This is a genomic window from Corallococcus sp. RDP092CA, from assembly GCF_041903675.1.
GTDB lineage: Bacteria > Myxococcota > Myxococcia > Myxococcales > Myxococcaceae > Corallococcus.
Window position 1 is genome coordinate 1 of record NZ_JAYESI010000040.1, and the last position, 57671, is coordinate 57671.

At 70.4% G+C, this 57671-nt stretch carries 47 protein-coding genes and 2 pseudogenes (1 of these 49 running past the window's edge); 17 read left to right on the forward strand and 32 right to left on the reverse strand.

Features of this window, described 5'->3' with window-relative positions; all coding sequences use genetic code 11:
• A pseudogene (locus U8525_RS30295) lies at positions 1 to 445 on the forward strand (hypothetical protein); the annotation flags it as partial.
• Positions 446 to 493: 48 nt separating this feature from the next.
• Here U8525_RS30295 and U8525_RS30300 read toward each other — a convergent pair.
• From U8525_RS30300 to U8525_RS30325, 6 genes are all read right to left on the reverse strand, one after another.
• Positions 494 to 1111, reverse strand: coding sequence for a carboxypeptidase-like regulatory domain-containing protein (locus U8525_RS30300; RefSeq protein WP_374270186.1), 618 nt, complete (start codon positions 1109 to 1111; stop codon positions 494 to 496).
• Positions 1112 to 1278: 167 nt separating this feature from the next.
• A complete protein-coding gene (locus U8525_RS30305) occupies positions 1279 to 2472 on the reverse strand; it encodes a pyridoxal phosphate-dependent aminotransferase (protein ID WP_374270187.1) in 1194 nt (397 codons plus the stop codon).
• Positions 2473 to 2541: 69 nt separating this feature from the next.
• Positions 2542 to 3024: a pantetheine-phosphate adenylyltransferase gene (gene coaD / locus U8525_RS30310; RefSeq protein WP_374270188.1), complete on the reverse strand. Its 483-nt coding sequence runs from the start codon at positions 3022 to 3024 to the stop codon at positions 2542 to 2544.
• 47 nt (positions 3025 to 3071) lie between these two features.
• Positions 3072 to 3629 carry a 16S rRNA (guanine(966)-N(2))-methyltransferase RsmD gene (gene rsmD / locus U8525_RS30315; RefSeq protein WP_374270189.1) on the reverse strand — a complete coding sequence of 186 codons (558 nt, stop codon included), beginning with the start codon at positions 3627 to 3629 and terminating at the stop codon, positions 3072 to 3074.
• A gap of 10 nt (positions 3630 to 3639) precedes the next feature.
• The gene (locus tag U8525_RS30320) at positions 3640 to 4683 is read right to left on the reverse strand and encodes a hypothetical protein (RefSeq protein ID WP_374270190.1); all 1044 of its coding nucleotides are present in this window, start codon (positions 4681 to 4683) and stop codon (positions 3640 to 3642) included.
• Between the two features lie 46 nt (positions 4684 to 4729).
• Positions 4730 to 5605 (reverse strand): cation diffusion facilitator family transporter, encoded by an 876-nt coding sequence (locus tag U8525_RS30325; protein WP_374270191.1) that lies wholly within the window; start codon positions 5603 to 5605, stop codon positions 4730 to 4732.
• Positions 5606 to 5849: 244 nt separating this feature from the next.
• Between U8525_RS30325 and U8525_RS30330 the strand changes: the two genes are divergently transcribed.
• The 4 genes and pseudogenes from U8525_RS30330 to U8525_RS30345 form a co-directional block, all read left to right on the forward strand.
• The gene (locus U8525_RS30330) at positions 5850 to 7439 is read left to right on the forward strand and encodes a sigma 54-interacting transcriptional regulator (protein ID WP_374270192.1); all 1590 of its coding nucleotides are present in this window, start codon (positions 5850 to 5852) and stop codon (positions 7437 to 7439) included.
• Entirely contained in the window at positions 7436 to 8359 is a 924-nt protein-coding gene (locus tag U8525_RS30335) for an alpha/beta fold hydrolase (RefSeq protein ID WP_374270193.1), read from the forward strand. Before U8525_RS30330 ends, U8525_RS30335 begins: the two co-directional genes overlap by 4 nt.
• A gap of 161 nt (positions 8360 to 8520) precedes the next feature.
• A complete protein-coding gene (gene typA, locus U8525_RS30340) occupies positions 8521 to 10371 on the forward strand; it encodes a translational GTPase TypA (protein WP_374270194.1) in 1851 nt (616 codons plus the stop codon).
• A gap of 41 nt (positions 10372 to 10412) precedes the next feature.
• A pseudogene (locus U8525_RS30345) lies at positions 10413 to 10676 on the forward strand (helix-turn-helix domain-containing protein); the annotation flags it as partial.
• A 45-nt stretch (positions 10677 to 10721) separates the two neighbouring features.
• On the opposite strand, the gene cglE reads toward U8525_RS30345, so the two are convergent.
• The 14 genes from cglE to U8525_RS30415 all read right to left on the reverse strand — a co-directional run bounded on the left by cglE (position 10722) and on the right by U8525_RS30415 (position 27407).
• Positions 10722 to 11321: an adventurous gliding motility protein CglE gene (gene cglE / locus U8525_RS30350; protein ID WP_374270195.1), complete on the reverse strand. Its 600-nt coding sequence runs from the start codon at positions 11319 to 11321 to the stop codon at positions 10722 to 10724.
• Positions 11322 to 11486: 165 nt separating this feature from the next.
• Positions 11487 to 13547 carry a TonB family protein gene (locus U8525_RS30355; protein ID WP_374270196.1) on the reverse strand — a complete coding sequence of 687 codons (2061 nt, stop codon included), beginning with the start codon at positions 13545 to 13547 and terminating at the stop codon, positions 11487 to 11489.
• A 56-nt stretch (positions 13548 to 13603) separates the two neighbouring features.
• Positions 13604 to 13888, reverse strand: coding sequence for a hypothetical protein (locus U8525_RS30360; RefSeq protein WP_374270197.1), 285 nt, complete (start codon positions 13886 to 13888; stop codon positions 13604 to 13606).
• Positions 13889 to 14048: 160 nt separating this feature from the next.
• On the reverse strand, positions 14049 to 15485 hold the full coding sequence (locus tag U8525_RS30365) for a tetratricopeptide repeat protein (RefSeq protein ID WP_374270198.1): 1437 nt from the start codon (positions 15483 to 15485) through the stop codon (positions 14049 to 14051).
• Positions 15482 to 19138 (reverse strand): tetratricopeptide repeat protein, encoded by a 3657-nt coding sequence (locus U8525_RS30370; protein ID WP_374270199.1) that lies wholly within the window; start codon positions 19136 to 19138, stop codon positions 15482 to 15484. Before U8525_RS30370 ends, U8525_RS30365 begins: the two co-directional genes overlap by 4 nt.
• 259 nt (positions 19139 to 19397) lie before the next feature.
• A complete protein-coding gene (locus U8525_RS30375) occupies positions 19398 to 20936 on the reverse strand; it encodes a tetratricopeptide repeat protein (RefSeq protein ID WP_374270200.1) in 1539 nt (512 codons plus the stop codon).
• A gap of 2 nt (positions 20937 to 20938) precedes the next feature.
• Complete coding sequence (locus U8525_RS30380) at positions 20939 to 22159, reverse strand: outer membrane beta-barrel domain-containing protein (RefSeq protein ID WP_374270201.1); 1221 nt, start codon at positions 22157 to 22159, stop codon at positions 20939 to 20941.
• A 9-nt stretch (positions 22160 to 22168) separates the two neighbouring features.
• On the reverse strand, positions 22169 to 22987 hold the full coding sequence (locus U8525_RS30385) for an outer membrane beta-barrel domain-containing protein (protein WP_374270202.1): 819 nt from the start codon (positions 22985 to 22987) through the stop codon (positions 22169 to 22171).
• Between the two features lie 362 nt (positions 22988 to 23349).
• Positions 23350 to 23988, reverse strand: a complete 639-nt coding sequence (gene rplC, locus U8525_RS30390; protein WP_374270234.1) for a 50S ribosomal protein L3 — start codon at positions 23986 to 23988, stop codon at positions 23350 to 23352.
• 173 nt (positions 23989 to 24161) lie between these two features.
• Positions 24162 to 24932: a hypothetical protein gene (locus tag U8525_RS30395; protein ID WP_374270203.1), complete on the reverse strand. Its 771-nt coding sequence runs from the start codon at positions 24930 to 24932 to the stop codon at positions 24162 to 24164.
• Positions 24933 to 25009: 77 nt separating this feature from the next.
• A complete protein-coding gene (locus tag U8525_RS30400; protein WP_374270204.1) occupies positions 25010 to 25423 on the reverse strand; it encodes a hypothetical protein in 414 nt (137 codons plus the stop codon).
• 115 nt (positions 25424 to 25538) lie between these two features.
• Positions 25539 to 26630: a HupE/UreJ family protein gene (locus U8525_RS30405; protein WP_374270205.1), complete on the reverse strand. Its 1092-nt coding sequence runs from the start codon at positions 26628 to 26630 to the stop codon at positions 25539 to 25541.
• A gap of 64 nt (positions 26631 to 26694) precedes the next feature.
• Positions 26695 to 27264 (reverse strand): hypothetical protein, encoded by a 570-nt coding sequence (locus U8525_RS30410; RefSeq protein WP_374270206.1) that lies wholly within the window; start codon positions 27262 to 27264, stop codon positions 26695 to 26697.
• Positions 27261 to 27407, reverse strand: a complete 147-nt coding sequence (locus U8525_RS30415; RefSeq protein WP_374270207.1) for a lmo0937 family membrane protein — start codon at positions 27405 to 27407, stop codon at positions 27261 to 27263. Before U8525_RS30415 ends, U8525_RS30410 begins: the two co-directional genes overlap by 4 nt.
• Positions 27408 to 27711: 304 nt before the next feature.
• Between U8525_RS30415 and U8525_RS30420 the strand changes: the two genes are divergently transcribed.
• The 7 genes from U8525_RS30420 to U8525_RS30450 all read left to right on the forward strand — a co-directional run bounded on the left by U8525_RS30420 (position 27712) and on the right by U8525_RS30450 (position 37014).
• Positions 27712 to 28449 (forward strand): lytic transglycosylase domain-containing protein, encoded by a 738-nt coding sequence (locus tag U8525_RS30420; RefSeq protein ID WP_374270208.1) that lies wholly within the window; start codon positions 27712 to 27714, stop codon positions 28447 to 28449.
• Positions 28450 to 28676: 227 nt separating this feature from the next.
• Positions 28677 to 29000 carry an STAS domain-containing protein gene (locus U8525_RS30425; RefSeq protein ID WP_374270209.1) on the forward strand — a complete coding sequence of 108 codons (324 nt, stop codon included), beginning with the start codon at positions 28677 to 28679 and terminating at the stop codon, positions 28998 to 29000.
• A 146-nt stretch (positions 29001 to 29146) separates the two neighbouring features.
• Positions 29147 to 30127: an AAA family ATPase gene (locus U8525_RS30430; protein ID WP_374270210.1), complete on the forward strand. Its 981-nt coding sequence runs from the start codon at positions 29147 to 29149 to the stop codon at positions 30125 to 30127.
• On the forward strand, positions 30124 to 31101 hold the full coding sequence (locus U8525_RS30435) for a DUF58 domain-containing protein (protein WP_374270211.1): 978 nt from the start codon (positions 30124 to 30126) through the stop codon (positions 31099 to 31101). Before U8525_RS30430 ends, U8525_RS30435 begins: the two co-directional genes overlap by 4 nt.
• On the forward strand, positions 31098 to 33167 hold the full coding sequence (locus U8525_RS30440; RefSeq protein WP_374270212.1) for a DUF3488 and DUF4129 domain-containing transglutaminase family protein: 2070 nt from the start codon (positions 31098 to 31100) through the stop codon (positions 33165 to 33167). The genes U8525_RS30435 and U8525_RS30440 overlap by 4 nt, the downstream gene beginning before the upstream one ends.
• 418 nt (positions 33168 to 33585) lie before the next feature.
• On the forward strand, positions 33586 to 34473 hold the full coding sequence (locus tag U8525_RS30445) for an RNA polymerase factor sigma-32 (RefSeq protein WP_120557449.1): 888 nt from the start codon (positions 33586 to 33588) through the stop codon (positions 34471 to 34473).
• 69 nt (positions 34474 to 34542) lie between these two features.
• Positions 34543 to 37014: an OPT family oligopeptide transporter gene (locus U8525_RS30450; RefSeq protein WP_374270213.1), complete on the forward strand. Its 2472-nt coding sequence runs from the start codon at positions 34543 to 34545 to the stop codon at positions 37012 to 37014.
• 48 nt (positions 37015 to 37062) lie between these two features.
• On the opposite strand, the gene U8525_RS30455 is transcribed toward U8525_RS30450, so the two are convergent.
• Complete coding sequence (locus tag U8525_RS30455) at positions 37063 to 37392, reverse strand: hypothetical protein (RefSeq protein WP_374270214.1); 330 nt, start codon at positions 37390 to 37392, stop codon at positions 37063 to 37065.
• Between the two features lie 200 nt (positions 37393 to 37592).
• On the opposite strand from U8525_RS30455, the gene U8525_RS30460 reads away from it, so the two are divergent.
• Together U8525_RS30460 and U8525_RS30465 are read left to right on the forward strand one after the other, a co-directional pair.
• Entirely contained in the window at positions 37593 to 39359 is a 1767-nt protein-coding gene (locus U8525_RS30460; protein ID WP_374270215.1) for a HEAT repeat domain-containing protein, read from the forward strand.
• 4 nt (positions 39360 to 39363) lie between these two features.
• Complete coding sequence (locus tag U8525_RS30465) at positions 39364 to 40674, forward strand: HD-GYP domain-containing protein (protein ID WP_374270216.1); 1311 nt, start codon at positions 39364 to 39366, stop codon at positions 40672 to 40674.
• Here the strand turns inward: U8525_RS30465 and U8525_RS30470 are convergent.
• The 11 genes from U8525_RS30470 to U8525_RS30520 all read right to left on the reverse strand — a co-directional run bounded on the left by U8525_RS30470 (position 40655) and on the right by U8525_RS30520 (position 53966).
• A complete protein-coding gene (locus U8525_RS30470; protein WP_374270217.1) occupies positions 40655 to 41665 on the reverse strand; it encodes an RluA family pseudouridine synthase in 1011 nt (336 codons plus the stop codon). The two genes, U8525_RS30465 and U8525_RS30470, sit on opposite strands and share 20 nt — an antisense overlap.
• A gap of 11 nt (positions 41666 to 41676) precedes the next feature.
• Positions 41677 to 41940 carry a hypothetical protein gene (locus U8525_RS30475; protein WP_120526362.1) on the reverse strand — a complete coding sequence of 88 codons (264 nt, stop codon included), beginning with the start codon at positions 41938 to 41940 and terminating at the stop codon, positions 41677 to 41679.
• Positions 41941 to 42017: 77 nt separating this feature from the next.
• Positions 42018 to 43907: a helix-turn-helix domain-containing protein gene (locus tag U8525_RS30480; protein WP_374270218.1), complete on the reverse strand. Its 1890-nt coding sequence runs from the start codon at positions 43905 to 43907 to the stop codon at positions 42018 to 42020.
• The gene (locus U8525_RS30485; protein ID WP_374270235.1) at positions 43904 to 44806 is read right to left on the reverse strand and encodes a P-loop NTPase; all 903 of its coding nucleotides are present in this window, start codon (positions 44804 to 44806) and stop codon (positions 43904 to 43906) included. The genes U8525_RS30480 and U8525_RS30485 overlap by 4 nt, the downstream gene beginning before the upstream one ends.
• Before the next feature lie 267 nt (positions 44807 to 45073).
• On the reverse strand, positions 45074 to 45667 hold the full coding sequence (locus tag U8525_RS30490) for an HNH endonuclease (protein WP_374270219.1): 594 nt from the start codon (positions 45665 to 45667) through the stop codon (positions 45074 to 45076).
• On the reverse strand, positions 45664 to 47058 hold the full coding sequence (gene selA, locus U8525_RS30495) for an L-seryl-tRNA(Sec) selenium transferase (RefSeq protein ID WP_374270220.1): 1395 nt from the start codon (positions 47056 to 47058) through the stop codon (positions 45664 to 45666). The genes U8525_RS30490 and selA overlap by 4 nt, the downstream gene beginning before the upstream one ends.
• Positions 47059 to 47249: 191 nt before the next feature.
• Positions 47250 to 47630 carry a VOC family protein gene (locus U8525_RS30500; RefSeq protein WP_374270221.1) on the reverse strand — a complete coding sequence of 127 codons (381 nt, stop codon included), beginning with the start codon at positions 47628 to 47630 and terminating at the stop codon, positions 47250 to 47252.
• Positions 47631 to 47657: 27 nt separating this feature from the next.
• Positions 47658 to 48683 carry a serine/threonine-protein kinase gene (locus U8525_RS30505; protein ID WP_374270222.1) on the reverse strand — a complete coding sequence of 342 codons (1026 nt, stop codon included), beginning with the start codon at positions 48681 to 48683 and terminating at the stop codon, positions 47658 to 47660.
• A 16-nt stretch (positions 48684 to 48699) separates the two neighbouring features.
• Positions 48700 to 49848: a hypothetical protein gene (locus U8525_RS30510; RefSeq protein WP_374270223.1), complete on the reverse strand. Its 1149-nt coding sequence runs from the start codon at positions 49846 to 49848 to the stop codon at positions 48700 to 48702.
• 150 nt (positions 49849 to 49998) lie between these two features.
• Positions 49999 to 51444: a hypothetical protein gene (locus U8525_RS30515; protein WP_374270224.1), complete on the reverse strand. Its 1446-nt coding sequence runs from the start codon at positions 51442 to 51444 to the stop codon at positions 49999 to 50001.
• A 77-nt stretch (positions 51445 to 51521) separates the two neighbouring features.
• Complete coding sequence (locus U8525_RS30520) at positions 51522 to 53966, reverse strand: transglycosylase SLT domain-containing protein (RefSeq protein ID WP_374270225.1); 2445 nt, start codon at positions 53964 to 53966, stop codon at positions 51522 to 51524.
• Between the two features lie 110 nt (positions 53967 to 54076).
• Here U8525_RS30520 and U8525_RS30525 point away from each other — a divergent pair, with 110 nt between their 5' ends.
• The 3 genes from U8525_RS30525 to U8525_RS30535 form a co-directional block, all read left to right on the forward strand.
• A complete protein-coding gene (locus tag U8525_RS30525) occupies positions 54077 to 56320 on the forward strand; it encodes an ATP-binding protein (RefSeq protein WP_374270226.1) in 2244 nt (747 codons plus the stop codon).
• A 68-nt stretch (positions 56321 to 56388) separates the two neighbouring features.
• Entirely contained in the window at positions 56389 to 57078 is a 690-nt protein-coding gene (locus tag U8525_RS30530) for a zf-TFIIB domain-containing protein (RefSeq protein ID WP_374270227.1), read from the forward strand.
• Between the two features lie 123 nt (positions 57079 to 57201).
• On the forward strand, positions 57202 to 57671 hold the 5' end (the start) of the coding sequence (locus U8525_RS30535) for a M35 family metallo-endopeptidase (protein WP_374270228.1). It continues 1048 nt past the right edge of the window; the window shows 470 of its 1518 coding nt (coding positions 1-470); it begins with the start codon at positions 57202 to 57204; its stop codon lies beyond the right edge, outside the window.

The following is a 57671-nucleotide window of genomic DNA, read 5'->3' on the forward strand; positions in this document are numbered from 1 at the left end:
GTCCTCTTCGCTGGGACGCGAGGCCTCGCGTCCCAGCGAAGAGGACCTGTCCCCCGAGGGCATCGCGCGGACGATGATCCACCACGAGGCGCGCTTCCTCTTCCAGAGCCTGCTGACCGGCGACGTGCGCAACGCGTCCGCGGAGCTGTCCTACCCGTTCCAGTTGGAGGACAAGCGCTTCAACACGCCGGACGAGCTGGTGCAGGCGTGGGTGAAGCAGCTGCGCGCGCGGCGCACGGACCTGATCACCCTCTACGACATCGAGGTGCTGCCCATGGCGGAGATGGAGAAGAAGTACGGCAAGCCGCCCGCCCGCCTGGGGCTGGATCCGCGCGCGCTCAAGGACACCTGGGCCGCGGTGGGCAACCTCTCCGGACACGCGGCCATCTTCCTCTTCCGCGGCAACCCGGACCTCACCTGGCACGCCTTCGCGTACACGGACTGACGACGACGCGGGCGCCCGGTGTTCCCACCGGGCGCATCGCCGCCTCGCTTACGGCACCGGCTGCAGGGTGATGGTCACGGGCTCCGGATCCTGGACCACGCTCAGGAAGTCCGACCAGGTCGCGTAGCCATCGCGCTCGGCTTCAATCGTGTAGAGGCCGGGCGCCAGGTCCACGGAGAACGCCCCGGCTGTATCCGTGGTGGCGCGCTCCAGGACCTCCTCCGTGTCCTTGTCCAGGATGGAGATGTAGACGCCGACCAGCGCGGCCCCATCCGCCTGTTGGACCTTGCCGGACACGCGCACGAGGATGGCCTTCAGGTTGAAGGACATGGCGATGGTCATGCCCGCCTCCACCTCGACCTCCTGCTGCTCCACCTCGTAGCCCGGCCCCGAGGCCATGAGGGTGTAGGTGCCCGGCGGGAGGGACTCGAAGGTGAACTTGCCCTGCGCGTCAGAGGTGACCGTCTTGTCGGTCTCCAGGAGCGTGACCTCGAAGCCCTTGAGCGGGTCACCCTCCTCCGACAGCACGACGCCCGTCACCCGCCCGGGGCGGGGCTCGTTGTTGCCCGGGTCCTCGGAGGGCTCGGAGTCGGAACCGCAAGCGGACAACACAACCGCCATCAGGAGCGCGCAGAGCACGCCGCCTCGCGTCTTCAGGGTCATCATGGGTGGGTTCTTCCAGGTGAGCGCGCTCCGGCCGGCGCGAGGCCTTCCGCACCTGGCCCTCGGCGGGCTCGGCGGTGCGTCCAACAGCGCTCCAGACGAAGAAGCGGCCTGGGTATTCATCGTCCCAGACCGCCTCTCCTCTTCAGCGCGAGCGGGCGTCCCGCCCGTCAGCCCAGCGCCGCGACAAAGTCCCGCAGGCGCGTCAGGCCCTTCTGGAGCACCTCGCGCGAGGTGACGAAGCTCATGCGGATGTAGCCCGGCGCACCGAACGGATCCCCCGGCACCGCCGCCACCAGGAAGTCGTTGAGCAGCGCCTCGGAGAGCTGTAGCGAGTCCGCCAGCGGCCTGCCCTTGTACGTCTTGCCCAGCAGGGCGCGCACGTCCGCCATCGCGTAGAAGGCGCCTTCCGGCAGCCGGCAGCGGATGCCCGGGATGGCGTTGAGCCCCGCCACGAACAGGTCACGGCGCTCGCGGTACTCGTTCACCATCGAGGTGATGGTGTCCGTGGGGCCGGTGAGCGCCGCCAGCGCCGCCTTCTGGGTGATGGAGGACGCGTTGGACGTGGACTGGTCCTGCACCAGCTGCATGCCGGAGATGAGCGCCCTGGGCCCCGCCGCGTAGCCCAGCCGCCAGCCCGTCATCGCGTGGGACTTGGACAGGCCGTTGGACACCAGCAGCCGGGGCAGCAGGTCCGGCGCCACGTTGCCGATGTTGAGGAACGGCTGCCCCGTATAGAGGAGCTTCTCGTACATGTCGTCCGTGACGAGCAGGCAGTCGTGGCCGCGCACCGCGTCCGCGATGGCCTCCAGCGTGGCGCGCGAGTACACCGCGCCCGTGGGGTTGGCCGGGCTGTTGAGCACGAGGGCGCGCGTGCGCGGGGTGAGCGCCTTCTGGATGGCCGCGGGGTCCGGCGCGTAGCCGTCCTCCTCGCGCGTGGGGACGATGACCGGCGTGCCGCCCGCCAGGTGCACCATGTCCGGGTAGCTCACCCAGTACGGCGCGAAGACGATGACCTCGTCGCCCTCGTCCAGCAGCGCCTGGAAGCAGTTGTAGAGCGACTGCTTGCCGCCCGCCGTCACCACCACCTGCTCCGGCGCGTACTTCAGGCCGTTGTCCTTCTCCAGCTTGCGGCAGATGGCCTCGCGCAGCTCCGGCGTGCCCGCGGTGGCGGTGTACTTGGTGAAGCCCGTGCGGAGCGCCTCGATGGCCGCCTGCTTCACGAACTCCGGCGTGTCGAAGTCCGGCTCACCGGCGGCGAGCACCACCACGTCCTTCCCACTCGCGGCGAGCGCCTTGGCGCGCGCGTTGAGGGCCAGGGTGGCGGAGGGCTTGATGGCTTGCAGCCGGCGTGCGAGTTTCATGCGCCCTGCCTAGCGCGGAACGTCCGAGGCGGACAAGCACTACGGGCGCGCGGGGTCGCCCGGTTGCCGCTAGGGTTTCGGGCCGAACTTCTTCTTCAGGCCCGCGTAGACGTTCGGGGGGACGAGCCCTTCCACGTTCCCTCCGAAGGTGGCGACCTCCCGGACCAGCTGCGACGAGATGTAGAAGTAGTCCTCGCCCGTCATCATGAAGACGGTGTCGATGTCCGGCGCCAGCTTGCGGTTCATGTTCGCCAGTTGGAACTCGTATTCGAAGTCCGACACCGCGCGCAGCCCGCGGATGACCACGCTCACGTTGCGCTGGTGCACATAGTCCACGAGCAGGCCGTGGAAGGCGTCCACCTCCACGCGGGGGTCGTTCACCGCCTCGCGGATGAGCTCCACGCGCTCCTCCTGGCTGAAGAGGGGCGTCTTCTTCGGGTTCACCGCGATGGCGACGATGAGCCGGTCGAACATCTTCAGGCTGCGCTGGATGAGGCTCAGGTGCCCGTTGGTGAGCGGATCAAACGAACCAGGGTAGATGGCAACCGGCATGGGTGCGCGGAAGTCTCGACGGGCCCACGGGGCGGGTCAAGCGGACGTCACGGCGCCCGGTAGAAGCTCACCAGGGTGTCGCCGAAGCGGCGCTGGTCCTCCCGGGCGAGCCCCGCGTGGGCGCCCGGGGCCGCCTCCCGCTTGTCGTGCTCCACGACCACCGAGCCCCCCGGCGCCACCACGCCCGCGGCCACCACCGCCTCCAGCACCGTCTCCACGACGCGCGCCGCGTAGGGCGGATCCGCGAAGACGAGCTCGAACCTCGCCCCCTGCTTGCCCAGCGCCTCCACCGCGCGGGCCACGGGCTGCGCCAGGATGGACACCTGCGAGGTGAACCCCAGCGCGTCCGTGTTCTTGCGGCACAGGGCCAGGGCCTCGCGGTCCTGATCCACCAGCACCAGCCGGCCCGCGCCCCGCGACAGGGCCTCCAGCCCCAGGGCCCCGGTCCCCGCGTACAGGTCCAGCACGGACTGGCCGTCCAGGAACTGGCCCAGCATGTTGAAGATGGTCTCGCGGACCCGGTCCGCCGTGGGGCGGATGTGTCCGGACGACGACTTGGGCCCCGTCAGGGCCCGGCCCTTCGCGCTGCCTGCCACGATGCGCATGCGCGCCCTTCTAGCCCAGGTCCCCGCCCGGCTTCGCGAGGAACGCCATGGCCGTCGACGCCGACCGCCGCGCCCCCAGCGCCCCCAGCGCCTCCGTGGCCTCCGCGAAGGACAGCGCCTCCAGCGTCTCGCGGGCGGCCGGCGTCAGCGGCGGCAGCCCCTCCTCCAGCACGGAGAGCAGCTCCCCGGCCGCCATGCCCGCCGCCTGGGCCCGCGCCACCAGCGGCTCGCGCACCTCCGGAGGCCACGCGCGCAGCGCCAGCGGTCCGAAGGGGCCCGCCCGGTCCACCTTGCGCACGCCCGCGGCCACGTAGCTGGACAGCGCGCGCGCGGGCCCGAGGGACGCGTCCGCCACCGCCACCGCCGCGCCCTTCCCCGCGGCCGTCTCCACCACGCGCCTCAGCAGCGCCACGTCCAGCTCCCCCTCACCCAGCTGTCCGTCCGACACGCGCAGCAGGCGCACCGGGACCTGCCACTGCGACAGGCCCTCCAGCAGCGTCGCGCACGCGTCCACCAGCCCGCCCGAGGACGCCTGGGGCGGGGACACCTCCAGCGACAGCTCGCGCTCCTTGAGCGGGCCCACCAGCGCGTTCACCGCCTCCACCGCCTCGTAGGAGGTGAGGCGCGACAGGTCCAACGACACCAGCGCGAAGCCCGCGTCCACCACGCGGAAGAGCCCATCGTTCAGCGCGTCCAGCACGTCCGCGTCCGTGGACGTCACGCGCAGCGGGCCGGCCTGGAGGAACAGGGGCCGGGTGTGCCCGGCCTCCTGCGCCGCCGCGTGCACCGCCTGCACGAAGCGCTCCGGCGCGCCCCGGTCCGCCAGGGGGTGCGGGCAGGAGAGGCCCAGCACCGCGTCCTCCGCGCGGGCCGCTCGCAAGAGGGCCGGCAGCGCCCCCTTGGACAGCACCGGCAGGCACGGCAGCGCCATGGGCGTGGACTCCAGCGCCCCGAGCAGCTCCCGTGGATCCAACAGGGGCACCCGGGAGCCCGGGCCCACCCGCGCCACCACGTTGCCCGGCCGCAGCGACAACACCTTGTCCAGCACGCTCATAGGAGCCGGCGAGAATCCCCCGCCCCGCGCGCCTTTCGCAAGGAGGTCAGTGCACCTCACCCAGGTGGGCGTAGGACTGGCTCTCGATCTGGATGGTCGTGTGGTCGATGCCGAAGCGGTCGAAGAGGTCGTGCTTCACCGCCGACAGGATGTCGTCGTTGTTGCAGACCATGGGGTCCGCCACCACCAGGTGCGCGGACAGCGCGTACATCCCGCTGGAGATGGTCCACACGTGCAGGTCGTGCACCGCCTGCACGCCCGGCACCTTCGCCATGAGCGTGCGCACCTGCTCCAGGTCCACGTGCGCGGGCACCGCCTCCAGGAGCACGTCCACCGCGTCCTTCACCAGCCGCAGCGCGCCCACGACGATGATCATCGAGATGGCCACGGAGATGATGGGGTCCACGACGTACCAGCCCGTCCACGCCATCACGCCCGCGCCCACCAGCACGCCCACCGACGACAGCGTGTCCCCCAGCACGTGCAGGAACGCGCCGCGCACGTTCATGGAGTGCGTCTGGTGCAGGAAGCCCAGCGCCGCCAGGTTCGCGACGAGGCCGATGCCCGCCACCAGCGCCATGGGCCCCAGCTCCACCGGCGCTGGCGTCCGCACGCGCTGCCAGGCCTCCATCAGGATGAAGATGGTGATGACCAGCAGCAGCACCCCGTTGAGGAGCGCGCTCAAGATCTCCATCCGGTAGTAGCCGTAGGTCTTCTTCAGGTCCGCGGGCCGCCCGGCGAACCACAGCGCCAGCAGGCTCAGCACCATGGCCGACACGTCCGTCAGCATGTGCCCGGCGTCGGAGAGCAGCGCCAGCGAGTTGGTGAGGAAGCCGCCCACCGCCTCCGCCACCATGATGGTCGCCGTCAGCCCCAGCGCGAACAGCAGCCGGCGGCGGTCCTTGCGCCGCTCCTCCGCCATCCCCCCTCGCCGGGGAGCGTGCGAGTGACCATGCCCATGGCCGTGCGAATGCCCATGGTGCGAGGAATCATGCTCGGGGTCGTGGGAATGACCCTGCCCTGCCCTGCCGTGTGTATGTGGGGGTGCGCTCACAGGGAACCAGGGTACGCGAACAGCGCCGTCGTCGGACAGGTGCCGCTGGATTGAGTTCGGACAACCCCGTAGATCCGTCGTCCTGATCCGCAACAGGCCGAGGGACGCGGGGATGGACTTCGAGAAGCATCAGAATCTGCACACCATTGTCATGTTGAGGGATGTCATCCGCAAGTGGTGGCAGGTGGAGCTTTCGTTCGCGGATCGCAACGGGGTGGTGCACGACTGGCAGCGCGGGGACTTCATCCCGCCGCCCAACGACCTCTGCCGCCACTCGCTGGGGGCGCGGGAGGGGATGCGGCGGTGTGCCCAGTCGGTGCGGGTGCTGCATGAGAAGTTCAAGGCCGCCAAGAACCTGCGCCGCTCGCTCTTCCACGACTGCCACCTGCGCCTGTCCATCGTGGGCGCGCCGCTCTACATCCGCAACGAGTACGAGGGCTTCCTCTTCGTGGAGGGCTTCGCCCGGCAGCCGCTCACGCCCGGGGACGGGCACGTGCTCCTGGGCAAGATGCGCGACATCGCGCCCGGGGCGCTGCCGGAGCTGGAGGGCGCGGCGGAGCGCGTGCCGGTGCTGGACGGCTCTGAGCTGAGCAAGCTGTCGGACCTGCTGGAGTTCGCGGTGACGGAGATCGCCAACCAGGAGGTGGAGCTCACGCGCAAGGAGGAGACCATCCAGTCCATGGCCTCCGAGCTGTCCAGCCGCTACCGCTTCGAGAAGATCATCGGCCGCTCCGGGGCCATGAACGAGGTCTTCCGCCTGATGGAGAAGGTGGCCCACTCCGACTCCACCGTCCTCATCAACGGCGAGTCCGGCACGGGCAAGGAGCTGGTGGCGCGCGCCATCCACCACAACGGCCCGCGCAAGGACAAGCCGTTCGTCGTGCAGAACTGCTCCGCCTTCAACGACAACCTCCTGGAGAGCGCCCTCTTCGGCCACACCCGCGGCGCGTTCACCGGCGCGCTCAAGGACAAGAAGGGCCTCTTCGAGGTCGCGGACCAGGGCACCTTCTTCCTGGACGAGGTGGGCGACATGTCCCCCGCCCTCCAGGTGAAGCTCCTGCGCGTGCTCCAGGAGGGCACCTTCCTGCCCGTGGGCGGCACCCAGTCCCGCGAGGTCGACGTGCGCGTCATCGCCGCCACCCACAAGGACCTGGGCGAGCTGGTGAAGCGCGGCGAGTTCCGCGAGGACCTCTTCTACCGCATCAACGTCATCCGCCTGCAGCTGCCGCCCCTGCGCGAGCGCAAGGACGACCTGCCCGTCCTCATCGACCACTTCCTGCGCAAGCACCACCGCGAGGGCCAGCGCGCCCGGGGGCTGGCGCCGGAGGCCCTGGCCATCCTGGGCGCGTACGCGTGGCCCGGGAACATCCGCGAGCTGGAGAACGAGATCGAGCGGCTCCTGGTGCTGGGCGGCGAGCTGGAGGTCATCCCCGCGGAGCTGCTGTCCAGCCGCATCCGCGACGCCGTCGTCCCCGGCGGCGGGCCGTTCATCGCCCCCCGCGCGCACGGCAAGCTGCACGAGGCGGTGGAGTCCCTGGAGAAGGAGATGATCCACCAGGGCCTGGTGCGCACCCGCTACAACAAGAGCCGGCTGTCGCGCGAGCTGGGCATCAGCCGCTCCAACCTGCTCCTCAAGATCTCCCGCTACGGGCTGGACAAGGGCATCCCGGAGGGGATGGACACGGACGAGGCGGAGGCGTGAGCGCGCCCCACGGACAGGCGGTCTCCTTCCGGCAGGACTCGCTGCGGGTGCCGGACGGCGCGGACCTCTACTACCAGGTGCGGGGGGAGGGCGCCCCGGGCATGGTGCTGTGCGACGGCCTGGGCTGCGACGGCTTCGCGTGGAAGTACCTGCTGCCCTACCTGGGCCGGCGCCACCGGGTGCTGCGCTGGCACTACCGGGGCCACGGCAAGAGCACCGTCCCCACGGACCGCACGCGCATCGGCATGGCGTACACCTGCGACGACCTGGCGCGGGTGATGGACGCGGCGGGGCTGGAGAAGGCCGTCCTCTTCGGCCACTCCATGGGCGTGCAGGTGGCGCTGGAGTTCCACCGCCGCTACTCCCGCCGCGTGGAGGGGCTGGTGCTGGTGTGCGGCAGCTACGGCATGCCGCTGGACACCTTCCACGACTCCACGCTGCTCAAGCGCCTCTTCCCCACCCTGCGGGCCGCGGTGGAGCGCTTCCCCCGCCACACCGCGCGCATCGTGCACGGGGCGCTCACCACGGAGCTGGTGGTGCAGCTGGCCATCCGCCTGGAGATGAACCCGGACCTCATCGCGCGCAACGACCTGGCTCCCTACTTCACCCACCTGGCCCGCATGGACCCCGTCGTCTTCGTCCGGACCCTGGACTCGCTGGCCAACCACACCGCCGAGGACCACCTGGAGCACGTGGACGTGCCCACCCTGGTCATCGCCGGGGAGAAGGACCGCTTCACCCCCGGCTGGCTGTCCCGGAAGATGGCCGGGCGCATCCCGGCCTCCGAGCTCCTGATGATTCCCGAGGGCACCCATACCGCCCCACTGGAAGTCCCGGGCCTGGTGGAGCTGCGGGTGGAGCGCTTCCTGAGAGAGCGGCTGGGCGTGGAGACGGCGGCGCCCGCCCCCCAGGTGGGATAAGGACCGGTACCGGGGGCTTGATTGTTTACCTGCTGGACACCCGCCTTCGTTGCAGGTGGGAAGCCCCCGGCATATAAGCCCCGGCCTTCCCGGTTCCGGTGGGATTGAGATTCCCCGCTCCGGGCGTGTCTCCTCGCACCTTTTTCAGTCAGTTGGTCCGCATGATCTCTCGCGAAAACATCCGCAACGTCGCCATTGTCGCCCACGTCGACCACGGCAAGACCACCCTCGTCGACCACCTGCTCCGCCAGGCGGGAACCTTCCGCTCCAACGAGCACGTCGCTGAACGGGTGATGGACTCGAACGACCTCGAGCGCGAGAAGGGCATCACCATCCTCGCGAAGAACACCGCCGTCTCCTACAAGGGGAAGCAGATCAACATCATCGACACCCCGGGCCACGCCGACTTCGGCGGCGAGGTGGAGCGCGGCCTGCGCCTGGTCGATGGCGTCATCCTGCTGGTGGACGCCGCGGAGGGCCCCCTGCCCCAGACGCGCTTCGTGCTCAGCAAGGCGCTGTCCATGGGCCTGAAGACGGTGCTGGTCATCAACAAGATCGACCGCCAGGACGCCCGGGCCAAGGACGTGCTGGACCTCGTGTACTCGCTCTACATCGACCTGGGCGCGAACGAGGAGCAGTTGGAGATGCCGGTCCTCTACACCATCGCGCGCCAGGGGCAGGCCTCCACGTCGCTGGAGGTGCCGGGCAAGACGCTGGAGCCGCTGTACGACGCCATCATCAACCACATCCCGCCCCCGCCCGCGCCGCCGGAGGACCAGACGACGCTCCAGCTGCTCGTCGCCAACCTGGACTACGACGACTACGTCGGCCGTCTGGCGGTGGGCCGCGTGCAGGCGGGCCGCATCACCCCGAACATGCCCGTGTCCGTCGTCCGCGAGGGCGGCAAGGTGCAGCAGGGCAAGGTCGTGAAGCTGTTCGGCTTCTCCGGCCTCAAGCGCACGGAGATCGCGGACGCGGGCCCGGGAGAGATCGTCTCCATCGCGGGCATCGAGGAGATCTCCATCGGCGACACCATCGCGGACTTCGAGAAGCCGGTGGCGCTGCCGCGCATCACCGTGGACGAGCCCACGATGATGATGATCTTCAAGGTCAACGACGGGCCGCTGGCGGGCAAGGAGGGCAAGTACGTCACCTCCCGCAACCTGCGCGAGCGCCTGTACCGCGAGGCGTACCGCAACGTGGCCGTGCGCGTGGAGGACACCGCGACGCCGGACGCGTTCCGCGTGGTGGGCCGCGGCGAGCTGGCGCTGGCGGTCATCATCGAGAACATGCGCCGCGAGGGCTACGAGCTGACCGCCTCCAACCCGGAGCCCATCACCAAGGTGGTGGACGGGCAGACGCACGAGCCCATGGAGCTGCTCTTCTGCGACGTGCCGGAGAACAGCGTGGGCGTCGTGACGGAGCGCCTGGGGCCCCGCAAGGGCCGCATGACGGACATGCAGCAGCTGGGCTCGGGCCGCACCCGCCTCCAGTTCCGCATCCCCGCGCGCGGCCTCATCGGGTTCCGCTCGGAGTTCCTCACCATCACCCGCGGTGAGGGCATCATGAGCAGCCAGTTCGACGGCTTCGAGCCGTGGTTCGGCCACATCCCGAAGCGCGCCAACGGCGCCATGGTCTCCGACCGCCTGGGCGACACGGTGCCCTACGCCCTCTTCAGCATCCAGGAGCGCGGCCAGCTCTTCGTGGGCGCGGGCGTCACCGTGTACGAGGGCATGATCATCGGCGAGCACGCGCACCCGTCCGAGCTCAACGTCAACTGCTGCCGCGAGAAGAAGCTCACCAACATCCGCGCCGCGGGCCGCGACGAGAACGTCATCCTCACGCCGCCCAAGGAGATGAGCCTGGAGAAGGCCCTGGAGTGGATCGCCGACGACGAGCTCGTCGAGGTGACGCCCAAGTCCGTGCGCATGCGCAAGAAGGCGCTGGCCGTGGGCGAGCGCTACCGCGCCGAGCGCGACCGCAAGCGCGAGGAGCGCGCCGAGGCGGAGTAGTCCTTCCGCTGAGCGCCTGAGACCTCCAGGGGCCGTCACCCATGTCACCGGGTGGCGGCCCCTCGCTCGTTCCGGACCTAGAAGCCGAAGCGGACGAGGCGCGCGCCCGTGGGTCGAGCACTTCCGGGCCGTGCGGTGGCGTGAGCCCCAAGTGGGCCATCCAGCGCTACCGCCGGCACGAGGCCGCGGAGCGGCTGCGCGAGACGCCGCCCCCGGAGCTGGCCCGGCTGGCGCTGGAGCTGGGCTACTTCGACCAGGCCCGCTTCATCCGCGACCTCCGGCGCGTCGTGGGCCGCACGCCCGCCGGATACGCCCGGCACGTGGCGGGCCTGGGAGCGGCGCAGCCCGTCTCAGAACGTGTACTTCACGCGCGGGAACACCGCGAACGACATGATGTCGGGCCCGATGATGTAGCGGCCGAGCAGGTCCGCGCCCACGGAGAAGTGGTCGAAGGACGTCGCGTACTCCACGCCCACGCCCAGGCCCGCGTTGAAGGCGCTGATGGCCTGGCCCGGGTCGCCCTTGTCCGGATCCACCGGGCGGGGATCCAACCGCGTGTAGCCCGCCGCCACCTTGGGCGTCAGGTAGAAGCGGTTGGCCAGCTCCACGTGGTACGCGGCCGTCAGGTCGCCGAAGGCCACGGTGAAGTTGTCCGACAGCGCGCAGACGTTGGAGTCCGGCAGGTAGCCCGCGAAGCAGTTCTGCGCGCTGGAGCCCAGGGCGAAGTGGGCCCCCAGCGAGATGCGCTCCGTCAGGTCATACCCGATGCCCAGCTGCAGGTATGACTGCGCGTTGGAGTAGGAGTTCCCGCCGCCCACCGTGAAGAACACCCCGACGTCGGTCTCGGTGAAGAACCCCCGGCGCGGCTCGAACGGCACGCCCTCCGGCGGCGTGGCCCCCAGGGCCGGCGTCGCCAGCGCGAGCGCGGCCAACAGCAGCGACTTCCTCACGACTCCTCCCGTCACGTTGTCCTCCCGCTCCCTCGCACTCCGGGCGGCAGTGGCTCGGACAGTAGTGATGCCGCGCACGAAACGGCAGCGGGGAAAAATGAAAATGGCGTGGACCGTTTCGTCCACGCCACTTGGGTCTTCCAGGCGACGAATCGCGGCCGGGCGCTACTCCGCCGCGTCCGAACCCGAGGGCGAGAACAGCCACGGGTACGTCACGTTCACCACGCCGCCGCCCTTGGGCTCCGGGAACTTCCAGCGGCGGATGCGGGAGAGCATGCACTGCTCCGCGGGAGAGCTGCCCAGCGTGGACTCGGAGACGCTGGCGTCGGCCACCGCGCCCGCCGGGTCGATGGTGAAGGCCACCGCCACCTTGCCGGCCAGCGACGGGTTCTTGTTCAGCTCCGACTCGTAGCAGTACTTGATTTCATTCTGGTGCCGCCGGATGACCTTGGCGATGACGTCCTTGTCCAGGCCGCCAATCACCGTCGTCTTGCCGGGGATGACCTTGGTGACGGACTTGCCGCGGCCGCCCAGGTCGATGCCGCCGGAGCCGCCCGTGCCCCGGCCGTTGCCCTGGGTGCCCAGGCCGCCGATGCCCAGCGCCGTGCCGCCGCCGCCGTTGCCCGTGCCGCGCGAACCCAGGCCGCCCACGCCGTGCGCGTCACCCATGGCCGCGCCGCCCTTGAGGCCGCCCAGCGAGTTGTTGATGCCGGTGCCGATGCCGCCCGGACCGAACACGTCCGACGCGCCGCCCTTCATGCCCTTGAGCGCGCCCAGGAGGCCCACCTTGCCCACCACCTGGCGGTCCTTCTCCTTCTTGGACCGGTCCACCACCGGGGTGCCCGGCTTGGAGGGCGCGGCCTCCTCCTGCTTCGCCTCCTGCTTGCCGAACTTGCCCTCCTCGTCCTTGGCCTTGGCCCCCTCCTCCACGCCGGAGAGCTGGAGCTTCTTCGCCTCCACCTTCTTCTCCGGGGCGATGAGGAACTTGGCCACGCGCTGCTGGGACTCGAAGACGTCGTCCGCGGAGCGCAGCTCCGTGTGCGGCGTCAGCAGCATGGCGGTGACGAACGCCGCCGCCGCGAGGATGCAGATGGCGGCGATCTTGAAGAAGCCGAAGTCGCGGTCCGCCAGCGACGTCGCCAGGATGGCCGGCGACGGCTTCACGTAGCGCATCACGAACGCCAGCGTGCCCAGCGACACCTCCGCCCGGTCATGCAGGCCCAGGGTGAAGAGCTGCTCCTGGTCCGGCGCGGCGTTGTTGAGCTGGCCCGCGGCGCGCAGCGCGTCCTTCGTGCGCACGTCGCCGTTGTTGGTGACGAACACGCCGGACCCCGCCGGGGCGCGCACCTCCAGCTTGTCGCCCCTGCTCACCGCGAGCACGTGGCGCTTGCCCACCTGCGGCGAGTACACGGTGAAGGTGTTCTTCGCGCCCTCGCCGATGGTGACCGGCGCGCCGTCCTTGAAGTGCTGGACCTCCAGCAGCTGGTCGCCCCAGAGCATGGACACCTGGAGCACCTTCGCGTCCGGCGTGGGCCGCGCGTCCGGGGGCAGCGGCTCCTGCAGGTGCGGCGGAGGCCGCGGCTTGCGGGCCGCGGCCACCGGGGGTGGCGTGGCCTTGCGCGCCGCCACCGGAGGCGGCGGGCCGAACACCGGCGTGGGCGTCACGTTCGTGGACACCTGGGTGCCCATCGCGCCCGCCGGAGCGGAGCGCGGCGTGCTCACCGTGCCCATCACGTTGGCAGAGGGCGCCGCGTTCATCGCGGGCCGCGAAGGCGGCGCCTGCCGCAGGTTGGGAGGCACCGCCGCCGCGCGCGTCGCGGGCGCCGTGGGAGGCGGGGGCGGCATCACCGGGCGCTGCTGGAACGCGCCGGGCTGGGCCACCGCCGCCGCCGGAGCCACCGGCCGGGGCGCGTCACCGAAGAGCACCTCCACCCGCGAGGTGCCCACCGTGAGCACGTCTCCGGGCTTGAGCGCCGTGGGGATGATGAGCTTCTGCCCGGACACCTGGGTGCCACCTTCACTGCCCAGGTCGATGGCCGTCACGGAGCCATCGTTGTCCACCTTCAGCATCACGTGGAGGTTGGACACGCGCGGGTCCTGAATCTTCACCGCCGCCTGGGCGCCCGACCCCACGATGACACTCTCCGCCTCCGAAACCGTCTCCTGGATGGAGCCGTCCGGGGTGGTGATCCGAAGCGTCAATCCGTTTTTTCTCGCCGCCGCCATGAAGTTCTTCCTTCTTCCCTTCCCGTCCCGAAAACGTTCAACGCCACCTGTGCTGTCTAGAGATTGTCCGCGGACTTCTGGAGCTCCGGGTCGAAGTTCTCCCGGACCTTGATGAGGCTCTGGAAGTCCGTCTTCTTGCGGTTGAGGACGTAGGAGCCCTCCGGCTTGGTGAGCTCGCCCTCCACCGCCACGTCCGTGAAATCAATCACCGTCTTCTTGCGGTACACGGTGCGATCCTCCTCCTGGATGATCTTCACCGAGTCCTTGCCGTCCTGCGCCAGGGCGGGAGCCGCCACCCCCAGCCCCCCCACCATCACCACCGCTGCCAGCAGTCGCTTCATGTGATGTCTCCGCCAGAGGCCCGCTTCGCGAATTCCAATGCAGGGCTCGCACCAACTCCAAGCCCCTGGATTCTAAGGGAGCCGCCCGGTCGCCTGCACCCGGGCGGCTAAAGGCGGGAAGAAAGTTCTCGTCCTTCCCGCTGGGACGACTGTTGTTTCTTCAGGGCGTTGGAGCAGGCGTCGGAGCCGTCTGTCCATTGCCAGACGCTCCGTCGGCGGGCGCCGCCTCGGGCGCGGCCGCCCCCTCTTCCGCCGGGGCCTGCTCGGGCGCGCTGGGGTCCTGGGGCAGCTGGTTCATCACGGACGAGCCCGCGCCGCCGGTGGCCTCCGCGTCCTTCCTGGGCCCGCCCTCCGCCTCCGCCGTGGCGGCGGGCGGCGGGTTCTTGAGCATGTTCTGGAGGCCGTTCACCTTGGCGGTGATGAGCTGCTTGTCCTGCTCCGTCGTGGAGGACAGCTCCTTGCAGCGGTCCAGGAACGCGATGGCCTTCTCGAAGCCCGCGCGGTCGGCCGCGTACGCCCAGCCCGCGCCGCACACCGCCTCCGGCTTGTCCGCGGCGCGCGCGAGCACCTTCTCGAACGCCTCGCCCGCGGCGACGCCCTTCTTCGGATCCACGCCCTTCTGGCCGTCCAGCGCGTACGCCAGGTACAGCTGGCCCTCCAGGCCGTCAGGCTCCAGGGCCAGGGCCTTGGTGAAGGCCCTCTCCGCGCCCGCGTAGTCGCGGTAGCTCAGCGCCAGGGCGCCCAGGTTGAGGTGGCCGGGCGCGAAGGTGTCATCCAGCGACACGGCCTTCTGGAACTGGGCGAGCGCGCGCGGACGGTCCTCCATCTTCAGGTAGATCATCCCCAGCGTGTTGGAGATGGCCGGGTCGTCCTGCGCCACCTTGCGCGCGTTGATGATCAGCAGCTCCGCCAGCCGGTACTGGCCCCGGTCGTACGCCACCAGCGCGAGCGTCTTGTACGCCTCCGCGTTGTCCTTGCTGCGCGCGAGCACGCGCCGGCCGGTGGCCTCCGCCTCGTCCAGCCTGCCGGCCAGGCGGTACGTCGCGGCCAGCGCGTTGAGCACCGGCTCGTCGTGCGCATGGCCCGGCGTCTGGAGCGCCTTCGTGTAGAGCGAGATGGCCTCGTCCAGCTGTCCCTCGTGCCGGTGCATCAGCCCCAGGTTCATCACCGACGGCGTGTGCGCCGGATCCAGCGCGAGCACCTGCTCGTACGCCACCCGGGCATCCGCGGGGCGGCCCTGCTTCTCCGCGATGACGCCCAGGTTGAAGCGGGCGTTGAGCGCCTTCGGCTCCTGGGAGACGACGTCCTCGAAGCCCTTGCGCGCGGCGTCCAGGTCCCCGGCCTCATAGGCCTTCAGGGCCTCCGCGAACCGACCGTTGGCGTCGGCCTTCTCCGCCGGGGCGGGAGGCGGCGGCGCGGGCACGGTGACGGCGGGCTGCTCCACCGCGTTCATCGCGACGGGCTTCGGGCCCGTGGCGCACGCCGTGGTGAAGGCGAAGGCGAAGGCCCCCGCCAGGAACCAGCGCTTGGTGCGAAAGCCTTCCATCCCCGTCCCCTTCCACTGGCTGCGCATGTCGATGCTGTGGTTCGTCTTCACGGCCGCACCCCCTCGAGCGACGCGGTGGGCTCGGGCTTCGCTGCGCCCGTGCCCTCCGGCGAGGCGGCGGGCCGGGTGTTCTCCGCGGGCGCGACCTCCGGCGCGGCGGGCTGGGGCTCCGCGGAGGCGCTGACGGGGCCATTGAGGTCCTTCAGCACGCCCGAGGCGATGCGCGAATCACTGCTGCCCCGGTACGTCACCGGCCGCACCTGGGCGTAGGCCCCCGGATGGAGGCGGTTGACCTGCTCCTGCGCGGCCAGCGTCCACTCGCTGTAGATGCCCAGCTCGTAGGCCTTCTGGAGGCCCTTCTCCAGGGCCTCGCCGGCCTTGTCCTCCAGCGGCAGCGCCAGGTTCTCCAGCTCGCCGCGGTACATGCTGAGCTGCTCTTCATCCAGACCGGACGGATCCGGCGATTCCATGATGTTGCGCGCGAAGTCCGCGTACGCGAGGCCGATGCGCGTCAGCGCCGCGATGCCCCACTCGCCGGAGCCCGTGGCGAGCACCGCCGCGTACTCCTTCTCCACGCGCTGCATCTCGCGCTGCTTGTTCGTCAGGTCGCGGCGGATGGTGGAGACGCGCGTGAACTTGATCTCCGAGAAGCGCTTCCACGTGGGCTCCAGCGCCAGGAAGCGCGCGTGGCCGTAGGCGTTGAGCACCGCGGTGTCCTTGCGCACGCTCTCCGGGAGCTTGTTCCAGCCGCGCACCAGCTCGTCCTGCGCCTTCTCCTGGCCACGGACGTCCTTCATCTTCTGGTACGCGAGCAGTTCGTGGTAGCGCGCCAGGTACCCCTGCCCCGCGGCGGTGCGCGGGTCGCGGCCGTAGTCCTCCACGAAGCGGCTGAAGGCGCGGGCCGCGTCGCTCCACTTCTTCTCCTTCTCCCACACCAGGCCGATGGAGAAGGCCACCTGCGGCACGTCCTTGCGGTCCTTGAAGCGCGTCAGGTAGTTGTTCCACGCGGTGACGGCCTTCTGGGACTCGCCCAGGCCGTCGTACCAGACGCCCGCGTTGAAGAGGGCGTCCGCCACCCACTCGCCCGCGGCGTCCACCTGCGCCTTGCGCTCGGCGGCCTTCTGCGCGCGCTTGGACTCCGCGTCCTCCGCGGCGCCCGGCGTGTCGTCCTTCTTCGCCACGGCGGCGGGCCTGGCCTTCTTCTCCTTGTCCTTCTTCGCCTGCGTCTCGCGGGCCTTGAGCGCGGCGTCGTACCCGGCCACGAAGGACTCGGACATGGCGGCGGCCTTCTTGAACTCGGCGACCTTCTCGTAGAGGCCGGACAGCGTGTAGCGGGTCTTCAGCTCGAAGTTGCTGTTCGGGTACTCCTTGAGGACGCGCTCGCCGGCGGTGATGCCCTTGTCCACCTCCCCCGCCTCCTGCGCGATGACCATCGCGTAGGTGAGCGCGCGGTCCGCGTTCTCCGACTTGGGGAACTCCGTCACGAAGGAGAGGAACTCCTCGGCGGCCTTGGCCGGGTTCTTCTCCTTCTTGTAGATGACCTCGTCCACGTACTTGTACTGGCTGCCCTCCACCACGCGGGCCACGCGCTGGGCGAAGTCCGAGCCGGGCTTGGACAGCTTCTTGTTGGAGAGGAACTTGCGCGAGAGCGTGTTGAGCTCCTGCCACTCCTCGCGGCTCTCCAGCACGTACATGGTCAGGTCCGCGGCGTCGCGCGAGCGGCGCTCCTCCGGGAACTTGTCGATGATCTCCCCGAAGCGCCGGGCCGCGTCCACGAAGTGCGCGCGGTCGTAGAGGATGACCGCGGCCTGGTAGCGCAGGTCGATCTCATCCTGGTTGCCCGGGTACAGCGTGTTGTACGTGTCGCACGCGGCGACCAGCCGGTCCTCGAACTTCGTGAGCGGCTGCTCGGCCTGCTCCTTGGCGTCGCGCTTCACCAGCTTCTGCTTGGCGACGTCGCCCTTGTCCTTCTTCTCGTCGACCTTCTGGCCGTCCTTCAGGTCGCTCTTGGAGAGCTGGCCGCGCTCGATCTTGACCAGCTTGTCGTAGGCGAGCACCGCGTTGTACGCGGCGGACTTGCGGTAGGCCTCGTTGGAGACCTCCCTGGCGGAGTCGCGGTCCGGAATCTGGAACGCCACCACGGCGTCGTACTCGGCGGCGGCGGCCTCCCACTCCTCCAGGGCCCAGAGGATCTCCGCGTAGAAGAAGCGGATGTTGAAGGCCGAGTCCGCGACGAACTCCGGGTTGTCGCTGGAGGCGAACGCGTCCACGTACTGCTTGTAGATGTCGCGCGCGAGCCGGTAGGTCTCCACCTGGCGCGTCTTCTGCGCCTCCTGGTGGTACTCGGTCACCATCACGCGCATGGCCTCCTCGGTGACGCTGAAGGCGTTGCGCAGCACGCCCGCGTTGCCCGCGTTGGCGGTCCACCACTCGCCGCCCGGGCGGTAGAGGTCCACCATCCGCTTCATCTCCTTGCGGACCTGCTGGCGCTGGCGCAGGCCTTCATACGCGCGCACCACCGCCTGCTGGTACTCCGGCGCGTTCGCGCCCATGGGCGCGTCGTCGATGAGCGTGCGGTACACCAGGATGGCGCTGTCGAAGTGGCCCGCGTCCACCAGGCCCGCGGCCGTCTTCGCGAGCAGCCGGCCCTGGCGCTTCGGCGGCGCCTTCTCCTTGAAGTAGGCGAGCGCCTCCTTGGGCTGATCCAGCTGGACGTAGAAGACGGTGAGGTCGTTGAGGGCCTCCGTGCGCAGGTCGCCCAGCTCCGCGCCGCGCTGGCCCGCGTAGTCCACCACCTCGTGCAGCTTCTTCAGGCCCGCGTCCAGGTCGCCCGCGTTGAAGTCACACCAGGACAGCTTGTAGGTGGCGTAGGCGTAGATCTTCGGCACGCCGGAGTCGCGCGCCTTCTCGTAGTTCTCCTTCGCGGGCAGCAGCTTGTTGTTGTCGAAGTAGTGGTTGCCCAGCTGGATGTACGCGTCCGGGACGAACTGCGACTTCGGGAAGTCGCGGATCAGCTCCTCGTAGCGCGCCACCGCGTCCTCGCGGCGGTTGAGCTCGTAGAGGTTGTAGCCCAGGGAGAAGAGGACCTCGTCGCGGGCCGGGTAGTCCGGGTACTCGGCGAGGATGGCCTCGTAGATGCGCATCGTCTCCGCGCGGTAGCGCTCGGACTCGCGGTGGTCCTGCTCCGGCGGCGTGGCCTTCTCCCCGCGCGCCACGGCGGCGTCGTAGGCCTTCTCCGCCGTGAGGAACTTCTCCATCTCCAGCTGGTAGAGGTACTTGGACTTCTCCCAGTAGAGCTCCGACAGGCGGTACTGCATCTCCGCCTTCTGCGTGGAGGTCTCCTGCAGCTTGGGGATGAGGCGCTTGAAGCCCTCGATGGCCTCGTCGCGCTTCTTGTCCGCGAGCGCGTCCCTCTTGGAGTCCGCGATGCGCGGCATGTCCGCGAACTTGGCCGTGGCGGGCTTCACCCGCGCCGGGCCCTTGCGCATGTCCTGGGGCGCGACGCCGGGCGGCAGCTCCGCCTTCCTGGCCTCCTCCTTGCCCTTCTTGCTCGCGGCCTCGGCCTTCTTCGCCGCGGCCTTCGAGGAGGACTTCTTCGTCGCCACCTTGCGCGGCGGTGCCGTCTCCTCCGCCGCCTCCCCCACCCCACCGGCCGCGAGCGCCACGCCCACCGCCAGTGCACCGAACCGAAGAACCACCTTCATGCGAGCTCCTGGAGAACCGCGCCTCGCCTGCCTGGGAAAACATCTGCCCAGCTGGGAGGGACGACGGAAAGTAGACGCGGGTTCCCAGATTGAGAAGTGGCCCGGAACGTGCCTTGTGCCCCGCCGTACGCGATCAGTCCGAGCCAGCTTCCAGGACTCAACATCCAGCGAAGAGGCCCCGTCCTCCGTGACAAACGCACGGTGGCGGGGCCTCTTGGGTGCTTCTCACGGCGGGCAGGTGCGCCCGGCTCCTACTTGCCTACTTCTCCTGGCGAGCAGGGCAGCCCCGCTTGAGCGTGTACTGATAGTAGCCGATCTCGTCGATCCAGAACTCGCCCTGGAAGCGCCAGTAGTTCCACGCCGCGCCGGGCATCTTCGGGCGGTAGAGCGTCTGGCGGGACAGCAGGGCCTTCTGGTCCACGCCCTCGGAGAAGAGGTCCTTCTCATCCAGCGCGGTCTGCACGCGGATGATCTCCGCCTGGTCGGAGAAGGTGCGGAGGTTGTCCGCGGCCTCCTGGATGCGGTTCTTGGCGAGCGTGCCGCCCACCTGGAGCAGCGTGGTGCGGATGTCCTCCAGCGACGCCACCGTCTGCGCGGCGAACGGCGTCCCGCGCCACGGGCCCTCGCTGATGGCGCGCTTCTCCTGGTCCACGCGCGTGAGCGTCCGCATCACTTCACGGATGCGCTCGTTGTTGCGGATCCACAGGTACACCGCGCGCGGCAGGCGGCGGTTCTCGGAGGACACCAGGTTGAAGGCGTTGATGGGCGCGACGTCCTCGCCGGTGAAGGGCTCCAGTTGCTTGGCCATGGGGCCGTAGCGCTCGTCGAACGCGGCGAGCGTCGTCTTCACCTCGTCGTAGAGGCACGAGTAGTAATAGACCGTGGCCTTGAGGATCCACGACTCGGGCTGGAAGGCGCCCTCGAACTGCGGCGCGTGCAGCGCCTGGAGGCTGCCCAGCGCGCCGCCGAAGTCCTCGTTCTGGAAGCGGGCGAAGCCGTTCTCGAAGAGGGCCTGGTCCCAGAAGCGCGCGTAGCGGGGCACGCCTTCATAGGCCTTCACCGCGTCCGCGTACTCGCCGCGGCGGTAGTGCACGCGGCCCAGGCCCAGGAGGGCCAGCTCGCGCGTCTCCGGCAGCTCCACCTGCGGCTCCTGCGTGTTCAGCACGGCCTGGAACGCGGCGAGGGCCTCCCGGTCCAGCGTCTCGCCTTCACCGGGGCGGCCCGGGAAGCGCGGGTCGGCGAGCACCGTGCCCAGCAGGTAGCGGGCCTTCGCGTAGACGCGGCTGTCCGCGGGCACGGCCTCCAGCAGCGCGCGGGCCTCCTCGAAGCGCATGCGGCGCTGGCTGGCGGTGCCGACCAGGTAGTTGATGCGCGCGAGCACCTCCTTGGGCAGCGTGGCCCACTGGTCGCGCACCTCGTCGGTGTAGGCCTGGTTGAGGATGCTGGGGATGAGGTTCTGCTCATCCAGCCGCTGCTGCATGTCCACCAGCCCCTCGATGGCCTTGAGGTACGAGGGGTGCTTGGGGCCGGCGTTGACGATGGCCGCGTAGGAGATGAAGGCCGCGACGGGCAGGTCCTTCTTGGCGAAGGTCTGCGCCAGGTAGAACTCGGCCTTGCCCTTCAGGTCCGCGTCCTCCCCTTCCGCCAGCTGCGCGAAGAGCGGGGCCGCGGTGTCGAGCTGGCCCGCGTTGAAGGCGGCCAGCGCGCGGTTGTAGGTGCCCACGTCCTGCTGGGCGAGCGCTGCGGCGGGCACGGCGAGGGGCCCGAGGACGACGAGGAGTCGGAGCAGTCGGGACATGGCTAGAAGAGCACCGAGAAGCCAGCGTAGAAGCTGACGTTGTTGAGGACGTCCGACGAGGGCTCGGCGACGAGGTCCCGCCCGAGGATGATGTCCTCGCGGTAGTTCTTCTTCGTCTTCGGGTCCACGCCGTCGAACTTGGCCACCTGGCAGCTGCCGCTCAGGTTGAGGCCATCGAAGGGCTGGTTGGTGGCGCGCGCGGCCTCCAGCGCCTCGAAGTCCGCCAGGTTGCAGCCGTCCACCCTGTCCACGCGCGCGGTGTAGATGAGGTCGCGCACCTCCAGGCGGATGGCGTAGCTCTCGCCGAACTGCACGCGGAAGCCGCCGCCCACCTCCCCCAGGAACTTGTTGCCCGTGTCGCCGAAGCGCGCGGGCACCTGGTACGTCTGCCCCTCCACCTCGTTCGCCACCTCCGGGCGGATGAGGTGGCGCGTCTTGCCGATGCCCGCGCCGCCGCTGAGCACCACGCTGAACTGCGCCAGCGAGTTGTTGAAGAAGGCGAACTTGCCGTAGAGCGGCGTCACCTCCACGCCCGCGTGCGCGCCCCACTGGAGCAGGAGCGACGACGCGGCCTGGGCCTGCTCGCGCACCTTGTCGATGAGCTCCAGGTTGAAGTCGCTCTCGTCGGAGTACCAGTTGTACTGGCCGCCCACCTGGAGCGCGAAGTTCTCCTGCAGGTGGTAGACGTAGTGCAGCGCGGTGCCCACGTGGTTGGTGAACTTGCCGTTCACCTGGACGACGCCGGGGTACAGCACCAGCTCGTGCTTCCCCTCGTCCGCGAAGCGCTTCTTCTGGACGATGTGGACGTTGACGTTCGGGTTGTAGAGCGGCGCGCCGTTCACCAGCCGCTGCTGCTGCGCGTCCGTGGTGCGCGGCCCCTCCCCCGCGTCCAGCACCGGCGCGTCCGAGGGCGCGGTGGCGGCCGGAGCCGCAGCGGGCGCGGAGGGCTCGGCGGGCGCGGAGGAGGGCGCGCGGTCCGCGTCATCCTCGTCCACGGTGGGCGCGGCCGGCCTGGCCGGCGCGGCCTCCGGCTGGGACTGGGGCACCGCGGGCGCTTCGCGCTCGGTGCGCGGGCGCTCCGGCGGTTCCGCGGGAGAAGGAGAGGCCGGCGCGGTCGCATCCGGACCCGGGGCGGCCGGCGGCTGCGCCGGAGAGGCGCCTTGCGCGAACGCGAGGGCAGGCACCGCGGCAACGAGGAGCGCGATGGATCGGAAGGGTCGCATAGGAAAAGGTCAGAAAGAGAAGGTGTAGCCGAGGTCGAACTGCACCAGGTGCGTGAGGCCCGGGCTGCTGGCGGGCTCGCCGGTGGTCCGGCCGGCCTCCCAGTCGTCGCGCAGCAGGTTCACGCGGTAGCTGTCCTTGAAGATCCAGTCGCGCAGCTCCAGCCGGATGCCGTGCTGCTCCTTGATGAAGAAGCGGAAGCCCAGCGCGGCGGACACCACCGGCGCCACGCGCGACTCCTTCACCCAGGAGTTCTCCGTGGCGCTGCCCCGGTCATCCACGGACGTGCGGTTGTCACAGACGCCCGCGGCCCGGTCCACCACCTGGGTGCACTGGATGACGGACTGGCGCTTCAGGTTGGACAGGCCGCCGCCCGCCCAGAGGTACGTCTGGAAGTGCACCGGGATGTCCGCGACGAGGCTGATCTTCCCGTAGATGGGAGCCCACCGCGCGCCGACGACGCCGTGCAGGTTCATCCGCCACATGTCCTCCAGCTCGTCCGTGACGCGCTTGTCCTCGCGGTCCAGGAAGGACTCGGAGATGGAGCGCGCCAGGCCCGTGTGGCGGCTGGCGGCGTAGCCCGCGCGCGCCTCCAGCGCGAACGTGTCGAACAGGTTGTAGGCCAGCCCGACGTCGAAGAAGTAGTGCGCCGTCAGGTGCGTCTGCACGGGCAGACCCACGGACAGGGACAGCTCCGGATGGCCCGCGGGCTTGTAGAGCCGGTTGCGGACCACCGCCGAGTCCAGGACGCCGTCTTCCTGTGCGGCGGCGCCGAGCGCCGTCAGCGAGAGGCTCAGCGCGGCGAAGACTCGAAACGTGCGTGCGTTCATATCTCCTGCCCGGCCCGGGGGTGGGCCGTTGGGTGCTCCGGTCGCGCCCCGTCTCCTGCGACGGCGTGGCACCGGCGTGGGACAGCGATGTGAGCACGGCGCCCATCCACCGCAAGCGGATCCCAGTAGCAGTCGGTAAAGTTTTCGCCCTTTGACGCCAGGGAGACCAGCACTCAACGTTTCCACGGGGATGCGGGCCCTGGAGGCCCCTCGAACCCCACGCGAAGGCGCGCGCCCGCACGCACATGCGGCCACGCGGTCTTCCGGAAACGACGAACGCCCCGCCCGGCCACCCGAAGGTGCCCGAAGCGAGGCGTCGAGAGGGGCGTCAGAGAAGCGCCCCGGCGCTCAGCGACCGCGGACTAGCGCGCGGCCTTGTGCTGCGCGCGCATGGCCACCTTGATGGAGGGGCGCACGATGACGATGCCGTCGTTGTGGCCGGGGACCGCGCCCTTCACGAGCACCAGGCCCTTCTCCACGTCCACGTCCACCACCGTCAGGTTCTGCGTGGTGACGCGCTCGACGCCGTAGTGACCCGGCATCTTCTTGTTGGGGTACGTGCGGCCCGGCGTCTTGCGCTGGCCGATGGCGCCCGGGTGACGCTGATACTCGTGCGTGCCGTGCGTCTTGGTCTGCGAGCCCTTGAAGCTCCAGCGGCGCATGACGCCGGAGAAGCCGCGGCCCTTGGTCACGCCGGTGACGTCCACCAGCTCGCCCTTGGTGAACATGTCCGCCTTGATGGCGTCGCCCACGTTGAAGCCCGCGGCCTCCTCGGCCGTGACGCGGAACTCGCGCAGGTGGCGACGGGGGGTCGCGCTGGCCTTCTTGAAGAAGCCGAGCTGCGGCTTGTTCAGGACCTTCTCGCGAACCTCGCCAAAGCCCACGGTCACCGCGGAGTACTGATCCTTCTCCGGGGTGCGCTTGCCGACCACCAGACAGGTGTTGACGTCGATGACCGTCACCGGAACGAGGTTGCCCTCGTCGCTGAACACCTGGGTCATGCCGATCTTCTTGCCAATCAGACCCTTCACGTCGTCCTCACAGCGAGCGCCCGTGGCGCCGAAAGCCCAATGAAATCAATGAACTGGCCTACACGCGGTCCCGCGGCCGCCAGGAAGCGGCGCAAGATAGCAAACACGTCCCCTACGTCAAGCACCAAGGGTGGGCGTACCCCTCACTGCGCGACATCCAACCGCGGGTAGAAGGGGTTGAGCTGCCCGTCCGCGATGCGCTGGGCATACACCTCTTCGCCGAGCAGGAACAGGGCCTGATCCAGATAATCTTCCGCGCCCTTGATCTCCTCCTCCTTGGCGGCGATGGCCTGGTCGAGCTCCGCCATGCGGGCGTCGTGCTGCTGCTTCTGCTCCTCCGCGGCGTCCTCCAGCTCGATCAGGCGCTTGTGCGCCAGGATGCCGGCCGCGCCGGGCTGGCCGGGGGTGGGCGTGAGGGCGGTGGCCAGCTGGGACTCCCAGTCCTCCACCTCGCGCGCCAGGCGCATCTGGGCGATGCGGTTCTTCTTCAGGTTCTGCTTGGCGGCGTCCAGCTTCACCGGATCCTGGGTGGTCATCTCCAGGTCCGCGAGCTTCGCCTCCAGCTTCTTCAGGCCCACGATGGCGTAGCGCAGGTCGGCGCGGCGGGTGGCCAGCGTCTTGCGCATGCCCTTCACCTTGCCCTCCACCGCCGTCACGGCCTTCTGGAAGCGGCCGGTGATCTCCTTCTGGGCGGCGCACTCCTCTTCGTGCTGGGCCAGGAAGTCCTGGTAGGCCAGGTCCTCGTCGTTCATCTCCGCTTCCAGCATCGCCAGCTCCTCCCGGCGTGCCTCCAGCACCTCTTCGGCGCGGTAGACGCGTTCCATGGAGCGGGGACAGTTCGGCTTGCCCGGGAGCACATCCCGGGCCTTGTCGCCGAGCTGGAAGATGAGGTCGTTGTAGCTCTCCTTCGCCATGGGCGGATTCATACGCCCAAGTCGCCAGGACTGTCACCGGCCGAGCGCATCCCCGCGCCCGGTCCCGCCCACCTCCTTCAGGAATCCGCGGGGGCCGCGACGGCCTGGGACTCGCCCCGCCGCACCGCCGCCAGGGCGCCTTCCGCCAGGGCGAGCAGCTCCCGGGCGCGGTCCTGCTCCTCGGTCCGGTTCAGCTCGCACACCCAGGCGGAGGACAGGTCCGCGTGCTGGCGGGCCATCTCCGCGGTCGTCTCATAGCGCGCGGCCGATGCGCGGGCGAAGGCCCCCTCGCGGCGCAGCTCCAGCACCGTGTCTGGATCCAGATCGATTTCTTCCGGAGGGACCGGCAGCGGCCCGCGCCCCAGCGCCGCCAGGCGGGCCAGGAGCCGCGAGGCGTGGGCGCGACAGAAGGCGGCCAGCACCATCAAGCGCGCCCGGACCCGCGCGTCGCTCATGCGCTCCGCCAGCCCCGTCATGCGACGGGCCGACACCACTTCTGCTTCCCACGCGGCGGCCAGTGCGGCTGCCAGCCGGGTATGCCTCGCTCCCATCTGCGTCCCTCCCCCACCCTCGTGAGACGCAAGCTAGGAACGCTGTTGGGGCAATTCAACCGACCGCGCGAGCAACCATCCAATAAAGCCCGACTCCCGCCAGGCCGATGGAGGACAGGCGCACAACCTTCGAGTGCAGCCGGGGCCTGCGATGGACGATGCGCAGCACGGGGACGAGGAAGGCCACCACCGCCGCCTGCCCCGCCTCCACGCCCAGGTTGAAGCCCACGAGCGCCGGGACCACGGACGTCCCCAACCCGTAGCCGCCGAGCACGCTCGCGAAGCCCAGCCCGTGCACCAGGCCGAACCCGAAGGTGAGCCCCGCGCGGTGGCCGTGCCGGCGCAGGAGCAGGTTCTCCAGCGCCATGTAGAGGATGGACGCGGCGATCGCGGCCTCGGCCCACCGCGTTCCCCGCGCGCCCAGCGTCACCCAGCCCAGGGCGGTGCACGCCAGCGTCAGCGAGTGCGCCAGCGTGAAGGACGTCACCAGGAGGAGGATCCGCCGGAGCGTGCCGCCCACCAGCAGCACCGCCAGAAGGAACAGCAGATGATCCGCCCCCGACAGGATGTGGCGGATGCCCTCGCCCACCCAGCCGGCGAAGCCGTCCACCGCCGCGCCACCGCCCTCCAGGCCGAGCGTGGGGTGCTCCCGGTCCGCGAAGTCCATGCCCGCGAAGCCCCCCTCCTCCGAACCGCCCGCGCGGATCAGCCGGTAGCCCGGAGGCAGCGCGTCCAGCACGCCAAACGTCTGTTGGAGGGAGCCCGGCGGACAGCGGAACTCCGCCTGGAGCTCCACCGCGCCGCCCTCTTCGTTCCAGGTCGCGCTCGAGGACCGGAGCGCGCAGGGCGCCCCACCCGCGGTGAGCGGCAGCCGGCTCCAGAGCCGCGCCTCCACCTCCGGCCGCAGGGCCTGGAGCGCGGAGGCAGGAGGCGCGGCGCCCCCATCCCACGGGCCGGGTGGAAGACCGGGCACGAGCCGCCCCAGCGCGTCCGGCGCCAGCGTGAGCGTCTCCCGCACGCGCTCCGGGGACGCGTCCTCGCGGGCGGCCCGCACGACGAGCAGATCCGCGGCGTGGGCATGGGCGGCGGCGGGCCCCAGGAGGATCAGGGTCAGGAGCACCCACCGGGCCGCGGAGAATGGCTTCATCGCGCGAGGGAGCCTGCCCTCCGCGCGCCCTGGCCGTCCACCTCCGAGGTGCCCGCCGGGGTCCCTACTCGCTCACGAACTCCAGCCGCACCTGCTGCCGGCCGGACAGCCCGCCATGGTGCGCGCCGCAGCGCGGACAGATGAGGGGCTGATCCCAGTCCCACGAGGCCTGCACGTCCTCTCCGCAGCAGACCATGGGGATGGTGCGCAGCAGCTCCTCGTCCGGCGGCAGCGGCCGGGGCAGCGGCTCCGGCGCCACCGACACGAAGGTGGGCCGCGGGTTCTGCGCCAGCGTGCGGTGCACGTACGCCAGCTGCTCGTACCTCACGTGGTTCGCCCACGCGCGCGCCATCTGCTCCACGTGCGCGGACTGCTCCGGCGTGAGCCACGCGTCCGGCAGCGCGCGGTGGCCGCAGTACAGGCAGTGCCACGCGGGCAGCTCCTCCGGCGTGTACGCCTCGTGGAGGTTCTCGAAGGGGAAGTAGCCCGCGAGCAGCCGCTGGAGCATCCCCGCGTCGTGGCGGCTGGGCCGCGTCTTGAAGGCGCGCTGGCAGCGGGGACACTCGCGCCGCACGAAGCCCGCCTTGTCCCGCGGCAGCTCCAGCCACGCCATGTCCAGCTCCGGCAGGTTCACGCCAGCCCCCGCCTGCGCCCCAGCGACGCGACGGCCAGCACGAACGCGATGAGGGAGAACACCAGGAGGAGGTGCACCCACTGCCCCTCCGTCGAACCGGTGATCAGCCCCATCACCCACAACACCAACAAGATGATTCCCATGGTCCAGTACACGCCACACCTCCCGCCACGCCGGGCCCCGAAAGTCAGACCGGGCGCAAGCTAGGGACGCGGGCGCACCGCGGCAACAGGTGGAGCTTTCTGCAGGGTCAGGTTGGGAAACCCACTTCCCAGACCGGGCATTTTTTCCGGATGCCGGGGGCCTCGCGGGTGCTGCCCGAGCCCTTCTCTTAAGGATCCGTGAGCCACCCGGCGCACGCAACGTACGCTGGCACGTTGCCTGCTTAGCCGCTGAGTGTGGGCGAGTCAGCGGGCGCGGGCGGTCGGGGCGCCAGGGGAGGGCGAGATGCGGGGCTGGACGGTGGCGATGGCAGCGGCGGCGATGCTGGTGGGGACCAACGCGGTGGCTTTCCCGGTGCAGGTGCCCGTGGGGGCACAGGGTGAGGCGCCGGACGTCGCGGCCCTGCGGGCGCAGCTGGCGGAGAAGGAAGCGCAGCTCAAGGAGGCCCTGGCCCGGCTGCAGATGTACGAGGACGAGGCGGACTACCTGCGCGCGGAGCAGCTGGGCGTGGCCGAGGCCGTGCGCGCCTCCGGGCTCCCGGAGCGGCAGCAGCGCCGGCTGGCGGTGGCCATCGTCCGCGAGGCGGAGCGCAACAACCTGGATCCGCTGCTGGTGGTGGCGCTGATCCGCTGCGAATCCTCCTTCAACAACTACGCGGTGTCCGGCGTGGGCGCCATGGGCCTCATGCAGGTGATGCCCGACACGGGCAAGTACCTGGCGGAGAAGTCCGGCTACAAGCTGGGCCGCCACACCAACCTGTTCGACTTCGAGACGAACGTGAACCTGGGCACGGCCTACCTGGCGGAGCTCATCAGCCGCTTCGGCTCCGTGGAGGGCGCGCTCGTCGCCTACAACGCGGGGCCCACGCTGGCCAGGCGCATCCTGTCCAAGAAGGAGCACCGGACGAAGTTCATGGCCGGCTACCCCGCCAAGGTCGTGAAGGAGTTCCGCAAGCTGAAGGCCCAGCAGGAGCGCGCCATCAGCCTGCGTGCCGAGCAGGCAACATCCGACCGCAAGGGTTGACCGCTGCGTGACACGCCGTCCGCCCGGTCGCCAACACTCCGGCCGAAGTTGCAGGCTCGCCACTGACCCCAGCGCCCGCGACGATGCACTGTTCGGCTCCGGCTGGGCACCCCCACAAGACCGTGGGAACCCCCGGGCCACCTCCAGTGGTCCGGACACCGTGACCCAGCCGCCATCTCACCATCGCAGGCTGCACACACGTGCATACTTTTGTTGGAGCGCGCGACATGACGGGGCTTCGGATTCATCGGGAGGAGGAGGCGGGTCGGATCACCCTGCGCCTGGAGGGAACGCTGGACGGCCGCACGGCGCAGGAGCTGAGCAGCTCACTCCAGGCGCTGGCCCAGAGCGAGGTCGTCCTGGACTTCGCGCACCTGCGTGAGTTCAAGGACAGCGCGGTGGGCATCCTGACCCACGGCCTGAAGGACAGCGCCGTGCAGCTGCGCGGGCTGGCCACGCACCACGAGCGGATGTTCCGCTACTTCGGCGTGCTGTCCGCGCCGACGACGCACCGGGCGTACTACACGCCCGAGGACGTCCTGCCCGCCTGAGCCACCCAACCTGGAGTCCCTCCGGGTCGCGCGCATCCCCGGCAGCAGGCGCCCGCGCCTCCACGGCAGGCGGGCATCCGGCGCGGAACACGCGCGGTCTGGAGGGGTGCCGGCGGGCGTTCGCCTGGGCTAGAGTGCGCGCCCAGATGACCCAGCCCGCTCGCGTCCTCGGCCCCGTTCCCGCCCCTGCTTCCGCGCGCGCGGTGATGGAGCGGCTCGCCGCCCAGCTTGGCCGTGCCGTCCAGGGCAAGCCGGAGGAGATCCGCCGCGTCGTCACCTGCGTGGTGGCCGGCGGGCACCTCCTCCTGGAGGACATGCCCGGCGTGGGCAAGACGACGCTGGCGGAGGCGCTCGCCCGCGCGTGCGCCCTGTCCTTCTCCCGCATCCAGTTCACCGCGGACCTGCTGCCGGCGGACATCCTGGGCGCGCAGGTGTTCCACGCGCAGACGGCCACCTTCTCCTTCCGGCCGGGGCCGCTGTTCCGGCAGCTGGTGCTGGCGGACGAGCTCAACCGCGCGCCCCCGCGCACCCAGTCCGCGCTCCTGGAGGGCATGGCCCAGGGCCAGGTGTCGCTGGACGGGCAGACCCACCCGCTGCCCTCGCCCTTCATGGTGGTGGCCACCCAGAACCCGGTGGACTTCTCCGGCACCTATCCGCTGCCGGACTCGCAGCTGGACCGCTTCCTCGTGCGCCTGTCGCTGGGCCACCCGGCGCCGGACGTGGAGGCGCACCTGCTCACCACGCGCGGCGCGGCGTCCCCCCTGCCCTCCGTGGAGGCGGTGACGGGGCCGGAGGAGCTGGCGTCGCTGCGCGACTTCGCCCAGGACGTGAAGCTGGACGCGGCGGTGGCGGACTACGTGGTGCGGCTGGCGAGGGCCACGCGCGAGCACGGCGACCTGGAGCGCGGCGCGTCCACCCGGGCGGTGCTGGCGCTGGGGTCCGCGGCCCGGGCCCAGGCCCTGTGGGAGGGGCGCGACTTCGTCACCCCCGGCGACGTGCGCGCCATGCTGGTGCCCTGCTGGGCGCACCGCGTGCTGCTGCGCAGCGCGGTGCAGGGCGTGTCCGCCCGGGATGAAGCGGCGCACCTGGTGGAGGAGATCTCCCGCAGGGTGGCGGCCCCGCGGTGAAGGCCCCCGCCCGCCCCTCCGCCAAGGCGCGGCTGCGCGCCCTCCTCCGTCCGCCGCGCACGCTGTCGGTGACGAAGACGGGCCGCACGTACCTGGTGGTCACGTTCGGCGTGGGGCTGGGCGCGCTCAACACGGGCAACAACCTGCTCTACCTGCTGCTGGGCCTGCTCTTGAGCATGGTGGTGGTCTCCGGCGTGCTGTCGGAGCGCTGCCTGCGCGACCTGACGGTGCGCCGCGTGGGCTCGGACGCGGCCTTCGCGCGCGAGCCCTTCGCGTACCGCTGGGCGGTGTCGCGCAAGGCGGGCCACGGCTTCGCGCTGACGTTCTCCGAGGACCGCTCCCCGCTCACCGGCACCGGGAAGCTGGGCCACCTGCCCGCGGGCAAGGAGCACGTCGTCCGCGGCGACCTGGCCGCGCCACGCCGGGGCCCCGTGCGCCTGTCCGGCGTGCGCGTCACCACCACGTGGCCCCTGGGCCTGTTCGCCAAGACGCGCGTGTTCCCCCTGGAGGGGACGCTGCTCGTGTATCCGCGCCGGGGCTACGCCTGCAAGGAGCCGGGGCCGGCGGAGCGGGGCCCGCGCGGCGAGGCGGGCAGCCCGCGCCACCTGGACGGCACCGGCGACGTGGCGGGCCTGCGCGAGCTGGGCGTGAACGAGGACGCGCGCCGCGTCCACTGGCTGAAGAGCGCCGCGGCGGGGCGCCTCCTGAAGGTGGAGCGCGAGCGCGAGGAGCGCCGCGTGTGGAAGCTCGCGCTGGAGGCGGGCCTCACGGGCGACGCGCTGGAGCGCCGCTGCGAGGAGGTCGCCGCCCAGGCGCACCAGCTGCTGGACGCGGGGCACGAGGTCGGCCTCCAGCTGCCGGAGCGCCTGCTGCGGCCCGCGGCGGGCGCGTCCCAGGAGCGGCGCGTCCTCCAGGCGCTCGCGTGGGTGGGCTTCGAGGACGCGGACGCCGGGGCGGACCGGGAGGCGGCGTGAGGCGTCCCCTGCGGCTGCGGCTCCTCCTGCGCGACCTGGCGGCGGGCTCCGCCTTCGGCGCGATGGCCGTGTCCGGGCAGCTCCCGCTGTGGACGCTGGGCGTCTTCAGCACGGCGCTGGTGCTGGCGCTGTTCGACGTGCGGCTCGTCGCGCGCCACTCGCGCCTGTCCGCGCTGGGGCTCCTGGCGGCGGCGGTGCTCCTGGGGCTCCAGCTGACGTCCGGGGCGATGAACGCCGTGGTGGCCGCGTGTGCCTTCGCGGGCCTCATCGCCGCGCAGCGCATGCTGTCCACGCCGGACGCCGCGGCGGAGGGGCAGACGCACCTGACGGGCCTGCTGATGGTGGCGGGTGGCGCGGCCCTGTCCGGCGACATGACGTACGCGCTGTGCCTCATCGCCTTCGGGGTGCTGGCCAGCCTGGCCCTGGCCCTGGGCGTGGTGGAGGCGGCGGTGCCGGACGGCGAGCCCGTGCCGGTGCGCGCCGTCATGCGTCCGCTGTCCTCCGGCCTGGCGTTCGCGGTGGCCGGCGCGGTGGCCTTCTTCGTCCTCTTCCCGCGCCTCAACTGGGCCATGGTGGGGCCGCGCTCGGCGCCGGGCCTGGGCGCGGTGAGCAGCGCGGGGTACTCCAACACCGTGCGGCTGGGCGGCGCGGGCACCATCAAGGGCAACCCGCGCGTGGTGCTGCGCGCCGCGCTCACGCCCGACCCGGGCACGGACGCGCTGGACGCCTACTGGGTGGGCCGCACCTACGACACCTTCGACGGCATGGAGTGGTCGAACGTCGTCGGCGCGCAGCAGACCGAGCGGCAGATCACCCTGCGCCCCGCCAGCGACACGCTGCTGCACCAGCGCATCGAGCTGCTGCCCGCCTACGGCGCCCGCACGCTGATCGCCCTGGAGACGCCGTCCCGGCTGGGCAACGCCATGGCGCACACGCCCACCGGCACCCGGTACAGCCTCGTGCAGCTCCAGGGCGGCAGCGAGGTGCGCTTCACCGTCACCGCGCCCTCGTACACCTACGAGGCCTACAGCCTGCCCCCGGGCGCCAAGGCGGGCCTGTCCTCCGCCCTGCTCCAGGCGGAGAGGGATCAGCTCCTGGCGCTGCCGGATCACCTGGACCCGCGCGTGGCCCAGCTCGCCGCGCGGGTGCTCCAGGGAGAGAAGGAGCCCCTGGCGGCGGCGCAGAAGCTCGCCGCCTTCCTGCAGCGGGACTACGCATACACGCTGGAGCAGGAAGGCACGCCGGAGGATCCGCTGTCCGACTTCCTCTTCGTGCGCAAGGCGGGCCACTGCGAGCACTTCGCCACCGCGCTCACGCTGCTGCTGCGCACCCAGGGCATTGGCGCGCGGCTGGCCACGGGCTTCTACGGCGGCACGCGCGTGGACGGGGGCTACCTCGTGCGCGCGGGCGACGCGCACGCCTGGACGCACGTGCTCGTGCCGGGGCGCGGCTTCGTCACGGTGGACGCGACGCCGCCGTCCAACCGCTCGAGCCAGGGCTCCGTCCTCCTGGAGAAGCTGCTCGCCTTCTATGAAGCGATGGAGGCGCGCTGGCGCAACTCCGTCGTCGACTACTCCTTCCGCGACCAGTTCGAGCTCGCGAGCGCCCTGGTCCGCCCGCCCCGCCCACCTCCCGGCGCCAGCAAGGACGCCACCCCGAGCCGCCTCCCCCCGCCGCGCGCGTGGGCGACGGCCGCCGTCGTGGCCTTCATCGCCTGGCGCGCGGGCCGCTTCGCCTCCCGTTGGACGGGCCGCGCCCCGGTGCTGGAGGCCACGCGCTTCGTCGACCGGGTGGACGCCGTGCTCCAGAAGGCCCACGTGCCGCGCTTCGAACACGAGACGCTGGAGGACCTCACGACGCGCCTGGCGCGCGAAGGCCACCCGCTGGCGCTGGCGCTGACGCCCCTCACCCGCCGCTACCTGGAGGCCCGCTTCGGCGGCCGGGCCCTGCGCGAGGGAGAGGCCGAGCACCTGCTCGCCACCCTGCGCCGCGCGCTGGACGCGGAAGCCGCGCGCCGCGCCGCGAAGGCGGCCGGCCAGGCAGGCCCTACCGCCCGCGCCTCCTGAGCGGAAGAGAAGTGCCCTCCAGACGGAAGCGGGCTTCCGTCACCGGTCGCCCGCCCTCCCCAGGGACGCCCGGCCGAGGTGGAGAAATGTCTCCACCGCCGCCCCGTGTCGTCATTAAGCGTTTCAGCGAACCTCCATTCGCGAGCGCCATGGCGACGTGCGCTCGGGGGCCGCGCGCCGTGCAATTCCTCTCTTCGTAGACCCCCGGATTTCCTCTCGGCCACGGGTAATGGTTACAGGCTTTTTCGGGGGGCGCGGGTCTGCGTCCTCCAACCCCTCGGAGACACACGCGAATACATCCAACCCCGGTTGGCATCCCCGTTGCTCAGGGCAGACACGTCAAGTTGTAGGACTTGAACCCAGGGCACCTTTCAAGCGCCTCCGCCCCGGCGGGAGGCCCGATTCGGAGAATCCATCCATGCAGGCTTCGACCGAGCAGTCGTCCAATTCCGGCTCCCTCGCGATGTACCTCTCGGAGATCAACCAGTACTCGCTCCTGAAGGTGGAGGAGGAGCAGGAGCTGGCGCGCCGGTTCATCAAGGGAGACCTGGCGGCCGGCCACCGGCTGGTGACGAGCAACCTGCGCTTCGTGGTGAAGGTCTCCTACGAGTACCGCTCCTACGGCATCAAGATGTCGGACCTCATCCAGGAGGGGAATATCGGCCTGATGAAGGCGGTGCAGAAGTTCGACCCGGACAAGGGCATCCGCCTCATCTCCTACGCGGTGTGGTGGATCCGCGCGTACATCCAGAACTACATCCTGAAGAGCTGGTCGCTGGTGAAGCTCGGGACCACGCAGGCGCAGCGCAAGCTGTTCTTCAGCCTGGCGCGCACCCGCCGTGAGCTGGAGAAGCTGGGCAGCGGCGAGACCGTGGTGAACGTGGATGAGATCGCCCGGAAGCTCCACGTGAAGCCCGGCGAGGTGCGGGAGATGGAGCAGCGCATGGGCGGCCGGGACCTGTCCCTGGACGCGCCCATGGGCGAGGACGGCGGCAACAGCCACGTGGACTTCGTGGTGAGCGCCGCGGCGCCCCAGGACGACGAGTTCGCGGACAAGGAGGAGGCGGGCCTCATCAACAACCGCGTCCGCACCGCCCTCATGCGCCTGGATCCGCGCGAGCGCTTCATCATCGAGCAGCGCGTGATGAACGAGCGCCCCATGACGCTCAAGGAGCTGGGCGAGCATTTCGGCTTCTCCCGTGAGCGCGCGCGTCAACTGGAGATCCGCGCCAAGGACAAGCTCAAGTCGGAGCTGGCCGCCCTGATGGCGGAGGTGGATCCGGAGACCCTGGCCGCCCAGGGCTGAAGGCTGTTTTCGCACGTCGGCGGAGACCCTGCTACAACGGGCCCCTGATTCCCTGTCAGGAGTGCCTGCTTGTCCCACGGTTCCCCGCCGGTCGTCGACGATCGCGTCCCTCTCGCGGAGGCGCATGGCGCCGCCCCGCACAAACCCTATGTGTCCCCCGAGCAGTCGCCCACGGAGCTGACCCTCCGGGGCCTGGTGCTCGGGTCGGTGCTGGGCATCGTGTTCGCGGCGTCGTCCGTGTACCTGGCCATCAAGGTCGGCCTCACGGTGTCCGCGTCCATCCCGGTGGCGGTGCTCTCCATCGCCATCTTCCGGGCCCTGGGGCGCTCCAGCATCCTGGAGAACACCATCGTCCAGACGACGGGCTCCGCGGGTGAGTCGCTCGCGTTCGGCGTGGCGGCCGCGCTGCCCGCGCTGCTCATCCTGGGCTACGACATCAGCCTCACGCACGCGTTCCTCACCGCCGCGCTGGGCGGCGTCCTGGGCGTGCTGATGATGATCCCCCTGCGCCAGGGCCTCATCGTCCAGGAGCACGGCAAGCTCACCTACCCGGAGGGCACGGCCAGCGCGGACGTCCTCATCGTCGGCGAGCAGGGCGGCACCAACGCCCGCACGGTCATCCTCGGCTTCATCATCGGCGGCCTCTACAAGTTCGCCTACTCCGGGATGAAGCTCTTCAAGGAGGCCATCGGCACGCCCATCAAGGGGCTCAAGGCCGCGACGCTCTCCACGGAGGTGTCCCCGGAGCTGCTCGGCGTGGGCTACATCATCGGCCCGCGCGTGGCGGGCATCACCTTCGCGGGCGGCGTGCTCAGCTACCTCATCCTCATCCCGATGATCTCCTTCTTCGGCAGCGGCATGGAGACGCCGCTGCTGGTGCACAACGGGATGCTCATCAAGGACATGTCGCCGGATCAGATCCGCAACGCGTACGTGCTCTACATCGGCGCGGGCGCGGTGGCGACGGGCGGCCTCATCAGCCTCATCCGCTCCCTGCCCACCATCGTGGGCGCCTTCAAGCGCAGCGTGGAGACGCTGCGCCAGTCGCGCGCGCAGGGGCCGCTGCCCACGGTGCTGCGCACGGATCAGGACCTGCCCATCACGGTGGTGCTGGTGGGCAGCGCGCTGCTGGTGCTGGCCATCTGGCTGGCGCCGCCGCTGCACGTGAACCTCATCTCCGCCATCCTCATCGTCATCTTCGGCTTCTTCTTCGTGACGGTGAGCGCGCGCATCACCGGTGAGATTGGCTCCTCGTCCAACCCCATCTCCGGCATGGTGGTGGCCACGCTGCTGGTCACCTGCCTCGTGTACCTGCTGTTCGGCTGGACCTCGTCGCCGGACCGCTTCATGGCGCTCACCACGGCGGCCATCGTGGGCATCGCCGCGTCCAACGGCGGCACCACCGCGCAGGACCTGAAGACGGCGTTCCTCGTGGGCGGCACGCCCAAGCGCCAGCAGATCGCCCTCTTCGTGGGCGTGCTGACCAGCGCGATGTTCATCGGCCTGGTGCTGGTGCTGCTCAACCAGGGCGCCACCGCCGTGATTCCGGAGGCGCACCCGAACGTGCAGGTGACGGAGCTGACCCAGGAGACGCGCACCCAGCACACCTACCGCTGGGCGGTGTCCCAGGACGCGCTCGCCCGGCGCGGCATGACGCCCGCGCAGCTCAAGCGCTCGCTGTGGGCGGAGCGCCTGGACATGGCGCCGGCGCCGGACGGCACGCTGGAGCTGCGCAGCTGGCGCCCGGTGCCGGCCGAGGAGCTGGCCGGCCTCACGCTGTCGCCGGCCAACGGCCCGTCGCTGAAGCTGTCCGACGCGGGGGCCATCACCGCCGGTCCGGACCGCGTCTACAAGGAAGGCTACGTGCGCGGCGCGGACACGCCCGTGCCCGCCGGCCGCTACCTGGTGGATGACCAGGGCACCATCCAGTACGTGGTGGACCCGGGCATCGGCGGCCGCATCAGCGAGTACGAGGGCCAGACGCTCACCCGCTACTCCGCGCCCAAGGCGCAGCTGTTCGCGCTCATCATCGACGGCATCCTCACGCAGCGGCTGCCGTGGGACCTGGTGCTGCTGGGCGTCTTCATCGCGCTGATGCTGGAGCTGTGCGGCGTGTCCTCGCTGCCCTTCGCGGTGGGCGTGTACCTGCCCATCAGCAGCTCCGCGCCCATCTTCGTGGGCGGCATGGTGCGCCACTTCGTGGACAAGCTGCGCGGCGGCACCGCGGCGGAGTCCGAGTTCTCCCCGGGCACGCTGATGTCCTCCGGCTACATCGCGGGCGGCTCCATCGCGGGCGTGCTCATCGCGTTCCTGGAGATCGCCAGCGACGGCGCCTGGACGCGCGCCATCAACCTGCCCGCCCTCTTCGGGCACGAGGGCGGCCTTGGCGCGTTCCTCAACGCCGTGGGCGAGAGCGAGCTGGCGCACCCGACGTGGTCCAACGTCTGGGGCCTGGCGTTCTTCGCCGCCCTCACCGCGGTCCTCTTCCGCTCGGCCCTCAAGGGCAAGAGCGGCGCGGAGGCCCCGCCGCCGTCGCACTGACGGCCCGGAAGGCGCCCTCCCCGCCTCGTCCAGGGCGGGGAGGCGTGCCTACAGCCCGGGCACCGACGGCGGCACCGCCATGTCGCCGCCGGAGTCCTCCGGAGCCCTGGCGCAGACGTACTCCGCGCGCAACGGCGTCACGATGCCGAAGGTGAAGGCATAGACGAACGGGCTCCACCACGGCCAGTACACGTCCACCCGCGACAGGCCATGCCGGCACTCCGCCGCGGCCACGTTGGACGTCGTCAACCCCTCCACCAGGCTCATGCCCGTCCGGGACTCCGGCGCGCCCTCGCGCGGCGCCGGGCTGCGCACGCTCATGCGGAAGCACCCGGTGAGGGACGCCAGGACGAAGGCGGACGCGGCCAGTCGCTTCATGGACAGGGGACTCCGGACAAAAGGGGCCCCTTGCCTAACACACCGGGGATTCACCGCCAGTCCGCCCGATGTTGCCCAGGTGTCACGCCAACCCCCTGGATTCTGGGCACTTCTCGAAATGGGAACCGGCACGGGACGGGAGTACACTCGGGCTCCCCCCATCGGGGGGCTTCCACCCCCTCCGGATTCTTCCAGGATTCATGGCACAGCCCCAGAAAGTCACGGACGCGAACCCGGAGGTGGAGCAGTCCCCGGAGGTCCGCGAGAAGGTGGAACTGGCGAAGACGTTCGCGTTCCACCTGCTCAAGGGCATCAAGCAGATTGGGATGTACCGCCACAACGAGGCGCGCTTCCCGGAGTTCCTCTCCAAGGCGCTGGAGGCCATCTCCGCGTACACGGAGAAGTTCGGGCCGCTCTCGCTGAAGGTGGAGCAGCAGAACTTCATGCTGCACGGCGAGCCGCTCTTCTCCGAGGAGTCCCCGCTCCCCTACAAGTTCTTCCGCGACGGCATCCGCCAGCTCATCTTCCGGCCGGGGCTGCCCCTGGAGGAGCTGGTCACCCTCACGCTCATCGCGCTGTCGGAGCCGGAGCGCGGCGCGGACGACGTGCTCGCGCAGCTGTGGCGCGCGGGCATGCAGCAGGTGGAGTACGTGGTGGTGGAAGGCTTCTCCATGGAGGGGGCCAACGAGGACGAGGTCCAGGTGGAGGTGGACAAGGTGGTGGGCTACCTCTACTCCCGCCTCCAGACGAACTCGGATGACTTCCTGCGCTTCGCGCGCGTGTCGGCGGAGGACCTGGACGCGAAGCTGGACGGCGTGGAGCAGCTCCGCGGCCTCGTCGTGGGCGGCCGGCACGCCTCGGACGAGCTGAAGGCCCGCATCCAGCGCGAGATCATGGAAGAGGAGAACGCGCGCCTCTTCCCCAAGCTGGTGGGCGCGGTGTTCCAGGTGGTGGAAGGCGGCGTGGACGACGCGGCGCTCCTGGAGGAGATCTTCCTCCAGCTGTTGGACATGCTGCTGCTCCAGGACGACTTCGCCACGGTGAATCAGATCGTCCTCAAGCTGCGCGCGCTCTCCCAGCGCGAGGGCGGCGAGGAGCTGGGACGCCTGCTCAACAACTTCCTCCTCAAGATGGGCGAGGAGCAGCGCCTGACGCGGCTGGGCGAGTCCCTCAAGACGGCGCGCAGCAAGCAGCCGCAGGACGTGACGCGCTACCTCCAGGCGCTGGGCTCGGACTCCGTGCTGCCGCTGCTCAGCGTGCTGGAGACCATCGAGCTGCCGGAGAACCGCGCGCTGCTGGGCGACGTGCTGGCGACGTTCGCGCGCGACCTGCCGGACCCCTTCGTGGCGCGCCTGCTGTCGGACCGGCCGCAGACGGTGCGCGACATGGTCTACATCCTGGAGAAGAGCAACCACCCGGAGCGGGTGAAGATGTTCGGCCAGGTGATGAAGAGCCCCAACCTGGTGGTGAAGCTGGAGGTCATGCAGATCCTCGGGCGGGGCCGCACCGCGGAGGCCCGGCGCATCATCCACGAGGCGCTCACCGACTCCGTCTCCCAGGTGCGCATGCTGGCCGCCAGGCTCCTGCCGGAGTTCGACCGCGAGCGGGCCTTCACGGACCTGGTGCGCGTGGTGCGCGACGCCGGCTGGGAGAAGAAGACCGCCGAGGAGAAGACCGCCGTCTACGCGGCCATCGGGGCCACCAACCTGCCCGGCGCGCTGTCCATGATGCAGCAGCTGCTGTCGGTGAAGCCGTCGCTGCTCAACAAGCGGCGGGTGCTGGAGGACAAGCTGCTGGCCATCGCCGGCCTGGGCGGCGCGGCCTCCATCCAGTCCTACAAGATGTTGCAGGCCGTGGTGGAGGACAAGGCACAGCCCCTGGAGGTCCTCACCGCGGCACGCAAGGCGATGTACCAGACGCGCAAGGCCCTGTTCGGGGACTCGGCGCTCCCGGAAGAGGCGAGCTGACACCATGGCCGACAACCTGAAGATCAATCAGACCCAGGAGGAGAGCCTGGGGGAGTTCGGGCGCGAGCACAACGAGAAGCTCCAGAACCTGTCGCGCTCCATGCTCGCGGGCCTCTACATGCTGGTCCGCTCGGTGAAGATGTATGACCCGGAGAACGCGGTCTTCGAGAAGCCGCTCCACCAGCTCCAGGACATCATCAATCAGATCGTCGGCAAGGAAGGCCGGCTGGAGCTGACGGGCGTCAAGGACTCGTTCTACCTGAACGGCATGCTGGTGAAGGTGGACCTGAACTCCATCGAGAACCAGCGCTACCTCCTGTCGGAGATGCGCGCCAAGGACGTGGGCGGCATCACGCTGACGAAGCCCGTCACGGTGCAGGAGCTGAAGAACTTCATCTGGATCTTCAGCAAGGAGCAGTCCGCCACGTCCGAGGAGGACGGCCTGCAGGGGCGCAAGCTGCTCAACATGCGCGTGGCGAAGTTCTCCAAGCTGAAGGAGAGGCTGAACAAGGACATGGACACGCCGGGCGACCAGAAGGTCGACCGCAAGAAGTACGCGATGACCGTGTACGCCCGCGCGGTGTTCTTCCTCCAGAAGTACCTGGAGTCCGTGCGCGCGGGGAAGCCCATCGGCTCGTCGCGGGCGCTGCGCCTGGTGCAGGACTTCGTGGACATCTCCTTCGACCAGCGCACCCACTTCCTGGGCATGACGACGCAGAAGCGCGAGGAGGACTACCTCGTCTACCACCAGGTGAACGTGGCGCTGATGTGCATCGTCTTCGGCGCGGAGCTGGGCCTCACCAAGCCGCAGCTGCGCGACCTGGGCTACATCGCGCTCTTCCACGACGCGGGCATGACGACGCTGCCGGAGGAGCTGGCCACCAAGCGCGGCGCGCTCACCCCGGACGAGAAGGCGGCGGTGTCCCGCGCGCCGCTCATCAGCGTGCGCAACATCCTGATGGAGAAGGGCTTCAGCCGCTCCACGCTCCTGCGCGTGGTGACGACGTTCGAGCACAAGACGGACTACGGCACCGCGGTGCGCGACGCGCGCGGCAACATCCAGATGATCATCCCCAAGACGAACCTGGGGGTGTACGCGAAGATCATCGCCATCTGCGACGCGTACGACGCGCTCACCTCCCGCCGCCCCTACCGCGACGCCTACGGCCCGGAGGTGGCGCTGATGCTGATGTGGACGGAGATGCGCCAGAAGTTCGACCCGGAGCTCTTGTCCGTCTTCATGCGGGTGATGGCCATCCAGCCCATCAAGGTCCTCTCCCGCCGCCAGCAGCAGCTCAGCGTCTCCGGCCTGTAGCCTTCCTCGCCGCGGGCTTCGCCTGCGTGGGCGGGCCCGCGGGGAGGCTCGCCTCGCGCAGCACGGTGAGCGCCTGCTGGAAGTCCTCTGGCAGGGGGGCCTCCAGGTTCAGGGGCTTGTGGGTGCGCGGGTGCTGGAAGGCCAGGCGCCACGCGTGCAGCGCCTGGCGGCCCAGCGCCTCCTGGGCCTCCACCACCGCGCCCTTCGCCTTGCGGCCGGCGCCGTAGAGCGCGTCGCAGAGCAGCGGGTGGCCCGCCTCCGCCAGGTGGACGCGGATCTGGTGCGTGCGGCCGGTGAGCAGGTCCACCTCCACCAGCGCGGCGCCCTCGAAGGCCTCGCGCACGCGGAACAGGGTGATGGCGGGCTTGCCCTCCTTCACCTTGCCGGTGAACTTCTGGCGGTGGATGGGGTGGCGGCCGTAGAGCGTCTCGATGCGGCCCTCCGCGGGCGGCGCGCCGTGCACCAGGGCCAGGTACGTCTTCTGGACCTCGCGCGTCTTGAAGGCCTTCTGGAGGGCCACCAGGGCCTGCTCGTGCTTGGCGACGACGAGGCAGCCGGTGGTGTCCTTGTCCAGGCGGTGGACGATGCCGGGGCGCAGCTCGCCGCCCACGCCGGCCAGGTCCTTCACGCGGTGCAGGAGCGCGTTGACGAGCGTCCCGGAGGCGTGGCCCGCGCCCGGGTGCACCACCATGCCGGCGGCCTTGTCCACGACGACGAGGTCGCGGTCCTCGTGCAGCACGGACACGGGCAGGGCTTCGGCCTGGGGGACGGCGGCGACGGGCGCGGGGACGCGGAGCGTCAGCAGCTCGCCCCCGCGCAGGCGCTGCGCGGCCTTGGCGGGCCTGCCGTCGGACAGCACGTGGCCGTCCGCGATGAGGCCCTGGAGGCGGGACCGGGTGAGGTCCGGGAACGCGCGGGCCAGGTACGCATCCAGGCGCTCGCCCCGGGCTTCGGGGAGGGCGCGGTGCTCGCGCGTGACGGGTGCGGCCACGGCGGGAGGCGCTACCAGATCTTCGACTTCACGTGCGCCTTGGAGCGCAGGACGATGTCGTTGATGGCGCGCTCGAAGAAGTTCGCCTGGGTGCTGATCTCCGCGCTCACGCGGCTCTTGTAGAGCGCGCGCCCCTCTTCCAGTTCCTCCTTGAGGACCTCGAAAAGGTTGTCCTGCTCGATGCCCTTGATGATCTTCTGCTCGTTGTAGAGCGAGATATCGGAGGCGATCGCGCGGGCGAGTCGCATCGCCTTGACCTTTTCCTCTTCCGTCATCGTGCCACTACTTAGGCACCCACCCCGTGCGAGTCAACTTTTCCCGCTGCACGGGAGGGGGCCTGGCCCACTGCCGGTCAACGGCCCGACCTGGCGGGTTTCTCGGAGAACAGCGCGAGGTAGCTCTTGGACACGCGCAGGGGGTCCAGCCCCAGCTCGCGGGCGAGGTTCATGAGGATGCCGCGCAGGTACACGGTGGTGGGCAGCGCGGTGTAGCGGTCCGCCTCCACGTTCTCCAGGTGACGCACGGAGATGCGGGTGCGGTCCGCGAGCTGCTGGAGGGTGAGGCCCCGGGCCTCGCGGACCCGGCGGAGCAGTTCGCCGTTGAACTCGGCGTCGGAGGGGAGGTCCAGTCCCCGGGGGCGGGCCTCGCGCACCTTGGCGGCCACCTGGGCCAGGGCGGACTCAGCGGTCGCGATGGCGGAGTCCTGCGCCAGGACCTGGGCGTCCCCCAGCTTGCGGGCCGCGGGGGCCTTCACGGCGCCCGGCCCCGTGGGGCCGGTGGGCGTCGGCTGCGCGTCGCTGGAGCCCGACGACAGGGGCCGCACGGCGTCGCGGGAGGCGCCGGTGGCCGGGGTCCGGGCCAGGGCGGTCGTGCTGGCGTCCAGGGCCGGGGCGGGGTTCGGCGCCGACTCGCCCTGGGCGGTCGTCGCGGCCAGCGGGGCGGAGGATTCCGAGGCGGGCGCGGGGCCGGGCTCCGGCGCCTGTGTCGCGGCCACCGCCGGGGCGTCGGGCGCGGGCCGGGGCGCCGGGGGCGCTGTTGCCCCGGAGGCAACAGGGGCCAGGGGGGCCTCCACGCGCTCCGGCGCGGAAGGAGCCGTGGCCACGGCCGGGATCGACGAGGCGCTCTCGGACACCGAAGTGGATCCGCCGGGTGCCACCGCACGGTCCGGGGCTGCGTTCGTGGAAGCGGATCCGCTGGGTGCCACCGCCCGGTCCGGGGCTGCGTTCGTGGAAGCGGATCCGCTGGGTGCCACCGCCCGGTCCGGGGCGGCGCTCGCGGTCGAGGCGCCTTCTGTGGCCACCGCACCGTCGGAGGCGGCGCTCGCGGAGGCGGCTCCGCTGGGTGCCGCCGTGGAACCCGCGGGTGCGGAGCCGGTCTCGTTCTTCACGCTGTCCGACGACGTCGGGGCGGCGGCCCGCGGGGACTCGACCGGAGGTTCGACGGGCGCCGGGGCGGCGCGGACGGACGCGGCTTCGGCCGACGGCAGGGCTTCCGCGGGGGGCGCGGCGTCCACGGCCTTCGGCGCGGGCTTCGCGCTCTCGGAGCTGGCGGGCTTCGCGTCCACGGCGGGGGCCTGCGCTTCTCCTGCGCCCCTGCCCTGCACGCGCAGCGGACTCGCGGGGACGTAGACGAATGACAGGCTCTGGGTGAATGAGGCACGGAAGGCCTCCACCACCGCCACGCCTCCCACCATCACCGGCTCGGAGGCCACCCCTGACATGTCCTTCCCCGAGGCCTCCTGCCGCTTCGACTCCTCGCCCCGCATCCGCTCCTCGCTCTTTCCAGGCGTCCCGCTCGCTCGCGGCGCCTCTCCTTCATTGTCGTTCACGGACGCCGCGGCCTTCAGTCGCGACTCCGCCTCCACCCTCTCAGCATCTACCGCACCCGCGGCCTTGGCCAGCGCCGCCGCGGCGGTGGCCAGGGCCTCCGCGACCCGCGTGGCCGAATCCACCTTGTCCACCACCTCCGCTGTCGCGGCGGTCTTCGCGAGCCGCTCGGTGGTCAGCCCGATGGAGCGGTCATACTCGACGCGCAGGTCCGCGTCGGTGAGCATCTCCATCGCCTCGTTCATCCGTTCACGCAGCGCCGCCACCTGCTCCGGATCGCCCAGCGCGTACACCGCGATGGAATCCGGCGAATACAGCTCCATCAGGCGCTGGTGGGCCGCGCGGATCTCCGCGTCGGTCGCCGTGGGCGGCACCTCCAGGAGCTCGTAGTAGGTCTGCTGCGCGAAGGGCTTCATGGCGTGGCGGGCTCGGGGGAAAGGCCGTCGAGCGTGAGGATGCGCGCGGCGATGCGCTGGAGTCCCTGGGACACGGGCGAGTCGGGCCGCTCGATGAGCACCGGCTTGCGCTTGCGCACCGCGCGCCACGCCTCGTCGTCGTGGCGCAGGGCCCCCAGGTCATCCATGTCGATGCCGAAGAACTTCCTCCACGCGGACACCATCGCGGCGCCGACCTTCTCGTCCGCGTCCGTGCGCGCCTGGTTCACGACGAGCCGCACGTGGAACGCCGCCAGCTCGCGCTCCAGCCGCTCCGCGTCGGACGGGGCCTTGCGCCGCACCTGGGCGACGACGTCGTGCAGCGTCCGCAGGCCGCCCTCGCGGGTGGACAGCGCGCCCTCGACGAGGTCCTGGATGCCGTAGCGCGACTCCGTCTGCTGGAGCTTGCGGAAGAAGGCCGCCTTGACGAAGCGGTACGCGTTCTCCACGGACGTGGGCTCCGGCAGCACGACGAGCAGGCCGTGGTCCGCGATGAGGAAGAAGTCGAGCGTGTTGAAGCTGGTGCCCGCGCCCAGGTCCAGGATGAGGTAGTCCGCCGTCGTCTGCGACAGCAGCGTGCGCAGCAGCTTCTGCTTCTGCGCGTACTTGAGGTTCGCCGCGTCCAGCGAGTCCTGCGCGCCGGCGATCAGCGACAGCCCGGGCACGCCGGTGGCGACCATCACCTCTTCGAGGTTCACCTTCCCGCGCCGCAGGAAGTCCGACAGCGTGGCCTCCGGGGGGCCCACGCCCAGGCAGGTGTGCAGGTTGGCGCCGCCCAGGTCCGCGTCCACGAGCAGCACCTTCTGGCCCGCCTGCGCGAGCGCCACGCCCAGGTTCGCGGACACCATGGACTTGCCGATGCCGCCCTTGCCGCCGCCCACCGCGATGATCCGCCGCGAGCGCGAGCGCCGCGTCAGGCCCGCGGGCCCCGGAGACGACACGTCATTTCCCGCGCGCGGCGAAGCGCCAGCAAGCGAGGCGGGTGCGGCTGAAGGCAGGGAGGCGGGCTTCACGGAGGCTTGCATCAAAGCCCGTCCTACCGCCCGAGTCGACACCCCGCCATTTCACAGCCAGCCACTGGAGCCCCCAAGGCCCGCGCCCCGGCGCCCGGAGGCCCGGAGAGCAGGCGGCCGGGGGGCCGTCCGCTGCTATTCGTCGAGCAGCTCGACGTTCCAGTACGACACGTCCGCGAGGTGCAGGAACGGCAGCCACTCCCGGTAGGTGACCTTGCGGATGGCGCCGCGGAACAGCGGCGTCCAGCGCGGGCGCACGGGCTTCTTGAGCAGCCGCATCCCGGCCTGCTCCGGCGTGCGTCCGCCCTTCTTCAGGTTGCAGGGCACGCAGGAGCACACGACGTTCTCCCAGGTCGTCTTGCCGCCCTGGGTGCGCGGGTTGACGTGGTCCAGGTTGAGCTCGGTGCGGGGCAGCTGCCTCGCGCAGTACTGGCAGGTGTCGTTGTCGCGCGCGTAGATGTTGAGGCGCGAGAAGCGCACCTTGGCGCGCGGCAGGTGATCATACGCGCCGAGCACGAGGACGCGCGGGATGCGGATGGTGCGGTCGATGGTGGTGATGCTGTCCTGGGTGGCGCTCAGGGCGGCCCAGTCCTGGAACTCATACAGCCGGTACTCCTCATCGATGGCTTTGGCGACGCCCTGATACAGCAGGGAGAAAGCCCGTTTGACCGACGTCACGTGAACCGGTTGGTAGTACCGGTTTAAGACGAGCACGGCGCTGTTGATCATGGATGGCTTCCCAAACGGGCGGTCGCCACGGCCTGCGCGACCTGCCCCAGGTCCTCCTCTGAGAGACACCGGACGTCGAGAACCACCTCGTCGTCCGCGATCCTGCCAATAACCGGCACTTCGCCTTCGCGCAGGCGATCCAGGAATAGTTTCGGCGCTCCTACGGTGAGGCTGCAAGCGAAGGAAGGCAACTTGGCCAGCGGCATGGCACCTCCTCCCACCTGTCCATCCATGGACACGACCCGGCACCCGACGCCGCATGCCGCCAGCAGACCTGCCAGGCGTTCGGCACGAGCCTGTAACAATACGGGCTGCTGGGTGAGCAGGCTTTGCGTGGGGACCGCGTCCAGGCGGCCGTCCCGGTAAAGCTCCAGCGTCGCCTCCAGGGCCGCGACCGTCATCTTGTCGACACGCAGCGCACGTGTGAGCGGGTGGGACTTGACGCGCTGGAGCAGGTCCGCGCGGCCGACGACGACGCCCGCCTGGGGGCCGCCGAGCAGCTTGTCGCCGGAGAACGCGACGACGTCCGCGCCGTCCCGGATGGCCTGGCCCACGGTGGGCTCCGAAGGGAGGCCCGGGCCGGACAGGGGCACGAGCGCACCGGAGCCCAGGTCCTGGAACACGGGCACGTCACGGGAGCGTCCCAGCTCGGTGAGCTCCGCGAGGGACGCCTCTTCGGTGAAGCCGACGAGCGCGAAGTTGGAGCGGTGGACCTTCACGATGAGGCCCGTGTCCGGGCCCAGCGCTTGGGCGTAGTCCGCGCGGCGGGTGCGGTTGGTGGTGCCCACCTCGACGAGCTTCGCGCCGGACTGGCGCATGACGTCCGGGACGCGGAAGCCGCCGCCAATCTCCACCAGCTCGCCGCGGGACACGACGCACTCGCGGCCGGAAGCGAGCGCGGCGAGCACGAGCAGCACGGCGCCCGCGCAGTTGTTGACGACGATGGCGTCCTCCGCGCCGGTGAGCGTGCGCAAGAGGCCGATGAGCGGCGCGTAGCGGCTGCCGCGTTCGCCTTCGTCCAGGTCGTATTCCAGGTTGGAGTAGCCCCGGGCCACGGCGGCGACGCGCTCCACGGCTTCGGGAGCCAGCGGTGCGCGGCCGAGGTTCGTGTGGAGCACGACGCCGGTGGCGTTGATCACCGGCCGCAGGTTCGGCGTGGCGAGGGATGCGAGCGCCGCCTCCACGTCCGCGTCCTCGAAGGGTCGCGAGTCCCCGGCGAGGAGCCGGGCTCGGACGCGTTCGACCGCGAGCCGCAGGGCCGCGACCGCGCGGGCATGGGGAAGGTTCGCGAGCCGGGACTCCAGCGACGGCCGTCGCAGGAGTTGCTCGATGGAAGGGAGGCCACGCAGCAGTGCGTTCTTGCCCTCCGCGGAGTTCGATGCAGCGCCCATGCCCCGGGAGTCTATGCGGACCGCACCTGCCTTGTCGGCGCCCCGCGAGAAGCCTCTCCCCCTCGGGTATTCACACGCTCGGAGAGTCATCCCCCGTCAGCGCTGCTGATGGCGTTGACGGAGCAATGCCAGCTGCGTTGCGCGTCTTGCTAAATCGACGAGGTGGACTGCCCCCGCCGTGCGGAGAGCCATCACCACCCGCCGTAGGGCACGGTGATGGCCTCCATGTAGTGGCCGCTGGGGTCCTGGAAGTAGACCCCACGGCCCCCGTCATGGGTGTTGATCTGGTTCTCTTGATGGCCGAACGGATCCGCCCAGTGCTGGAGCTTCCGCTCCCGGAGCTTCGCGATCAGCGAATCGAAGACCTCCTCCGACACCAGGAACGCGTAGTGCTGGGGGGAGATGGCGTCCTTCGTCGTCATGTAGTCGAGCGTCGCCCCATCCGACAGCTTCACCGCATGGAAGTGCCCGAAGGGCTTCGGCTCCGGCAGTCCGAGCAGCTCCGCCAGGAAGCGCGCGGACGCCACCTGGTCCTTCGCGTGAACGATGGCGTGGTTGAAGCGGACAGACATGGCGGGCCCCCCGGCGGAAGGAGCCCGCTATAACGCGCGTCCGTGCTGGAGCACCAGCCGCCACAGCTTCGCCAGTTCAACGCGAAGCACCGTGGCGCTCGCGTACCGCGCCTCCGGCCGCTTCTGCATCAACCGGAGCACGACCTGCTCGAAGGCCTCCGGCAGCTCCGGCCGCAGCCTCCGTGGAGGCACGGCCGTCTCCTGCACGTGCATCAGCATCAGCGGCACCGGCTGCGCATGCCGGAACGGCAGCTGCCCCGTCAGCAGCTCATAGGCCACCACGCCCAGCGCATACAGGTCCGTGGCCGGGGAGACCTGCGTCCCGGTCACCTGCTCCGGCGCCATGTACTCCGGCGTCCCCAGCGTCGCGCCCTGGGCCGTGTTGCCCATCACATGCGCGCTCTTGGCGAGCCCGAAGTCCATCAGCTTCAGCACGCCCGTGCGCGTGATGAACAGGTTCCCTGGCTTCACGTCCCGGTGCAGCACCCCGTGCGCATGCGCATGCTCCAATGCCACCGTGGCGTGCGTCAGCCACCGCAAGGCATTGGCCAGCGTGGGGCGCCCCTCCTGCATCACCTGCCGCAGGTCCTTCCCCTCCAGCAGCTCCACCGTCAGGTAATGCCTGTCCCCATCCGAGCCCACGTCGAACACATGCAGGATGTTCACGTGCTCCAGCGCCCGGGCGTGCTCCACCTCCTGGCGGAAGCGCGTCACCATCGCCTCGTCCGCGTGCGGCACCGCCAGCACCTTGAGCGCCACGCGCTGGAGCTGTTTCAAATCCAGCGCCTGATACACCGCCGACGTCCCGCCCACGCCCAGCCACTTCTCCACCTGGTAGCGCCCCGCCACCACCTGCCCCGGGACCAGCCCCTGGTGCGAACGCGCGGGAGGCCGGGGCGTCACCGCCCCCTGGAGCAACGTGCCGCCCGGAGACACCGGCGTGCGCACCTGCGGCAGCGTGGGCCCCAGCCCGTCATCGGCCGGGGCCCTCCCGCGCAATGCCTCCGGGCCCAGGTAGGCCAGGCCTCCGCTGTCGGGATCCTTGGGTTGCACCCCTCACTCCCCTCTCCTACGGCTCCAGCAGCGAGACCGGCGCCGGCGCACCCGCGCCTTCGAGGTCCAGGTGCGGCGTGGGCAGGTTGTACTCCGCCGCGGCGAGGGTGGCCTCCACCATGATGGGGCCGGAGATCTCCGAGGGCTCGCCCTGGCAGAGCACCTCCACCACGTGCTCCAGCGTCCACTTGCCCAGGCGGCTCACCTCCAGCCGCTTGCCGTTGAACTTCGCCGTGTCCGACAGCGGGTCGCTCGCGCTGAGCTTCGCCTCCACCGAGTCGCCCAGGTAGCCGCGCGCCAGGTTCAGCACCCGGTCCACCACCGCGTTCCAGGCCTGCAGGTGCGTGCGGTCCTGCGCCTCGTCGATGATGTCCAGGCCCACCTGTAGCCGCTCCATGCGCTCCAGGAACTGCTGCACCAGCTTGCCCCGGATGACGCGGCCGTGCTGCGGGGCGATCATCTCCACCGCGGGCGTCAGCTTCCGGATGGCCGCCACCGCGCGCACCAGCGCCGAGTTCACCGGCATGTAGATCTGGTGGAACGCCCGGATGCCGGTCCAGTCGGACTCGTCCGCCCAGAGCCCCTGCGCCTTGCTGTCCGTGAGGCCGCCGAAGAGGTCGCCCGTGAAGAGCACCCGCGTCTGCGGGTCATAGAGCATCACCGCGCCCCGGAAGTGGCAGAACGGCGACGGCACCGGCAACAGCTTGTGCCCCGTGGGCACGTTCAACCCAGCAGAGAACTTCTCCGTCGGGATGAAGCGGTTTCGCGGCAGGTTGAAGTGGACGATGAGCCGCCAGGTGTCCTCGGAGCACAGGATGCTCGCGCGCGGCGAGTAGCGCGCCGAGATGATGTTCGCGGACGAGCCCACGTCCGGATCCTGGTGGTTGATGAACAGCGCCGACAGGCGGTCCATCCCCCCAATCAGCGACACCACCTTCGTGTGGATGGTGGAGAAGTCGCTGCTCGAGCCGGGGTCGATGAGGAGGTTGAACTCAGCCGGCTTCTTCGTCCGGGTGTCCGTGCCTCGAAAGCGGCGCAGGTACGGGTTGGCGAAGAAGATGCCGCCGGACTCGCGCTTCCCCACCCAGAAGGTCTCGGGGGCGATTTCGACGGCGGTGCGGTTGAGGTCTATCTGTTGGGGGCCGGGGGCGCTGGGCTGGCTCATGGCGTGTCTCCGTCACGCAAACGAGGGGGTTGGACGACGTCGCTCCAGCCTATCAGTCCAACCCCATCCCCGAGCCGCTTCCCGCAATCATGAACAAGCGGGCATGAGCGCCGCTTCTCGCTCTGCTCCCACCCGGCAATCAGGACCAATTCAGTCCTCGCCAGACTCCTTGCCCGGACGATCGTCGAAGAGCTGCACCCAGTGTCCGTCAAACCCGCCGTTCTGGGGCAAGTACCACCCACCCTGCAACCAGAAGCCCTGCTCCTGCCCGTCCTTGTCGTCCGTCACCCCCGAGTGCACGAAGTAGTCGTGCTGCCACCAGTACGCGTTCGCGGACGCCGGGTAGCCGCTCGCGCTCATGCGCGTCTGCCCCCGCGAGTCCACCACCGTGCCGGCCCAGGACTTGTCGTGGAACTCGCTGGAGCCGCCGCCGCCCGTGTCCGACGCCTTGTCGTTCAGCTCGAACGTGCCGAAGAACCACTTCTTCGACGGGTAGCCCTCGCGGTCGTCCTGTCCCTCGACGTCGCGCGTCTTCGAGAAGAAGCGCTGCATCCCCGGGCTCACCTCCGCCTGCCCCGCCTCGTTCACCACCGGGCTCTCCAGGTAGAAGAACTGCGACGACTCCGCCAGCCAGTGCGTCGCATAGCCGCCGAACTCCCAGTGCGTCGGGAGGATGTCCGCCATGTCCTGCAACTCGTAGGTGACGCGCTTCACCGCGGGCCAGCTGGCGGAGTCCCCGTTGTCATAGCGGCTGGCCAGCGCGTCCGCCGTGGCGTACCGCACCGGCCGCGCGTTGAACGCGGCCACCGCCGCGCCGTCGTCCTCCGGCACGAAGACGAAGTGCAGCTTCTTGCGCCCGTCGTCGTTGTTCACGTCCGCCTCCGCCTTCCCGCCCGACGCCATCCGGCCCGCGAAGAACGCGTACGGATCCGACACGAAGCGCAGCTCCTGACCGTGCGGCGCCAGCAGCTTGTCGGACCACTCGGCCTGCCAGATGAGCAGGTGGCTGCCCGTGCCCGTCTGCATGAACTGGAGATCGCTGCTGCCCGCGCGGCGCACCACGTTGCGCTTGTGCTGTGTCACCACCGCGAACGCCACGGACTCCCCGCTGCCCGGGTCGCCCACCACGTTGCGCACCTGCAGCTCCACGCGCTCCCAGTCGTGCAGCTGCCAGTGGCCCGCCGCGTTCTTATCCAGCGCGTGGTACAGGTGATACACGAGGACCAGGTTCTTCCCCCCGTCCATGTACTCAATCAGCGACGTGTACAGCGTCGGCCGGATGCGCCACCTGTCGAAGGCGCTCGGCCCCGCGCGCGACGCATCCACATACTGGTTGATCTGCTTCCAGTGCAGCTTGTTGTTGGAGAAGTCCCCGTCCTGGTCGAAGTCGAAGTTCGTCAGCCAGTCGTAGCCGTGCTTGTTGTCGTTCGCGTTCGCGCGCTTGAAGATGACCGGCGCGTAGTAGCGCAGGAACGCCTGCCGCTGCGCGTTCGTCAGCGACCAGGCCTGCGCCTCGGCCTCCGCCGGCGGGCACAGCGCCACCAGGGTGAACACCGCGACGACGAGGGGAGCGGCTCGGGTTGGGAGGGGGAGCATGCGACCGACGTAATCACGGCCCGCCCCTCCCCCTCCACAAAGAATGCACGAATTCAGGCTTCAGCCAGGATTACACACTAACGCGACGCGCTGGGCATCACCGGCACCTTGGGCGCGCGGCCGTAGAGGAGCTGGTAGGTGTTGTACGAGCGCAGCACGCGCTTGATGTAGCCGCGCGTCTCCGCGATGGGGATCTCCTCCACCCACGCGTCCAGCGGCAGGTCCGGGTTGGCGGCGCGCCAGCGGTTCACCGCGCCGGAGCCCGCGTTGTAGCTGCCCACGGCGTACGGGGTGTGGCCCTTGAACTGCTTGATCAGCCCGCCCAGGTAGTGCGCGCCGAAGCGGATGTTCAGCTCCGGCTGGAGCAGCGCGTCCACGGTGAACTTCTTCACCTTGAGGTCGCGCGCCACGCCCTTCGCCGTGGACGGCATGAGCTGCGTGAGCCCCATGGCGCCGGCCCAGGACAGGGCCTTGGGGTCCAACGCGCTCTCCTCGCGCATCAGCGCCTGGAGCAGGTCCGGCTCCACGCCCGCGGGCGCGGTGTGCTTCTCGATCAGGTCGCGGAACGCGTTGGGATAGGCCACCTCCCACACCGGCCGCGTCTGCGCGGTGATGCGCCCGCTCAGGTCCTTGCGCAGCGCGAGCCGCGCGATGGCATGCGCCGACCGCGCGTCGCCGGACTGCGCCAGCACCATGACCAACAGCCGCATGGACTCCGGCGGCTGGTTGGCGCGGTTCACCAGCATCAGCTCCGACGACACCGAGTCCGCGAAGCCCAGCCGCAGCAGCTCCACGCCCGCGCGGAAGTGGGGATCCTCCCCCATGGGGCCCGCGAACATCGGCCAGGGGCTGGCCGCCTCCGGCACGTCGAAGATGGAGGACGCCACGGCCTCCAGCCGCTTCGGCTCCAGCTCGCCCAGCTTCGTGCGCGCCATCAGGCCGTAGTACGTGGCCGGGTGCTCCACCGCGAGCTTCTCCATCAGCTCCACGGCGCCCTGGAGGTCGCCGCGCTCCTCCAGCGTGCGCGCCCGCCAGTAGCGCGCGCGCTCCACGTCGTAGGACTCGTCCGCGTTGGCGAACTGCTCCTCGATGCGGTCCAGGAAGGAGAAGCCCCCGTCCTCCGCCTTGGACGTGCGCGCCACCCAGAAGGCCTTGAAGAGCGCCTCGCCCAGGAAGTCGCCCTTGGGGTACAGCCGCGCCACCTCATCCAGGCGCGCCATGGCCTCCTTGGGGCGGTTCGTCTTCACGTACAGGTCCGCCGCGTAGAAGAGCGCGTCGTCCGCGAACGAGTGGTCCGGGAACTCCTTCGCCAGCCGCTCGTAGGTGTCCGTGCCGCGCTGCTGATCCACGATGGAGCGCGACGAGCCCAGCACGTACAGCGCGCGGGCCAGCAGGTCGCGGTCCTTGCACTGCTCCACCACCGGCGTGAGCACCTGGATGGCGGCCGTGTGCTGGCGCTCCTTGCGCTGCCCCTTGCCGAACGCGAAGTGCGCGCGGCACGCGAGCGCGTCCGGCAGCTTCAGCGTCTTGAGCATCGGCTCCAGGATGGCCATGCCCTGCTTGTTGCGGTGCGCCTCGATGAGCGCCTCCGCGCGGCCCACCCGGGCCTCCACCGGCGGCGGCTGCCCCTTGAGGCGCTTCTCCACCTGCTTGACGATGGGCGACAGCGGCTGGGCCGCCCACAGCCTCCACAGCGCGGCCTTCTCCGCGGCCTTGTCCTTCTTCTCCACCGCCAGGTCCGCCGTGGCGATGAGCGCCTCCGCGCCCACGTTGCGGCCCCAGCCCGTCATGGCGCGCTGGGTGAGCGGCGCCAGCGCCGCCATGGCGCCGTCGTAGTCCTTCTTCTTGCGCAGCACGCGCGCCAGGCCCAGGCGCGCGTCCACGTACATGCGCGAGCCCTCCGGCACCTGCTGGAAGCTCTCCGCCGCCTCGTCCAGCCGGCCCTGGGACTCCAGCGCCACGCCCGCGTGCGTGAGGCAGCGGTCCTTCAGCGCCGGGTAGTCGTTGGCCAGCGCCGCCATCTCCGTCGCCGCCGCCTTGTCGTCCCCGGCCCGCACCGCGGACAGCGCGCGCAGGTAGCGCACCGGCGGGCTGCTCCCTTCGCCCTCCAGCAGCGCGCGCGCCCGCGTGTACTGGCCCTTGTCGAACGCGTCCTTCGCGTCGCGCTTCTTGCCGTCCGCGAAGTACGGCGTCAGGTCCTCCAGCCCGTAGCGGCGCCCGCGGTGCACCACAGGCGTGGGCGGCACGAGCCCCGGGAAGGCCGGGTTGAACACCTGCACGTAGCCCACCGGCAACGGCACCTTGTCCGCGTCCGGCGGCGGCGTCAGCTGCGCCTCCGACGGCGCGCTGTCCGTGCGCACGGCGGGGGCCTCATCCGTGTCGCCGGTGGCGGAGGCCGCCGGGGCCTGAGCCGGGGCGGCCCGCGCCGCCGGGGCGGAGCTGGGGTCAGCGGGAGCGGGAGCCTGCGCGGACAGCAGCGCCGCGGAGGCGAGGAGGGCGAGATGCTGGAGGGACACTTTCATTCGCGGGGGCCTCGAGGACCCTGGGTGATGCGCTCGGGCACGCCCGAGGACAACTGGGGATGGTTGGAAAATTTCCAGCCCCGAACAGAGGTTAGACTGTCCGCCTGCACATGGATATCCGCACTCAAAGCGCACTGCTCGCTTCCATCATCGGCCTGGCGCTGGGCGTGTCCATGTTGTTGCGGCCCGGACGCCCCCGGGTCCTCACGCTGTACTCCGTCTTCACCCTGACGGTCGCCGGGTACTACCTCAGCCTCTTCTTCCACAGCATCTTCCCCCCGCAGGACTACCCCTGGGTGTCCCGCATCGCGCTCGGGGCCACGGTGCTCGTCGTCTCCCTGGTGCCCGGGGCGGCGGTCGCCTTCTTCCTCGAGTTCCTGGGGGTCAGCAAGGGGGCCCACCAGGTCGGCCGGCGGCTCGCCCTCCTGTCGGGCGTCCTGGGGCTGACCGTCGCCGTTACGCCCCTGGCGGACAAGGCATGGGCGCGGGTGGCGATGGGCGCCTGGGTGCTGGGCACGCTGTTCACTTCGGTGTCCCTGCTGGTGCACCGGGTGCGCACGACGGAGTCGCGCATCGAGCAGTTCCGGCTGGCGTACCTGGCCATTGGCGCGGGCGCGGCGGTGCTGTTCAACGGGCTGGACTTCCTGTCGCGCAACGACATCCCGTTCCCCACGCTGGGGCCCGTCTTCGCGACGCTCTACCTGTTCTTCCTCGCGCAGACGCTGTTGCGGCTGCGGCTGATGGACCTGCACGAGCTGCTCGGAAAGATCGCCTCGCAGACGGTGCTGGCGATCATCCTCGCCTCGGTGTTCACCGTGCTGACCGCGTGGGTGGACGAGAACACGTCGCTGTTCGTCTTCAACACGGTGGTGGCCGCGTTCGTCATCCTCATCCTGTTGGATCCGCTGCGCACCAAGGTGGAGGAGATGGTGGTGCGCATCTTCTTCCGCGAGCGCTTCGCGCTCCTGGGCACGCTGGGCGCCCTGCGCGTGCGGATGGCGTCCGTCATCGAGATCTCAGAGCTGGCGCGCGTGGTGCTGGACGCGCTGCACGAGACGGGGCGCGTCACGCACGCGTCGGTGTACCTGATGGCGGAGGACCGGCCGGGGTACCGGCTGCTGGACTCGCGCGGCCCCCCGCCGGTGCCGCTCCTGGACACGGCCGCCGCGCGCGGCGTGCTCTTCGCGGTGGCCAGCGGGCAGAAGGCGGTGCTGCTGGAGAACATCGAGCGGCGCATCTCCGTGATGCGGGTGCAGGCGGTGGAGGGCAAGCGCTTCCGCGACGAGCTGAAGCGGCTCAACGACACGCGCGCCGCGCTGCTCCAGATGAAGGCCGGCATCAGCGTGCCGCTGATGGGCAACGACCGCGTCATCGGCTTCCTGAACCTGTGGGACGAGCGGGTGCCGGAGGCCTACGCGTCGGACGAGATCGCGCTCATCCTGGAGGTCTCCGAGCGGATGGCGACGGTGCTGGAGAACTCCAAGCTGTACGAGAAGATCCGCGAGCGCGACCGCCTCGCCGCGCTGGGGGAGATGGCGGCGGGCCTGGCGCACGAGATCCGCAACCCGCTGGGAGCCATCAAGGGCGCGGCGCAGTGCCTGGACCCCAAGCGGCTGCCGGGCGAGGAGGGCGAGTTCCTGGACGTCATCGTGGAGGAGGTCAACCGCCTCAACGGCGTGGTGACGGCGTTCCTGGACTACTCCCGCCCGCTGAAGCAGAACTTCGGGCCCACCGACCTCAACGAGGTGGTGACGCGCACGATGCGGCTCATCCAGAACGACATGCCCGCCTCCGCGGAGCTGGCGGTGGAGCTGGATCTGCGCCTGCCGCGCACGGAGGGCGACGCGGAGCAGCTCAAGCAGGTGCTGATCAACCTGGTGCAGAACGCGGTGCAGGCGCTGGGGCCGCAGCCGGGCCGCATCACGGTGCGCACGGAGAAGCCGGAGCGCTTCGGCGACCTGCGCAGCGCGGGTGGCGAGTTCGTGGAGGTGCGCGTCTCCGACACCGGCCCCGGCATCCCGGCGGACCAGCAGCCGCACATCTTCGTGCCCTTCTTCACGACGAAGCAGAAGGGCACGGGCCTGGGGCTCGCCATCTGCCAGCGCATCGTGAAGAACCACGGCGGCAGCATCAGCGTGCAGAGCAAGATGGGCGAAGGCACCACGTTCATCATCCGCCTGCCGGCGCTGCCCGTCGAGGCGACGGAAGGCGCGCTGCCGGAGGGCACGCCCGTGCCGCCCACGCGTCCCTCCCAGACCGCCCTCCCCGTCCCGGAGGAGCTGCGCGACCCCGCGGCCGCCCCGAAGACGTCGGAGCCCAAGCCGAAGAAGGAGAAGCGCCGCCGCGCGGGCTGACGCTCGCGGAAAAAGGCGGCCGGCCGGCATCCCGTTTCCGGGAAGGACCCGGTAGGCTGGCGGACGCCATGCAGGCGTGCCCCTTCTGCCAGACGACGATGCGCAGCGCCTACTCCCGGGGGCTGGTGCGCGACGAGTGCGGGGCCTGCGGGGCCGCCTGGTTCGAGGAGGAGATGCTGGCGAAGGTCGTCGGCGCTCCGACGCTGAAGGCCGTGTTCGAGCAGGCGAAGGGCAAGCCGGGGCGATGCAAGGGCTGTGAGGCCTCGCTCCAGTACGTCCCGGGCTGTCCGTCCTGCGGGCGTCAGGCGCCCACCTGCCCCACGTGCGGCAACGCGCCGCTGCCCATGGTGGAGCTGCGGGACGTGGCGGTCGATGTCTGCGGGAAGTGCCGGGGCGTGGCCCTGGACGCGGAGGAGTTGGCCCGGCTCCAGAAGGCCTCGGCGCCGGAGCCGCCGCCCCCCGCCGCGGACTTCGAGCACGAGTACGACCCCAAGCGGAGCCTGAGCCTTCTGCCCAAGGTGCGCGTGGGGGACGTGCCGTCCTGCACGACGTGCGGCCGGCGGCTGGACGTGCGCTACGGGTTCGTCTGGGAGGAGCGGCTGTACTGCGGGAGCTGCGCGCCGGAGGGCTCCGCGCCGTACACGGACGAGCTGACCAAGGCCCAGCCCAGTGAGACGTATGGCCGCCGCGCCCGGCACCTGAACAACAGCGCCGCGGAGTCCGCGGTCGTGTGGTTCCTGTCGAAGATCTTCAAGTAGCCGCGCGGCTGTAGCGCATCCGGTTACAGATCCGCGCTCCTCACGACGCATTTGTCACATTGATAAACACATCCAGGTTGTTGCACCCTGCCCAAGCACTGAACCCACGCAGGGAGTAGCTGGATGAAATGGATTTGTCTCATCGTGGCCGCGCTCGTCGCGACTCCATTCCACGCGAACGCCAGGGAAGCGCTTGAAATCAAGCTCACGTCCAAGGTGACGCGGTTTCCGGCGGACACGCCCGTGGACGTCACGGTCACGTTCACCAACGTGTCGGGCAGTCCGGTGCGGATCCTCGGCTACCACACGCCGGTCCTCGAGGGCATCGAGGCGGACATCCTCACCGTGTCGCTGGGAGAGAAGCCCGTCGAGTACATGGGCCGGCTCTACAAGCGCGCGGCGCCCACGGACAGCGACTACCTGACGCTGAAGCCGGGAGAGAGCGTCTCCGGCGTCGCGTCCCTCTGGGACAACTACGACCTGGCGGTCTCCGGGACCTACTCCATCCAGTACAAGACGGAGATCTTCACGCCCCAGTCCGACAAGCCCCTCGCTGTCTCCAATGTCCTCACCCTGGACATCGAGGGCCGGGA

Coding starts and splice junctions, on each gene's coding strand:
- U8525_RS30480 (WP_374270218.1), bottom strand. CDS start 43,907: ATGAAGCCCTTCGCGCAGCAGACCTACTACGAGCTCCTGGAGGTGCCG.
- U8525_RS30330 (WP_374270192.1), top strand. CDS start 5,850: ATGGACTTCGAGAAGCATCAGAATCTGCACACCATTGTCATGTTGAGG.
- U8525_RS30325 (WP_374270191.1), bottom strand. CDS start 5,605: ATGGCGGAGGAGCGGCGCAAGGACCGCCGCCGGCTGCTGTTCGCGCTG.
- U8525_RS30525 (WP_374270226.1), top strand. CDS start 54,077: ATGGATATCCGCACTCAAAGCGCACTGCTCGCTTCCATCATCGGCCTG.
- U8525_RS30370 (WP_374270199.1), bottom strand. CDS start 19,138: ATGAAGGTGGTTCTTCGGTTCGGTGCACTGGCGGTGGGCGTGGCGCTC.
- U8525_RS30475 (WP_120526362.1), bottom strand. CDS start 41,940: ATGACGGAAGAGGAAAAGGTCAAGGCGATGCGACTCGCCCGCGCGATC.
- U8525_RS30305 (WP_374270187.1), bottom strand. CDS start 2,472: ATGAAACTCGCACGCCGGCTGCAAGCCATCAAGCCCTCCGCCACCCTG.
- U8525_RS30490 (WP_374270219.1), bottom strand. CDS start 45,667: ATGATCAACAGCGCCGTGCTCGTCTTAAACCGGTACTACCAACCGGTT.
- rplC (WP_374270234.1), bottom strand. CDS start 23,988: ATGACCCAGGTGTTCAGCGACGAGGGCAACCTCGTTCCGGTGACGGTC.
- U8525_RS30320 (WP_374270190.1), bottom strand. CDS start 4,683: ATGAGCGTGCTGGACAAGGTGTTGTCGCTGCGGCCGGGCAACGTGGTG.
- U8525_RS30455 (WP_374270214.1), bottom strand. CDS start 37,392: ATGAAGCGACTGGCCGCGTCCGCCTTCGTCCTGGCGTCCCTCACCGGG.
- selA (WP_374270220.1), bottom strand. CDS start 47,058: ATGGGCGCTGCATCGAACTCCGCGGAGGGCAAGAACGCACTGCTGCGT.
- U8525_RS30420 (WP_374270208.1), top strand. CDS start 27,712: ATGCGGGGCTGGACGGTGGCGATGGCAGCGGCGGCGATGCTGGTGGGG.
- U8525_RS30415 (WP_374270207.1), bottom strand. CDS start 27,407: ATGGGAATCATCTTGTTGGTGTTGTGGGTGATGGGGCTGATCACCGGT.
- U8525_RS30375 (WP_374270200.1), bottom strand. CDS start 20,936: ATGTCCCGACTGCTCCGACTCCTCGTCGTCCTCGGGCCCCTCGCCGTG.
- U8525_RS30380 (WP_374270201.1), bottom strand. CDS start 22,159: ATGCGACCCTTCCGATCCATCGCGCTCCTCGTTGCCGCGGTGCCTGCC.
- U8525_RS30430 (WP_374270210.1), top strand. CDS start 29,147: ATGACCCAGCCCGCTCGCGTCCTCGGCCCCGTTCCCGCCCCTGCTTCC.
- U8525_RS30510 (WP_374270223.1), bottom strand. CDS start 49,848: ATGAGCCAGCCCAGCGCCCCCGGCCCCCAACAGATAGACCTCAACCGC.
- U8525_RS30530 (WP_374270227.1), top strand. CDS start 56,389: ATGCAGGCGTGCCCCTTCTGCCAGACGACGATGCGCAGCGCCTACTCC.
- U8525_RS30360 (WP_374270197.1), bottom strand. CDS start 13,888: ATGAAGCGACTGCTGGCAGCGGTGGTGATGGTGGGGGGGCTGGGGGTG.
- rsmD (WP_374270189.1), bottom strand. CDS start 3,629: ATGCGCATCGTGGCAGGCAGCGCGAAGGGCCGGGCCCTGACGGGGCCC.
- U8525_RS30500 (WP_374270221.1), bottom strand. CDS start 47,630: ATGTCTGTCCGCTTCAACCACGCCATCGTTCACGCGAAGGACCAGGTG.
- U8525_RS30515 (WP_374270224.1), bottom strand. CDS start 51,444: ATGCTCCCCCTCCCAACCCGAGCCGCTCCCCTCGTCGTCGCGGTGTTC.
- U8525_RS30425 (WP_374270209.1), top strand. CDS start 28,677: ATGACGGGGCTTCGGATTCATCGGGAGGAGGAGGCGGGTCGGATCACC.
- U8525_RS30300 (WP_374270186.1), bottom strand. CDS start 1,111: ATGATGACCCTGAAGACGCGAGGCGGCGTGCTCTGCGCGCTCCTGATG.
- U8525_RS30405 (WP_374270205.1), bottom strand. CDS start 26,630: ATGAAGCCATTCTCCGCGGCCCGGTGGGTGCTCCTGACCCTGATCCTC.
- typA (WP_374270194.1), top strand. CDS start 8,521: ATGATCTCTCGCGAAAACATCCGCAACGTCGCCATTGTCGCCCACGTC.
- U8525_RS30520 (WP_374270225.1), bottom strand. CDS start 53,966: ATGAAAGTGTCCCTCCAGCATCTCGCCCTCCTCGCCTCCGCGGCGCTG.
- U8525_RS30385 (WP_374270202.1), bottom strand. CDS start 22,987: ATGAACGCACGCACGTTTCGAGTCTTCGCCGCGCTGAGCCTCTCGCTG.
- U8525_RS30395 (WP_374270203.1), bottom strand. CDS start 24,932: ATGGCGAAGGAGAGCTACAACGACCTCATCTTCCAGCTCGGCGACAAG.
- U8525_RS30445 (WP_120557449.1), top strand. CDS start 33,586: ATGCAGGCTTCGACCGAGCAGTCGTCCAATTCCGGCTCCCTCGCGATG.
- coaD (WP_374270188.1), bottom strand. CDS start 3,024: ATGCCGGTTGCCATCTACCCTGGTTCGTTTGATCCGCTCACCAACGGG.
- U8525_RS30465 (WP_374270216.1), top strand. CDS start 39,364: ATGGCCGACAACCTGAAGATCAATCAGACCCAGGAGGAGAGCCTGGGG.
- U8525_RS30460 (WP_374270215.1), top strand. CDS start 37,593: ATGGCACAGCCCCAGAAAGTCACGGACGCGAACCCGGAGGTGGAGCAG.
- U8525_RS30355 (WP_374270196.1), bottom strand. CDS start 13,547: ATGGCGGCGGCGAGAAAAAACGGATTGACGCTTCGGATCACCACCCCG.